Raw genomic sequence first — 57671 nt, 5'->3', positions numbered from 1 at the left:
GGTACGGAATCCAACAACATGGCGCTCATCGGCACTGCCATGGCAAACCGGAGGGCCGGAAAGCACATCATCAGCACCAGGATTGAACATGCCTCAGTGTACAATCCTTTGGCATATCTGGAGCAGCAGGGGTTTGAAGTCACATATCTGTCTGTGGACAGCCAGGGCCATATATCCCTGGAGGAGCTGGAGGAATCCATGCGTCCGGATACCATTCTGGTATCTGTTATGTATGTGAATAACGAGGTGGGAGCCATTGAACCGGTGGAGCAGATTGCATCCCTTGTCCATGGCAGGAATCCTGCCGCTCTTTTTCATGTGGATGCCATCCAGGCCTACGGCAAGCTTGTGATTCGTCCGAAGAAACAGGGAATCGACCTGTTGTCTGTCAGCGCCCACAAGATTCACGGTCCCAAGGGGGTGGGATTCCTATACATCGATGAGAGGGTGAAAATTTGTCCCCTTCTCTACGGAGGCGGCCAGCAGAAGGACATGCGTTCAGGCACGGAAAATGTTCCGGGCATTGCGGGCATGGGCCAGGCGGCCAGGGAAATGTACACGGACCATCAGCAGAAGACAGAGTACATTACGGGCCTGAAGGATTATATGACAGACCGCATGGCTGCCCTGCCGGGTGTTGTTGTCAACAGCCGGAAGGGAGCAGAGAGCGCGCCCCAGATTGTCAGCGCAAGCTTTCAGGGAGTGAGAAGCGAGGTCCTTCTCCATGCTCTGGAGGACAAGGGAATCTATGTTTCCTCCGGCTCGGCCTGCTCCTCCAACCACCCTGCAATCAGCGGCACCTTAAAGGCCATTGGCGTCAGAAAGGAACTGCTGGATTCCACACTGAGGTTCAGCTTCGGCATGTTCAACACAAAGGAAGAAATAGATTACTGTATGGAGGTCCTGGAAGAGCTTCTGCCGGTGCTGAGACGGTACCACCGGGGATAATGCACGGAAATGATATACAGGAATGATGCACGGAGATGATGCACGGAAATGATGCACGGAAATGATACGCTGCCGCAAGACAGTGAAGCGGACGATTGAACAATAGAAAGAGGTAAGAGATGCAGTACCAGTCATTTTTGATTAAATACGCAGAGATTGGCACCAAGGGCAAGAACCGGTATATGTTTGAGGATGCCCTGATAAAGCAGATTCGCTATGCGCTAAAGAGCGTGGAGGGGGAGTTTGACGTCACCAAGGAGTCGGGGCGCATCTATGTGAAGGCGGAGACGGACTATGATTACGATGATGCCGTGGAAGCCCTTAAGCGGGTATTCGGCATTGCGGATATCTGTCCCATGGTGCAGATTGAGGATAAGGATTACGGAAACCTGAAAAAACATGTGGTGGAATACATGAATCAGGTGTATCCGGATAAGAACATCACCTTCAAGGTAAACGCCCGCAGGGGGGACAAGCAGTATCCCGTGACCTCGGAGCAGATTAACCGGGACATGGGAGAGGCGATTCTGGAGGCATTTCCCCTGATGCGGGTAGATGTCCACCATCCCGATGTGGTTCTCCATGTGGAAGTACGCCAGAAAATCAACCTGTTTTCCCTGGTGATTCCCGGTCCGGGAGGCATGCCCATAGGAACAAACGGCAGGGCCATGCTGCTGCTGTCCGGCGGCATCGACAGCCCGGTGGCAGGCTATATGATTGCCAAAAGAGGCGTGAAGGTGGACGCGGTATATTTCCATGCGCCGCCCTATACCAGTGAACGCGCAAAGCAGAAGGTGGTGGACCTGGCAAACCTGGTGGCCAGATACGCAGGCCCCATCAATCTCCATGTGGTGAATTTTACGGATATCCAGCTCTACATCTATGACAAATGTCCTCATGAGGAGCTGACCATCATCATGCGCCGCTATATGATGCGGATTGCCCAGACCATAGCGGAGCGCACCGGCTCCATCGGCCTGATTACAGGTGAGAGCATTGGGCAGGTGGCCTCCCAGACACTGCAGTCCCTGGCAGCTACCAATGAGGTGTGCACCATGCCTGTGTTCCGTCCGGTCATTGGCTTTGACAAGCAGGAAATTGTGGATGTATCTGAGCGAATCGGGACCTATGAGACATCCATACAGCCTTACGAGGACTGCTGCACCATCTTTGTGGCCAAGCATCCGGTGACAAAGCCCAACATCAATGTGATTCACAGCTCTGAGCGCCGTCTGGAAGAAAAGATTGACCAGCTGGTGGAGACAGCCCTGGAGACAACGGAACAGATTCTCTGCCAGGGATAAAGGGCGCAGAGGTACGGCAGGCAATACAAACCGGAAACAAACATAAAAAGAGTCTGCCTCGGCAGACTCTGATGGTTTCTGATGATTTGACGTATGTGCCTTGTCCCGCGGCAGGCGGGAAATGAATCAGCAGATTAAGCGATGATGTATGGTGCTAAAATGGCCAGAATGTCATCAACGCCGCTCTCAGCGTGGATGTTCAGGTCGATTGGCTTGGATAAATCCAGGCTGAAGATACCCATGATAGACTTAGCATCAATAACATATCTGCCGGAAACCAAATCAAAATCAACATCAAACTTAGATAAATCATTTACAAATGACTTAACCTTGTCAATGGAATTTAACGAAATGCGAACTGTTTTCATGAGAAAAACCCTCCTTGTGGTATGTGTGTTTGAATTATGACTGCAGTGAATTCTGCTTTGCTTTAATACTACAGACAGGGGGACTAAAAGTCAATAGTGAGATTGCATGAAAAACGCAGGAACAATATGGTAATTTGGTTATAGTTCCATAGGGCGGATGCCCTGTATAATTGGTCGCAGCAGACCGTGAACAGGAGGTTTTACAATGCCAAAAGCAGCCCTGCACAACCTGGGATGCAAAGTTAATGCTTATGAGACAGAGGCCATGCAGCAGCAGCTGGAGGAGCGCGGTTATGAAATCGTGCCCTTTGACCGGAAGGCGGATGTCTATATCATCAATACATGCTCCGTGACCAATATCGCGGACCGCAAATCACGCCAGATGCTTCACCGCGCAAAGAAGCTGAACCCGGAGGCCGTGGTGGTGGCAGCGGGCTGTTATGTCCAGGTGGCTGCCGGCACCCTGAAGGAAGACAGCAGCGTGGATATCATTATCGGCAACAACAATAAGGCCCGTCTGGCGGACATTCTGGAAGAGTACATGAGGGACCGGCAGACCGGCAGGGACGGCTATGTGCTGGACATTGCCAGCGCCGGGGAGTACGAGGAGCTTCATGTAAGCCGTCTGGGGGAACATACCAGGGCGTTCATCAAGGTTCAGGACGGCTGCAATCAGTTTTGCAGCTACTGCATCATCCCTTACGCCAGGGGCAGAGTCAGAAGCAGGAAGCCTGAGGATGTGGTGGCTGAGGTGGAAGGCCTGGTGGCCCGGGGATACAGGGAAGTGGTGCTTACGGGCATCCATTTAAGCTCCTATGGAACGGAACACATGGACGGAAGCCCTGTAAAGGGCGGAGACTGGGACAGCGGCCCTCTGTGGGATTTGATAGAACGGATTCACCGGGTGGAAGGGCTGGAGCGCATCCGCCTGGGCTCCCTGGAACCCAGAATCATTACCAGGGAATTTGCGGCAAAGCTGGCCGGCCTGCCGAAGTTCTGTCCTCATTTCCATCTTTCCCTTCAAAGCGGCTGTGATGACACGCTGAAACGGATGAACCGCCACTATACAACGGAGGATTATCTCAGGCGCTGCAGCATACTCAGGGAGGCCTTTGACCATCCGGCCATCACAACGGATGTGATTGCAGGATTTCCGGGAGAGACAGAGGAAGAGTTCGGGATAACCAGGGATTTTCTGGAGACAGTGCAATTTTATGAGATGCATGTGTTTAAATATTCCAGACGCCAGGGCACCAGGGCAGCGGTTATGGCGGAACAGGTGCCGGAGCAGGTAAAGGCCTGGCGCAGCGATGTGCTGCTGGAGCTGGAAAAGACCATGTCCCGCCGGTACAGGGAGCGGTTTGCGGGAAAACGGGTATCGGTTCTGTTTGAGGAAGCGGCTGAGATGGAAGGAAAGTGGTATATGACGGGCTATACGCCCCAGTATGTCAAGGCAGCCCTTCTGCTGGAGGACGGGATGGACCGGAAGCAGCTTGCGGGGCGCATTATGGAACTTTCTGCTTCAGGACTCCTGAATGATGAGGTATTAAAGGTAGAATTTTCTTAAAAAAAGGAACATATTTCCGAAAAGACGGAAAGATTGTGCGACATTTTACAGAAACATGACAATAATTAGAAAAAATTAAGAAAATAATCTATTGCCGAATAGCAAAATATAATGTAGAATAGAGAAGAATACTTAAAGGACGTGATGACATGGGCAATATAAAAGATACACAATATTTTCAAGCTGTTCAGGACAAAAAGATAGAAGTAAGCGACGTACTGGAGCAGGTCTATATTGCCTTGACTGAAAAGGGGTATAATCCCGTGAACCAGATAGTGGGTTATATCATGTCTGGGGACCCGACTTATATTACCAGCCATAAGGGCGCCAGAAGTCTTATTATGAAGGTTGAACGTGATGAGATTCTGGAGGAACTGATGGCTGTGTATATTGATGCCCGTCTGAAATAGGAACGGTTCAGACAGGTTCCGGGGCAACCTGCAGAAGGCGCTCCAGGGGCAACCGGCCCGCTGACAGCGGGCGGGCAAGGATATGCGGCGTGAATAACAGAAGGCCTGGGGACAGGCCTTCGCAGTAATGTACGGATGGATATGAGTGGGATGCATTCAGTTGGCGATGAGCCAGCTGCTTTTATGGTGCATTCCGATTTTTTATGTTTACCGGAGGAATTGAATATGAGGATAATGGGTCTGGATTTTGGCTCAAAAACAGTTGGGGTGGCGGTCTGCGACCCTTTAGGTATTACTGCCCAGACAGTGGAAACAATCACCAGGGCCAGCGAGAATAAATTGCGTCAGACCCTTGCGCGGATTGAGCAATTAATTGGTGAATACGAGATTGAACGTATTGTTCTTGGTTATCCTAAGAATATGAACAATACAGTGGGCGAGCGGGGGGAAAAGACCCAGGAGTTTAAAGCTGCCCTGGAAAGACGCACCGGCCTTGAGGTTATTCTCTGGGACGAACGCCTCACCACAGTGGCGGCGCAGCGTGTGCTGATTGAAAGCGGTGTCCGCAGGGAAAACAGGAAGAAAAGCGTGGACCAGATTGCGGCGGCCTTGATTTTGCAGGGATATCTGGACAGCCTGCAGCATGTTTAGGCTGCGGCGGAACAGTCAGAAGCCAGGAGAGAAGAGATGGAAGAAAAGACGAGAGAAGATATGATTACCATGGTGACGGATTCCGGTGAATCCGTGGATTTTTATGTGTTAGAGGAAACAAGGATAAATGCAAGGAGTTATCTGCTTGTAACAGACGCGCCGGAAGGCGAGGACGGAGAGTGCTATATCCTTAAGGATATGTCAGGACAGCAGGACGCTGAGGCCGTGTATGAGTTTGTGGAAGACGACAGCGAACTGGACGCACTGATGAAAGTGTTTGAAGAACTGTTAAGCGATGCAGATGTGGACCTTGAGAAATAGATAGAAACAGAGATTGGAGGAATCAATTTGAATTTAGAAGAAAAAGAGAATACGGCAGAGGTGGCGCCGGAGGCAGCCGCAGAGGTAAGAATCCAGGCCGTACAGGAAAACAGTGTCCGGGAGTCCGGCGTCCAGGAGTCCGGCGTTCAGGAAACCAATGTTCAGGAGGCAGCCGCCGCACAGGAGCAGCCTGCCAGGAAACCGCAGAACAGAAGACCGGCCCAGAAAAAGACTGCGTCCAAGGAACCGGCGGGGAATGGGGAAACCCAGAAAAAGAAAAGCCAGGGTTCCCCACGGGGACAGGCCAAGAGCAGAAACGGACAAAAGGGTGAGGCCCAGACAGTCTCTGCCGCCAAGGAGTCCAAGGACAGCGGCGGTGCAAGGACCTCCAGGGGAACCGGAAACACAAAGGCATCCGGCGAGTCAAAAGCTTCCAGAAATGCAGGGGAAGCCAAATCGTCCAGGAGCACAGGGGAAGCCAAAGCGTCCAGGAATGCAGGGGAGGCCAAATCATCCAGGAATGCAGGAGAATCCAGGAATTCCAGGAATACAGGGGACTCTAAGACGGCCAGAAATTCCGGCGAATCAAAAGCACTTCCCGCACCTGCCAGACAAAAGGCACGGGACGGAAAAAAGGACGGAAAGGGCAAGCTGAAAATCATTCCGTTAGGCGGTCTTGAGCAGATTGGTATGAACATCACTGCTTTTGAATATGAGGACAGCATCATTGTAGTGGACTGCGGACTGGCCTTCCCGGGGGACGACATGCTGGGCATTGACCTGGTAATACCGGATGTGACCTACTTAAAGCAGAACATTGACAAGGTGAAGGGCTTTGTTATCACCCATGGCCATGAGGACCATATCGGCGCCCTGCCTTATATCCTGCAGCAGGTCAATGTGCCTGTATACGGCACAAAGCTGACCATTGCCCTGATTGAGCATAAGCTGGAGGAGCACCGCCTCTTAAAGAACACCAAGAGAAAGGTGATGAAGCACGGACAGTCCGTGAACCTGGGATGTTTCAGGGTGGAATTCGTAAAGACAAACCACAGCATCCAGGATGCATCCGCCCTGGCCATATTTACGCCGGTGGGAACCGTGCTGCACACAGGAGACTTTAAGATTGACTACACGCCGGTATTTGGGGACCCCATTGATTTGCAGCGCTTTGCGGAGCTGGGAAAAAAGGGCGTGCTGGCCCTTATGGCAGACAGCACCAACGCCATCCGTCCCGGATTCACCATGTCTGAGCGCACCGTGGGTAAGACATTTGACGCCATATTTGCAGAACACAAGAACCAGCGTATTTTTGTGGCTACCTTTGCCTCCAATGTGGACAGGGTGCAGCAGGTGGTGAACACGGCATACAAATACGGCCGCAAGGTTGTGGTGGAAGGCCGCAGCATGGTGACTATCATGGATATTGCCAGCAAGCTGGGGTATATCAATGTGCCGGAGGGAACTCTGATTGACATTGAACACCTGAAGAATTACCCGCCGGAATCCACTGTGCTCATCACAACGGGAAGCCAGGGCGAGTCCATGGCTGCTCTTTCCAGGATGGCTGCCAGCATTCACAAGAAGGTATCCATTTTGCCGGGAGACGTGGTGGTGCTGAGCTCCACCCCTATACCGGGCAACGAGAAGGCCGTGGCCAATGTGGTGAACGAGCTGTCCATGAAGGGCGCAGAGGTAATCTGCCAGGATACCCATGTTTCAGGACATGCCTGCCAGGAGGACTTAAAGCTGATTTATTCCCTGGTGCATCCCAAGTTTTCCATCCCCATCCATGGCGAGTACCGTCATCGTATGGCCCAGAGAGAGCTGGCCCAGTTTATGGGAGTGCAGAAGGAAAACGCGGTTATGGTCAATTCCGGCGATGTGGTTGCCCTGGACGAGGACAGCTGCGAGGTTATAGACCATGTGACCTGCGGAGGCATCTTTGTGGATGGCCTGGGCGTGGGCGATGTGGGCAATATCGTATTACGGGATAGACAAAACCTTGCACAAAATGGTATTATTGTAGTAGTGCTGACCTTAGAGAAACACAGCAACCAGCTGCTGGCAGGCCCGGACATTGTGTCCAGAGGCTTCGTGTATGTGCGGGAATCCGAGGATTTACTGGAGGAAGCCCACACCATTGTATATGACGCGGTACAGGACTGCCTGGACCGTCATGTCAGCGACTGGGGTAAGATAAAGAACATCATCAAAGACAGTTTAAGTGACTTTTTGTGGAAGCGCATGAAGCGCAATCCCGTGATTCTGCCAATTATCATGGAGGTATAAGATTCAGGACCCGCGTGCTGCCGTACAGGCAGCGCGCCCGGTCCAGGAATACCGCGGACATGAAGACGCCGGGCAGGATAAGAGGAATGGATTATGAGCAATAGGACAAGGGAAATCAACAAAATCACAACCACTATAATCAGCATATCCGTGAAACTCATGGTATATGCCCTGATTATTCTGCTGCTGTACGAGGCCGTTGCCAGGGGCTATGCCTTTGGCCATGAGATATTTTTTGCCGAGGCAGTGGACGAGGCGCCGGGACAGGATATGGTAGTCCGGATTGATTCGGAGGAATCCGTGTCTGAGGCTGCGGAGTTTCTTGCCCATAAGGGGCTTATTAAAAGTGAGTTTGCCTTTATTTTCCAGAGCAAGTTCTATGATTACGAGACAATCTATCCTGGCACCTATAACCTTAATACGTCCATGACATCCAAGGAAATCCTCCAGCTGCTCAATGAGAAGCCGGAAACCGAAGACAGCGCAAAACCGGCCCAGTCCGGCGGAGCCAAGGCGTCCGGAGCCAGGACATCTGAATCCGGCGCATCAGAGGGGGCCAAAGGGGATGGAGCTGCTTCCGGACGGGGGGCATCCGCGGAACCGGCAGCCGCATCCCAGGACGGGGCTGTTCCGGCAGCGGAAACAGACCAGGGAATACCGGCTGACGGCACCCCGGCTTCCCAGGCAGGGGCGGACGCCCTGGACCCCCAGGAGGTCCAGGCCAATGAGCAGACCTATGAAGGCGAGGACCAGGAGATGGAAGACGGATGGATTGAGGATGCTGCAGAGGATGGAACCCAATGATAGTAAATAACAGGATTACGGACTATATACATTCCCTGGAATCCAGCCAGGGCAGTCTGCTGGATTCCATAGAACTGGAAGCTGTCAGGGACCGGGTGCCTATTATACGCAGGGAGACAGCAGCCCTTCTAAAGACCCTGGTGGCAGCCCTGCGGCCGGAACATATACTGGAGATAGGGACGGCTGTGGGATACTCATCCCTTCTTATGTGCAGTGTGATGCCGGAAAACTGCCGCATCACCACCATTGAGAAGTATGAGAAGCGAATCCCTGCGGCCATGGATAATTTTAAAAAGGCCGGTGAGGAGGGGCGCATTACCCTTCTGGCAGGAGATGCAGACGACCTGCTGGCCGGACTGAAGGGACAGACCTTTGACCTGGTGTTCATGGATGCCGCAAAGGGCCAGTATCTGCACTGGCTGCCTATGATTCTGGAACTGATGCCAGACAGGGGAATGCTCATATCGGACAATGTTCTCCAGGACGGGGACATTGTGGAATCCCGCTTTGCGGTGGAGCGCAGGAACAGGACCATCCACAGCAGGATGCGGCGGTATCTGTACGAACTGAAGCACAGGAAGGGACTGGAGACAGCCATCATCCCCATAGGGGACGGGGTTGCTGTCAGCACCAAGTATACGGAGAGAGTGGAATGAGAAAGACAGAATTGCTGATACCGGCTGGAAGCCTGGACGTGCTGAAAACAGCCGTTGTTTACGGGGCGGATGCCGTATATATCGGAGGCGAGGCATTTGGCCTGCGGGCCAAGGCCCATAATTTTTCCAATGAAGAGATGAAACAAGGAATTGCCTTTGCCCATGCGCGCGGGGTTAAAGTCTACGTGACAGCCAACATACTGGCTCACAACGGGGACCTGCCGGGGGTGGAGGCTTATTTTGAAGAGATGAGGGATGTGGCTCCGGATGCGCTTATCATATCGGATCCGGGCGTGTTTGCAATTGCTAGAAGGGTCCTTCCTGACATGGAAATACACATAAGCACCCAGGCCAACAATACCAATTACGGAACCTACCTGTTCTGGCACGGACTGGGAGCAAGGCGCGTGGTGTCTGCAAGGGAGCTGTCTCTGGCGGAAATCCGGGAAATCCGGGACCGCATTCCTGAGGATATGCAGATAGAGAGCTTTATCCACGGCGCCATGTGCATATCCTATTCCGGCAGATGCCTTCTGAGCAATTATTTTGTGGGAAGGGACGCTAACCAGGGCGCCTGCACCCATCCCTGCCGCTGGAAATACTCTCTGGTGGAGGAGACCAGACCGGGGGAGTACATGCCTGTATATGAAAATGACCGGGGCACCTATATCTTCAATTCCAAGGACCTGTGCATGGTGGAGTATATTCCTGAGATGATAGATGCCGGAATTGACAGCTTTAAGATAGAGGGAAGGATGAAGACCGCCCTTTACGTGGCTACGGTCACCAGGGCCTACCGCAGGGCCATTGACGATTATCTGAAGGACCCGGCGGTTTACAGGGAAAATCTGGAGTGGTACAGGGAAGAAATAGGAAAATGCACCAACCGCAGGTTCACCACCGGTTTCTACTTTGGGAAACCCACGGCGGATGACCACATATATGACAGCAGCACCTATGTGAAAAGCTACACATATCTGGGAACCGTGGAGGACACGGACAGCCGGGGCCGGTGCAGGATTGAGCAGAAAAATAAGTTTTCCGTGGGTGAAACCATTGAGGTCATGAAGCCCGGAGGACAAAATCTGGAAGTGACAGTGGAGTCCATCACAGATAATGAGGGCAATGAGCAGGAGAGCGCGCCCCATTCAAAACAGATTCTGTGGGTCGGACTGCCGGCGGAGGTATCTGTTTATGATATCCTGCGGAGAAAAGAAGAGACTGAGGAATAGACTGTCCGGAACCGTATTCGGGAGGAAGAAGCTGCGCCTGGGCCGGGAGGGCTCTGGCAGACAGGAGGTGCCTTGGGATGTTAGATGGAGTACTTATGGGGCTGGCAGTGCTTTGCGTTGCTTATTTTATAATCATTGTGGTGTATGCGGGCATAAGCACCTCCTTTGCCTTCATATGGCTGTTTTTTGCGGCCCTGCTTGTTTTCCTGGTATATGGAAGATGGTATTATGCCAGGAACATGGAACGGATTCCCCGCTGGGTGCCGGTGTCGGTGGTGACTACCTGTATTGCCGGTGTGGCTGTGCTGGGAATTCTCTGTGTCCTGGTGTTTCTGGGAGCTGCCACGCCGGGCAAGGCTAACCTGGATTATGTTATTGTGCTGGGAGCCAGGGTCAAGGAACATACGGTCAGTAATTCCCTGAGAAAACGGCTGGACAGGGCCATTGTCTATGCGGAGGAGAATCCGGACACCATTCTGGTGCTCTCAGGGGGCAGGGGGCCGGGGGAGACGGAAAGCGAGGCCAGGGTCATGTATGATTACCTGGTGTACAACGGAGTCAGCCCCGGGCAGCTGCTGATGGAGGAGTATTCCGCCAGCACGGTTGAGAACATTGCCTACAGTAAAATTGTCATAGAGCAGGACCGGATGAAGGACAAGAGGGAAATTATCCCCATGCCCGGCAAGACCGGTTCGGTTCCCTATGCCATTGCACCGGATAAGCCGCTGGAAATAGGAGTCCTCACCAGCAATTTCCATATTTACCGTGCCAGACTTACAGCGGAAAAATGGGGATTTGACAATGTATACGGCATATCGGCCGACTCTGACCCGGTGCTGTTCATCCATCTGTGCGTGAGGGAATGCGCTTCCATTGTGAAGGACAGGCTCATGGGGAATATGTGACGGTATGGATGGGATACATGGGATACATGCCGGGAGGGGACAGCCGGAATAAATGGCTGGAATATAGGAAAGGGCCATACGGCAGGGTTCTGTAAGAGGCCGGGTGTATGGGCCGTGGAAATAGTGGCAGAATAGTAATTATCATGATATGACTGAATGAACGATAGAATGGAGAGAGTGAATCAATGGCAGATGGAAGGAATCTGGAACAGGTAAAAGAGCTGGCCGCTTACCGCGTGTCAGAAGAGATGTACGTGGAGGAAATGGACTCCCGGGCCATGGTGCTGGAACACATAAAAAGCGGCGCCAGGATTTTCCTGATGTCCAATGAGGATGAGAACAAGGTGTTCTATATCGGTTTCCGTACACCGCCCGATGACAGTACGGGACTGCCCCATATACTGGAGCACAGTGTGCTGGAAGGGTCGGATAAGTTTCCGGTCAAGGACCCCTTTGTGGAACTGGTCAAGGGTTCCCTGAACACGTTCCTGAATGCCATGACCTATCCGGATAAGACCGTATATCCTGTGGCCAGCTGCAATGACAAGGATTTCCAGAATCTGATGGACGTATATCTGGACGGCGTGCTCCACCCTGCTATCTACAGGGAGCCCAGGATATTCCTTCAGGAGGGCTGGCATTATGAACTGGAGTCTCCGGAGGATGAGCTGACCATCAACGGCGTTGTGTATAATGAGATGAAGGGAGCCTTTTCATCGCCGGAAAGTGTTTTGGACCGTTTTACCAGAAATGTGCTCTTCCCGGACACCACCTACTCCAATGAGTCAGGGGGCGACCCTGCTGTGATACCGGAACTGACCTATGAGAAGTTCATTGCATTTCACCGGAATTACTATCATCCGGCCAACAGCTATATCTATCTCTACGGAGATATGGATATGGTGCAGAAGCTGACATGGCTGGACCAGGAGTACCTGGGACATTATGACAGGAAGGACTGCCATGCAGACTCTGCCATCACCCTGCAGCAGCCCTTTGAACGTCCGGTCCAGCGGGAAATCACCTACTCGGTCACGGAGGAGGAGGGGACAAAGGACAGGTCCTATATTTCCATCAACACTGTGGTGGGGACGGATTTGGACCCTGTACTTTATGTTGCTTTCCAGATTCTGGAATATACTTTGATTAACGCACCGGGCGCGCCCTTAAAGCAGGCATTGATTGATGCAGGCATTGGGCAGGACATTCTGGGCGGTTATGACTGCGGGATTCTGCAGCCCTATTTCTCCGTCGTTGCAAAGAACGCCAATCCGGAGCAGAAGGGGGAATTCCTGGCGGTTGTAAAGGGAACCCTGCGAAAGCTGGCTGACCAGGGAATTGACAGGAAGAGCCTTCTGGCCGGACTGAATCTCTATGAATTCCGTTACCGCGAAGCGGACTATGGTTCCGCGCCAAAGGGACTTATGTACGGTCTGTGGTCACTGGACAGCTGGCTGTACGGCGGAAAGCCTACCCTCCACCTGGAATATCAGAAGACCTTTGATTACCTGAAACAAGCAGTGGAGGAAGGGTATTTTGAACAGCTGATACAACGCTGGCTTCTGGATAACCCCCATGAGGCGGTTGTCCTGGTGCGCCCCAGGGTAAACCAGACAGCTGAGGAGGACCGCAGGCTGGCTGAAAGGCTGAAGGCTTATAAGGATTCCCTTGGCAGGGAAGAGCTGGAGGCTTTGACCGTCCGGACCAGACAGCTAAAGGAATACCAGGAGGAACCATCCAGACAGGAGGACCTGGAGAAGATTCCCATGCTGCAGCGGGAGGATATTGAACGGGAAGGCGGACGTTTTTCCTACGAGGTAAAGGTGGAGGACGGAGTAAGGGTAATCCACAGCAGCCTGTTCACATCCGGAATCGGATATCTGAAGGTGCTGTTTGACACCAGCCGGGTGCCGGCTGAGGACCTGCCCTATGTGGGACTTCTGAAGGCAGTGCTGGGATATGTGGATACGGAGCATTACAGCTATGGGGACCTGACCAGCGAGATTTATCTTAATAGCGGCGGTGTGAGCTTTGCAGTGTCATCTTATCCGGATACGGCGCATCCCGGACAATTTACAGGGGCGTTTGTTGCCAGTGCAAAGGTGCTTTATGATAAACTGGACTTTGCCTTCTCCATACTGGCAGAGATTCTGACCCGTTCCAAACTGGATGATGAAAAGCGTCTGGGAGAGATTCTGGACGAAACCAGGTCCAGGGCCAGGATGAAGATGGAGGACGCATCCCACGGAGCAGCGGTTGGCAGGGCTTCATCCTATTACTCTGCTGCTGCAGCGTTCAACGATATCACCGGAGGAATTGGATATTATCAATTTTTGGAGGATGTCAGCCGCAGGTTTGGGGAGGACCATTCCTATAGGGGACAATTGATTGCAAGACTTAAGGATGTATGTTCCCGCCTGTTCACCCCGGATAACCTGCTGGTATCCTATACGGCTGATGCAGAAGGCTACAGCAGGCTGCCGGTGGAGCTTAAGACCTTCCGGTCGGCCCTTGTACAGGGAGAAGGAAAGAAATATGAATTTGTGTTCCGGCCGGACAACCGCAACGAGGGCTTTAAAACAGCATCCCAGGTGAATTATGTGGCCAGGTGCGGTTCCTTTGCGGGAAAGGAAGCCGGCGGAAGAAAACTGGAGTACACAGGCGCCCTGAGAGTCTTAAAGGTTATCATGAACTATGAATACCTGTGGATGAACCTGCGTGTCAAGGGCGGGGCTTACGGATGCATGAGCAGCTTCAGCCGCACGGGGGACGGATGCCTGGTATCCTACAGGGATCCCAACCTGGAAGCGACCAATCAGGTGTACGAAGGAATTCCGGACTATCTGAGGAATTTCTCCATTGACGAGAGGGACATGACAAAGTATGTTATTGGTACCATGAGCGATGTGGATACGCCTCTTACCCCATCCATGAAGGGAGCCAGGAACCTGTCTGCATACCTTTCCGGCGTGACGGATGAAATGGTGCAGAAGGAGAGGGAGCAGATTCTGGATGTGACCCAGGAAGATATAAAGGCCCTGGCTGACATTGTACAGGCCGTTCTGGACACCGGGGCGCTGTGCGTGATTGGAAATGATGAACAGATTCGGGCCCAGGAGGGCATGTTTGGTGAGGTAAAGAATCTTTACCACTAATTTTAAGGAAGAGAGAGTTAAATGGAAGAGAATATACAGAAGAAATCGGGCTTTGTTACGCTGATTGGACGTCCCAATGTGGGCAAGTCCACTCTGATGAACCACTTGATTGGCCAGAAGATTGCAATTACCTCGGATAAGCCCCAGACCACCAGAAACAGGATACAGACCGTGTACACAGATGACAGGGGGCAGATTATCTTCTTAGACACTCCCGGTATCCATAAGGCCAAGAATAAGCTGGGAGAATACATGGTAAATGTGGCGGAGCACACACTGAAGGAAGTGGATGTGATTCTCTGGCTGGTGGAGCCAACCACCTTTATCGGCGCAGGGGAGCGCCATATTGCGGAGCAGCTTAAAAATGTGAACACCCCGGTTATTCTGGTAATCAATAAGATTGATACGGTGAAGAACCAGGATGAAATCCTCACCTTTATTGCGGCCTACAAGGATGTGTGCGAGTTTGCGGAAATCGTGCCGCTCTCTGCATTAAAGGATAAGAACACGGACCTGCTGACAGAGCTGGTTTTCAAATACCTGCCTTACGGACCCCAGTTTTATGATGAGGATACAGTGACAGACCAGCCCATGCGCCAGATAGCTTCCGAGCTTATACGGGAAAAGGCCCTGCGCCTGCTGGATGATGAGATACCCCATGGCATTGCCGTGACCATTGAAACGATGAAGGAACGTCCAAACGGCCTGATTGACATAGAGGCCAGCATTGTATGTGAGAGGGAATCTCACAAGGGAATCATCATTGGAAAGGGCGGAAGCATGCTGAAACGCATCGGCATAGAGGCCAGGAAAGAGATTGAAAACATGATGGATACCCGGGTTAACCTGCAGCTGTGGGTCAAAGTCAGAAAGGAATGGCGGGACAGCGAGCTGTATATGAAGAATTACGGCTACAATCAAAAAGAAATCTGAGAAAAAATCTCGTCTATAAATGTGGATAACGGTTGGTTTTACAACGCTGACGGTGGAAAAACCACAGGGATTTGGCAGAGGGTCTGATGGAAATGCTGAGAGGAGGGGAAAACTGGAAATGAGAGAGACAGTAACATTGACTGGGATGGTTCTCCTTTCGGCTCCCTCCGGGGATTATGACCGGCGTCTGGTGCTGCTTACAAGGGAGAGGGGAAAGATTACCGCATTTTCCCATGGCGCCAGGAAGCCGGGCAATCCCCTGATGGCAGCCAGCAGGCCTTTTTGTTTTGGAAATTTTAACCTTTATGAGGGGAAGAATGCCTACAATCTGCAGTCAGCCCAGATTACCAATTATTTTGACGAGCTGTCCGCGGACATGGAGGCAGCCTGCTACGGCTCCTATTTTCTGGAAACAGCGGCTTATTTTGCCCAGGAAAACCTGGACGGGACAGAGCTGTTAAAGCTTCTCTACCAGTCCCTCAGGGCCCTGCTGCGTCCGGCCCTTCCAAACCAGCTGGTGCGCAGGATTTTTGAGCTTAAGAGCATGGTAATCAATGGGGAATACACACAGGACCCTCCGGTTCCTGTTTCAGAATCCTGCCAATACGCCTGGGAGTATGTCATCTGTTCGCCGGCCGAGTCCCTTTATAAGTTTGTGCTGAAGGAAGAGGTGCTGAAGGAATTTGAGTCTGTTGTGGAAAAAAGCAGACGGTATTTTGTGCGTCATGAGTTCCGTTCCCTGGAAATTCTGGAAACCCTGACAGCATAAAATCCATTATAAGTCTTGAAATTATGGCATTCAGAGGATATAATATGTCCATATGCCCGGTACCGCGGCAAAGAAGCATGAGGAAGGAACAGATATGAAGAAGATTGTGATGGGTATCCTGCTGCTGGCAGCAGCGGCTGTGGCGCTTGCGGGATGCTCCAGGATAGGCATGGGGGGAGCCGCAGAACCCACGGAGAACAGCGTCTATGTGGCAGGCGACGGCAGCGTCAGGTGGGCGTCGGTAGAGACTTACCAGCAGGGGGACTATACAGAGAATGAGCTGAAAACCTCAGCCGGACAGAAAATCAGTAATTTTAACAGCGGGCTGGGCAAGGCTGCTTCCTATGAAAATACAGAAGGTTCTGAGAAACTTCCGGTGGCCATGGTTTCGGCCAGGATTGAGAAGGGAACAGCCACACTGGTTACGGAATACGACACTCCGGGGCGCCTCATTGAATTTGCCCAGGAGATTGGGGATTATAATGTGCCCTTTACCCAGCTGGATACAGGAAGGGTGGCTGCCATGTCCGGTGAACTTACGGATGTATCCTTTAAGGATGAGAAGGGGAAGGCAGCGGACCAGGGGACAGCCCTCAAGGAAGGGCAGAGCATGGTGGTCAAGGCGGCAGGACAGGGCGTCATTGTGACAGAGAAAAAGATTCAATATGTAAGTGACGGCTGTGTGCTGAAGGATTCCAACCGGGTGCAGACGTCCGGGGAGGGAACCAGCTACATCATATTAAAGTAATTTTTATGATTTAATCTATATTAAATCTATAATAATTAAAAGAGAGGATGCAGATATGGAAAAGACAATGGAGAAAATCGTGGCATTGGCCAAGAACAGGGGTTTTGTGTATCCGGGTTCTGAGATTTACGGCGGCCTGGCCAATACCTGGGATTATGGAAACCTGGGTGTGGAACTGAAAAATAATGTAAAGAGAGCCTGGTGGCAGAAGTTTATCATGGAGAGTCCTTACAACGTAGGCGTTGACTGTGCCATTCTGATGAACTCCCAGACATGGGTTGCCAGCGGACATCTGGGCGGCTTCTCCGACCCTCTGATGGACTGTAAGCAGTGCAAGGAGAGATTCCGTGCAGACAAACTGATTGAGGATTACAATGACGCCCATGGAATCCAGATGGAAGGCTCTGTTGACGGCTGGTCACAGGAGCAGATGAAGCAGTACATCGATGACAACAATATCTGCTGTCCAAGCTGCGGCGCCCATGACTTTACGGATATCCGCCAGTTCAATCTGATGTTCAAGACCTTCCAGGGCGTAACAGAGGATGCCAAGAGCACGGTTTATCTGCGTCCGGAGACTGCCCAGGGTATTTTTGTAAACTTTAAGAATGTTCAGAGAACATCCAGAAAGAAAGTGCCTTTCGGCATTGGACAGATTGGCAAGTCCTTCCGCAACGAGATTACGCCTGGTAACTTTACTTTCCGTACCAGGGAATTTGAGCAGATGGAGCTGGAATTCTTCTGCAAGCCTGACACTGACCTGGAGTGGTTTGCTTATTGGAAGGAATTCTGCATTAACTGGTTAAGGTCCTTAGGCATTAAGGACGACGAGCTGAGGGCCAGGGACCATTCTCCTGAGGAGCTGAGCTTCTACAGCAAGGCAACCACAGACCTGGAGTATCTGTTCCCATTTGGCTGGGGCGAGCTTTGGGGCATTGCCGACAGGACTGACTATGACTTAAGCCAGCACCAGAAGGTATCCGGACAGGATATGTCCTACTTTGACGATGAGACAAAGGAGAGATACATTCCTTATGTAATTGAGCCTTCACTGGGAGCTGACCGTGTAACCCTGGCATTCCTGTGCGCTGCCTATGACGAGGAGGAGATTGGGGAAGGCGATGTAAGAACCGTTCTTCATTTCCACCCGGCCATTGCTCCTGTAAAGGTGGGCGTGCTTCCGCTGTCCAAGAAACTGAACGAAGGCGCTGAAAAGATTTACACAGAGCTTTCCAAATATTATAACTGCGAGTTTGACGACAGAGGCAATATTGGTAAGAGATACAGGAGACAGGATGAAATCGGCACTCCGTTCTGCATTACCTATGACTTTGACTCAGAAGAAGACCATGCGGTAACGGTCCGCGACAGGGACACCATGGAGCAGGTAAGGGTTCCCATTGCAGAGCTGAAGGATTACTTTGCTGAGAAGTTTATGTTTTAAAGGCGTTGACAGACTGATATTATAATATGAATAAGAATCCCCCACTTTTTCCGGAATAGTGGGGGATTTGTATTTCTGAATTTTAAATTGGATTCAATAGGGGTCCATTAGTTTTTTTCCATTACCTGTCCAATGGCTTCGCCCATCCGCACCCTGGTTTCCACATCCAGGGCCGTGTTGCGCATGATGTCCTTATCAATGGAGACAGCGCCGGGCTGGAACAGCAGCAGGATGGAGGAACCGCCAAAGGAAAAATAGCCTTTTTCCTGGCCGCGGAACACGTCAATGCTGGTATAGGCTTTGTGATGATTTACAATTTTCCCCACCATAAGGGCTCCTATTTCCATCATCAGCACCGTGCCAAAGGCGTGGGAACGCAGCAGGGAATATTCCCTGGAATTCTCCTTGTAGACAGGCAGCCGGCAGGCTGCCGCCGGATTGACTGTGTGGAGAACGCCGGGAATCCTGCGGTATGAGGAGCGCCGGCCGCGGTCCACATAGGCGTAGCGGTGGTAATCAGATACAGTGAGCCTTAAAAGCAGGGCTGTGCCGCCGGCGTAGCGGGCAGCCAGTCCGGAGTCCTTTAAAAGCTGGTCCAGTGTATATTCCGTGTGCTTAATGGTCAGGCGCATGTTTTTACGTATGGGATAGACACTTGCAAATCCATCGCAGGGACTGCACAGGATATGGTCTCTGGTGTCAAAGGGTCTTGCCTCCGGCAGCAAACGGCGGGTAAAGAAGGCGTTAAAAGAACGGTATTTTCCGCCGGCCGGTGTTTCGCAGCCTTCCATGGAGATTCCGGCGGATTTCCTGAATCCGGGTATGAAGGGCGCTGACAGCGGAGAGTCCAGAAACGCGCCGCAGATTCCGGAAACAGCCGGGTGGGTCAGGGGTTTTATGAGCATACGGCCCAGAAAACAGGCATATAAATTCTCCAGGAAACGGTCCTGGAGGGTGCTGCCGCCCAGAGAGCGGCCGGTTCTGTCTGCATATTGCATGGAATCACACCTTTCTTTATTATCAGAAGAAATATATCTTAATCAGTGCACAGGATACAAGGGCGACCAGAAGGGTCAGCATTTTCCAGCCGGGCTTGCGCAGGGGAAAGTTAATGATGAACAGCAGCCCCACTGTGAGGATGCAGATGTGAAGCTCTGACAGGAACCTGTGGCCCAGCAAAGGGCGCAGGGTGCAGAACAGGGGCAGAATAATGGCTATAGAGGTAATGGGAAGTCCCTGGTAGTACTTGCGGGCTTCGTCTGTCTCGTCCTGCCGTCTTTCTTCCATCACATTAAAAAATGCCAGGCGGATAACGCCTGCAATAAGGTAGAATACAAGGATGGAAATACCTGCCGGTCCCCGCATGCCGATGGAATAGCACAGTGTCATTGGAAATGCACCGAAACAAACCACATCGCAGAGAGAGTCAATCTGGATGCCGAAGCGCTTTTCGTCTTCGGTGCGGTTCTTTTTCATGCGGGCCACCTTGCCGTCGAACATGTCGCACAGGCCTGAGAACGCAAGACAGAACAATGCATATTTTGCAAAACCCTGGATGGTGAGAATCATGCCCATGGCAGCGGAAGCCAGTCCAAGGTATGTCAATACAACCGTGTAGCTGTAAAATCCTATCATAAAATATAACCCCAATCATTCGTCCTTTTGGTCCTTGCTTTGTAAGGACAATAGTATTATTATATCAGAAATCCAGGAGGAAACAAGGAAAAACAGGACTTTTATTCATAAAATTTAGAAACCTTTTATAAACGAATATTAGTAATTGTGATATACTAGCAATAACGGATGACAGACTGTCTTTGTTTTCAGACAGAAGCAGGTACTGCATTGTATATGCATGAAACTTATACGATGCAGTACTAGTAATGTCAGACCGTAACACGACAAAGGAGGATGGGACTTATGAAACTGAGGACCCGTCTTGCGGTGGCATTTTTAACCATAACCATCGTTCCCATGCTGCTGTTTTATCTGCTGGTCCTTGCACTCAGCAATTATCAGACCAGGTCTTTTACCAAGGAATACGGACTTACGGAGCAGGTGGACCTGTTCTCCGGCAATTCCATGCAGATATTTAACCGTATTACCAAGCGTTCCCAGGAGGACATCAGGAAGACACTTAACAATGACCCGGGTCTCTATGATGATTTATCATATCTGGATAAGGTCAATGCGGAACTGAAAAGCCACTATGCATATCTGATTGTGCGAAAAGGAGATACTATCCTATACTGCGGAGACAGCAACGAAGTGGCCGGGGAGGCCATATGCGCCCAACTGCCCCAGTTTGATATGATGAAGGGGGATTTGGAGGGCGGTATTTATCTGGACGGCGAGAGCCAGCACCTGATTAAGCAGATGGATTTCACGTTCCCGGACGGCGAGGAAGGAAGCGCCTTCATTATTTCAAATGTAGATGACCTGATTCCGGAAGTAAAATCCATGATTAAGGAAATGCTTGTACTGGGCATTACGATTCTGGTGTTTGCAGGCATCGTGCTGACATTCTGGGTATACCGGTCCATTCTCAGCCCCCTGAATAAACTTCAGGAGGCCACGAAGAAGATTCGAGACGGAAACCTGGATTTCACATTGGATGTGGATGCGGATGATGAGATAGGACAGCTTTGCCAGGATTTTGAGGAGATGCGTATCCGGCTGAAGGAGAATGCAGAAGATAAGATACAGTATGATAAGGATAATAAGGAACTAATCAGCAACATATCCCATGATTTGAAAACACCGATTACGGCTATTAAGGGATACGTGGAGGGTATACTGGACGGCGTGGCGTCTTCGCCGGAAAAGCTGGACAAATACATCCGTACCATATACAATAAGTCTAATGATATGGACAGGCTTATTGACGAACTGACCTTTTACTCCAAAATCGATACCAATAAGATTCCCTACACCTTCAGCAAAATCAACGTGGCCCAGTATTTCAGGGACTGTGTGGAGGAGGTTGGCCTGGATATGGAGGCCAGAGGAATTGAACTGGGATATTTCAATTACGTGGATGAGGACGTGGTCATCATTGCCGATGCAGAGCAGATGAAACGCGTTATCAATAATATCATCAGCAATTCCGTGAAATATCTGGATAAGAAAAAGGGCATTATCAATATCAGGATAAAGGACGTAGGTGATTTTATTCAGGTAGAGATAGAGGATAACGGCAAAGGCATAGCAGCAAAGGACCTGCCCAATATTTTTGACCGGTTCTACCGCACGGATTCCTCGCGCAATTCAGCTCAGGGAGGAAGCGGTATAGGTTTATCCATCGTGCGCAAAATTGTGGAGGACCACGGGGGACGTATATGGGCCACCAGCAAGGAAGGAATCGGAACGGAGATTCATTTTGTTCTAAGAAAATATCAGGAGGTTTTACAGGATGAGCAAAATTCTAATCGTGGAAGATGAGGAGAGCATAGCAGAGTTAGAGAAGGATTATCTGGAGTTGTCCGGTTTTGAAGTGGAGATTGAAAATGACGGAAGTTCCGGTCTGGATAAGGCGCTGAAGGAAGACTATGACCTTCTGATTCTGGACCTGATGCTGCCCGGCACCGATGGATTTGAGATATGCAAAAGAGTGCGGGAAGTAAAGAACACGCCCATCATCATGGTTTCAGCTAAAAAAGAGGATATTGACAAAATAAGGGGACTGGGGCTGGGAGCCGATGACTATATCACCAAGCCCTTCAGCCCAAGCGAAATGGTGGCAAGGGTGAAGGCGCACATGGCGCGTTATGAGCGCCTTATTGGCAGCGGACAGCCAGCCAATGAACTGATTGAAATACGCGGCCTGAAGATTGATAAGACAGCCCGCCGTGTATGGGTGAATGGAGAGGAAAAAACCTTTACCACAAAGGAATTTGACCTTCTGACCTTCCTGGCCCAGAACCCTAACCATGTATTTACAAAGGAAGAGCTGTTCAGCAAGATATGGGATATGGAGTCCATTGGGGACATTGCCACGGTAACGGTGCACATCAAGAAGATTCGGGAGAAGATTGAGTTTAACACGGCCAAACCGCAGTATATCGAGACGATATGGGGGGTTGGGTACCGCTTTAAGGTGTAAACTTGACTTTGCGTGGGATTTGATGTAAAACGAATATAGCTAAGAAAGCAGTTAAGACCATGTGGTCACAAAGCGAAATCCCGTGTATGCCAGTACACGGGATTTCTTTTTGGGTGGTTACCTGCCTTTGTACGTTCTGTCTGACTTTTAAAAGTTGTAAGAGCTTACATGTATGAAAAGGAAGGGGATTCGGTTCGACTTTTGGTCGGATGCAGGGATATCCGCAAAGTTCAGTGCATATACCATTGAAAATTCGTATATGCGACCGCGCAACGGATATGTGAAAATGACAGAAAATGAAAGTGCTTACAGCGTTTTTACCTTAAAATTTAACAAATTTTCACGGAAAAACTCTTTACTCGCGAAATCTTTGTGATATAATGAACGAGGTGGACGGACAAGACATTTATATTTGTTCCGTTCAGAAAGAAAGGCATAAAATAGAGCGTAGAATGCCAGTCTACAAGAACATGAGGAGGAAATAACTTATGGCAAAATGGGTTTATAAGTTCCACGAAGGCAGTGCGGCAATGAGAAACCTTCTTGGCGGCAAGGGCTGCAACTTAGCAGAGATGACAAACCTGGGAATGCCCATTCCACAGGGATTTACTGTTACAACAGAGGCTTGTACCGAATATTATAACTGTGGCAAGCAGATTTCACAGGAAATTCAGGACCAGATTTTTGAGGCAATTACCTGGCTGGAAGGTATCAATGGCAAGAAGTTCGGCGATACAGAGGACCCGTTACTGGTTTCTGTCCGTTCCGGCGCACGCGCATCCATGCCTGGTATGATGGATACAATCCTGAACCTGGGGTTAAATGACGTTGCAGTTGAGGGATTTGCAAAGAAGACCGGCAACCCAAGATTTGCTTACGATTCCTACCGCAGATTCATCCAGATGTATTCTGACGTTGTTATGGAAGTTCCGAAGTCCTACTTCGAGAAAATCATCGATGAGATGAAAGAAGCAAAGGGCGTACATTTTGATACAGAGTTGACAGCAGATGATTTAAAAGAGCTGGCAGCAAAATTCAAGGCTGTTTATAAGGAAGCCATGAATGGCGAGGACTTCCCGCAGAATCCTACCGAACAGCTGATGGGCGCTGTTAAGGCTGTTTTCCGTTCCTGGGACAACCCACGTGCCATCGTATACCGCCGTATGAACGATATCCCCGGCGACTGGGGTACTGCTGTTAACGTTCAGACCATGGTATTCGGAAATAAGGGCGAGACCTCCGGTACAGGTGTTGCATTTACACGTAACCCATCCACCGGTGCAAAGGGAATCTACGGCGAGTACCTGATTAATGCACAGGGTGAGGACGTGGTTGCAGGTGTCCGTACACCACAGCCAATCTCCAAACTGGCAGAAGACCTTCCTGAGTGCTACAAGGAATTTATGGACCTGGCCATGAAGCTGGAGAACCATTTCCGCGATATGCAGGATATGGAGTTCACCATTGAGGAAGGCAAGCTGTATTTCTTACAGACACGTAACGGCAAGAGGACTGCTCCTGCAGCCATCCAGATTGCCTGCGATTTAGTAGACGAAGGCATGATTACTCCGGAAGAGGCTGTATGCAGAATCGAGGCTAAGTCCTTAGACCAGTTACTGCATCCTACCTTTGTTCCGGAAGCACTGAAGGCCGGCGAAGTAATCGGAAGCGCACTTCCTGCATCTCCTGGTGCTGCAGCTGGTAAGGTATACTTTACAGCTGATGAGGCTAAGGATGCCGGCAAGGGCGGCAGAGGCGAGAGAGTTATCCTGGTTCGTCTGGAGACATCCCCAGAGGATATTGAGGGTATGCACGCAGCACAGGGTATCCTGACTGTACGCGGCGGTATGACCAGCCATGCAGCAGTTGTTGCACGCGGTATGGGAACCTGCTGTGTATCCGGATGCGGCGAGATTAAGATTGACGAAGAGGCTAAGGTATTTGAACTTGGCGGACATACATTCCATGAGGGAGATTATATTTCCCTGGATGGTTCTACCGGAAAGATTTACAAGGGCGATATCGCTACACAGGAAGCAACTGTAAGCGGAAACTTTGAGCGTATCATGGAGTGGGCTGACCAGTTCAGGACCCTGCGCGTACGCACCAACGCAGATACCCCTGCAGATACCCTGAACGCAGTTAAGCTGGGCGCTGAGGGCATTGGTCTCTGCCGTACAGAGCATATGTTCTTTGACGCAGAGAGAATTCCAAAGATTCGTAAGATGATTCTGTCTGAGACAGTTGAGCAGAGAGAAGAGGCTTTAAATGAGCTGATTCCGTTCCAGAAGGGCGACTTCAAGGCCATGTTCAAGGCTCTGGAGGGAAGACCCATGACCGTTCGTTATCTGGATCCGCCTCTGCATGAGTTTGTTCCTACCGACCCAGAGGACATCAAGGCTCTGGCTGATGATATGGGAATGACGGTTGAGGATGTTAAGGCTAAGTGTGCTGAACTCCATGAGTTCAACCCAATGATGGGCCACCGTGGATGCCGTCTGGCTGTTACCTATCCGGAAATCGCCAAGATGCAGACAAGAGCTGTCATGGAAGCTGCAATCGAAGTTAAGGAAGAGTGCGGATACGACATTATTCCTGAGATTATGATTCCGTTAGTAGGCGAGAAGAAAGAGCTTAAGTATGTTAAGGACGTAGTGGTTGAGATTGCCGAGCTGGTTAAGAAGGAGAAGAATTCCGACATCCAGTATCACATCGGTACCATGATTGAGATTCCAAGAGCAGCCCTTACAGCTGACAAGATTGCAGAAGAGGCAGAATTCTTCTCATTCGGAACCAATGACCTTACACAGATGACCTTCGGTTTCTCCCGTGATGATGCCGGCAAGTTCTTGGATTCCTACTACAAGGCTAAGATTTACGAGTCTGACCCATTTGCAAGACTGGACCAGGAAGGCGTTGGGCAGCTGGTTAAGATGGCTGTTGAAAAGGGACGCGCTACGAGAACAGACCTTAAGTGCGGTATCTGCGGCGAGCATGGCGGTGACCCGTCATCTGTTGAGTTCTGCCACAAGATTGGTCTGAACTATGTATCCTGCTCACCATTCCGTGTTCCGATTGCACGTCTGGCAGCAGCCCAGGCAGCTCTGAATAATAAATAGCGGCCGTTTGTTCGGTGAAAAACTATGCTTAATTTTGTAAGCAGTGTCTGATATAATAAAATCAGGCAAAAGAAAGAAATCAGATGTCCATGTGGGCACAAAGCGAAAACCCCAGAGCAGCCACTCTGGGGTTTTCATTTCGGCTGATTGTCGCGGTTATCTCTGTCTGGCCATTTGCAAATGTGGTAGGCTGCTACACCTGCTGTAACAGAGAGTAAGAAAGAAATCATTAAATCCGGGTAAGCCCCCTCTTCCTGCTGCCGGAAGAAGAGGCTATTTGTCCCTTCTGTATTCCCTGGGAGTACATTTGAAAAACCGGCCAAACATCTGGGAAAAGTTACTGGGACTGTTAAATCCGCACATGCCTGCTATGGTGGAGATGCTGCTGCCGGGACTGCGAAGGAGCATGGAGGCTCCCTGGGTTACCCTGTACTTCAGAAGATACTGCATGGGAGAGGTCTGAATGGCGCGTTTGAAACACCGCAGACACTCACGCTCACCAATATCCGCTGCTCTGGCAATCTGGGCCAGGTCCAGGTTTTCATTAAAATGCTCATGGATAAAGCTTATCATTTTCTGGATACGTATATTATCCGTATCCGGAACCGGCTCTCCGGAGTCCATTGCATGGGCATAGTGACAGTACAGGGAACAGCAGATACGGGATAGCTCATCCCGGACCACAAATTCGTATCCCATTGGCTCCCTGTAAAATGCATCAAAGGCAGCGGTGAAACTACCGGCAGGACCCTCCTCACCGGGGGAATCCTCCAGAAGGTCCAGGGGACAACAGTCAAAAATCCTGCACTGGAGAAGGGGAGTTACATATTTTTTGGAAAATACGGAATCTTTTCCCCCGGCAACCAGAAGGGGATGAAAGACCAGGGAATGAAGCTGGCAAAAAGGCTCTGCTGCAGCAAAGTGCAGTATATTGGAATTGACCACAGCGCCTTCTCCCTGCTTCAGATGAAAGGCTTTGCCCGGAACCTGCAGACGCAGACAGCCGGATGCAACGTATAGGATTTCCAAATCCTCATGCCAGTGCCAGGGAACCACATCTCCGGCACTGTCTGTGTATTCAGAAGAGTATCCGGCACAGGGAAAGTCCGGCGTTCCATGGGGCTGAAGCTCCCTGCCGGCACGGTTTAAATTCAGGGCACAATCCTGTAATGCCATGGCAATCCTCCAATTGGTCGTTTTTCTTATATTATAAGTCGATAATCGGGTTGAATCAAGATGAAAAAGACGATATTCTTTTGGTGTATATTTATATAATGTTTAGCACCCAGGAGGCCGGAGCAGGGGCTTCTGGTGCTGATAAGCAGGAGGATAAGATGTTTCAGTTATTACTTGTAATTATTTATCTGGCATTCATCAGTCTGGGACTGCCGGACGCACTTTTGGGCTCTGCATGGCCATCCATGTACCGGGAGCTGGGGGCGTCTGTGTCCTATGCGGGAATCATCAGTATGATTATAGCAGGCGGCACCATTATTTCCAGCCTTTTCAGCGACAGGCTTATCAGGGCTTTTGGAACCGGAAAAGTGACTGTCGTAAGTGTTGCCATGACAGCAGCGGCACTGTTTGGGTTTTCCTTTTCCCACTCATTTATGCAGCTGTGTGTCTGGGCTGTTCCCTATGGACTGGGAGCGGGAAGCGTGGATGCGGGGCTGAATAACTTTGTGGCCCTTCACTATAAATCCCGCCATATGAGCTGGCTTCACTGCTTCTGGGGAATCGGCGCAACAGCCGGACCTTATATCATGGGATTATGCCTGACCCGAGGCCTTAAGTGGAATTCCGGCTACATGGTGGTGGGAGGGATTCAGATAGGGCTGGCTGTCTTCCTGGTGCTGTCGCTTCCGCTGTGGAAGATAAAGAGAGATGGGAACAGCGGCCGGGAGGATACCCATAAGCAGATTAGCCTGAGAGAGGGGCTGCGGCTTCCGGGAGCAAAAGCAGTGCTCACAGCATTTTTCTGTTATTGCGCCCTTGAAGCCACAGCCGGCCTGTGGGCCAGCAGTTATATGGTACTGCACAAAGGGATTGCACCTCAGACAGCGGCTAAATGGGCTTCCTTTTTTTACCTGGGTATTACCCTGGGAAGACTGGCCAGCGGTTTTGTCACGGACCGTCTGGGTGACAGGAACATGGTGCGGTGCGGACAGATGACTGCCTTTGCAGGGACTGTGCTGCTGCTTCTTCCTGCTGGCCGCGGAGCTGTGCTGGCTGGACTTGTCATGGTGGGGCTGGGCTGTGCGCCAATCTATCCCAGCCTGCTCCACGAAACACCGGATAACTTTGGGGTGCAGTATTCCCAGTCCATGATGGGGATGCAGATGGCCTGCGCATATGTGGGGTCCACATTTATGCCTCCGCTGTTTGGGCTGGCGGCGGAACGTATCAGCGTGACCCTGTATCCGGCGTGCCTGATTGTATTTGTTGTATTGATGATAGGGATGACAGAAAGGATGGGGAAGGTTCAGGATGGAAAAGTTAATGGACTTACACATGCACAGCTATTACAGTGATGACGGTGAATTCAGCCCACAGGAGCTGGTGAGGCGATGCGGCATGAACGGCATCTGTGTGATGGCTATTGCGGACCACAACAGTGTGCGGGCAAATGAGGCGGGCAGCCAGGCTGCCCGGAGGGCGGGAATCAGGTATGTTCCGGGGATTGAGATTGACTGTACATTTGAGGGAGTGAACCTCCATGTATTGGGGTATGGAATTGACTATAAAAGCGATGATTTTGCATATATAGAGGAGAACATAGGAAACCAGGCAGCGGCTGCATCCCGGCATATGCTTCAGGCAACCAGGAAAATGGGGTTTGATGTCACGGAGGAAGACATGGCAGAACTGGCCCGTGATTATTACTGGAAGGACCGGTGGACCGGGGAAATGTTCGCGGAGGTGCTCCTGGGGAAGGAAGAATACAGGAACCATGCCCTGCTTCTTCCCTATAGGGAAGGGGGAGAGAGGGGAGATAACCCTTTTGTTAATTTTTACTGGGATTTTTACTCCCAGGGAAAATGCTGCTATGTAAAAATAGATTATCCGGAACTGGAGCAGGTGGTGGATATCATACACAGAAACGGAGGTTATGCGGTGCTGGCGCATCCGGGGGTTAATTTGAGGAATCATGCAGAATTGCTGGACCCCATACTTGAGACAGGGTTGGATGGAATTGAGGCATTCAGCAGCTACCATTCAGAGGAGCAGGCTGCATTTTATCATAAGGCGGCATGTGACAGGCGGAAGATGTTTACCTGCGGAAGTGATTATCATGGAAAGACAAAGCCGTCCATTTTGGTTGGGGGCCATGGATGCAGGGTTCCTTATGAGAAAATGGTGCAGCAGCTGGGGCCTGTCATTGGGGAGAGTGAATAGAATACAGCTGGAAATAGTTAAAGAGGCTGGAGATAACTAAATACGGTTTATATACGGCAGTCACTGGCAATCCGTTCCCGGAAAGGGGCGGTTGCCGGTGGCTGCTGTCTTATGTTTGGGGAAATAGCTGCCTGCCGGATTAGAATATGCGGATAATACGGTGCAGAATCAGATATCAGTGACAAATGTCACTGCTGTAATGACGGACAACATCTATGACTGGCCGGATTTGTTCTCTATAATGAAAGCATGAAGAGGAAATCCACATAGGCGCTATCGGAAAAAGGAACTTGCAGAAAGGGGAATGGGTATGGAGTGGTTTGTAATTTTGTTGATTTGGCTGGTGGCTCCATTTGCCGAGATGGCTGTTATAATTGTTCTGGCTGTGGTGAACAGCCGGTATAAAAGGAAGATAGAGGAACTTAACCGTGTTTTGGGTAAAATGGATGAAACAGCGCAGCTTAAAGGAAATGCGGTCCTAAAGGACACCCTGGCAAGCAGGTCTGACTGGAAGGCGCCGGAGAAAAACGGGTGCATAACGGAAGAGGCCGGACCTGCCGCAGCAAAAACAGGCATCACCGCGTATCCGCATTTACCCAGAAAGCATACTGCCGCAGTACGGATACCGAAAAATGGCGCAGGATTCTACCAGGGTACGGCAGCCTTAATCATCGGAGTTATATTTGTGGTGCTGGCCGGTCTGATTTTTGCGACCACGGCATGGCATGTGCTTCCCAGCTTTTCCAAGGTAGTTATGGTTCTGGGGTTTTCCGGTTTGTTTTTCGGGGCAAGCCGGGCAGCTGAACGATTTTTTAAGATAGAGCGGACCGGACAGGCGTTTTATATACTGGGCAGTGTGTTTTTGTTTCTGACTGTTCTGGCGGCGGGATATTTTGAACTGCTGGGGCCGGAATTTATTTTAAAGGGAGAGAACCGTTTCCGCGTACTGCTGGCAGGCAGTGTGGCCACGGAAATTGCTCTTTTTTCTAAAATCAGAAGATTTCATAATAAGGTTTACACCCAGGCATGTCTGTGGGGAATAACGGTCAGCATGTTGTTTTTGATGGGAGCGCTGAAGTGCAAAGGGACTGACTGCGTTAACGGCATGATGTATTATTCCTTCCTTCTGTTGGGAGGAAGTGAGATTTACAGGAGAAAACAAAGGCTCCAGGACTCTGCGGGTACCCCGGCAGGCGGATTTGCAAGTGAATTGATGGGGGAATTGGGCTTCTTCGCAATGCTTCATTTCTGGATGGTAAGCGGAATCATGGCCTATGAAGCCATTGCAGGATGGATAGAATTCATGACGGGAATTATGGTGCCGGGAATACAGGAAATCACAATCTGGAATACCCTGGCATTTGGGATGATGGCAGCCGGGACAGCTATTGCGGCTCTGCGCCGCATGAGCCCGGAAATGAAGACACTTCACAGTCTCGCCGTAATGATATTCTTCCAATATGCAGGTTTCTGTATTCCCGTTGACTATACATATCAATTATTTTTGGCAGCAGTTATGACAGGCGTATGGTTCCTGGGTGAGAGAAAACTTGGAAGTCCTCTTGGCAATCTGCCGGGCGGATGTATTTTTACCGCGGTTCTGGCCATTGACACGGCAATCCTTATGCTGGACGCCATGTTTATCTGGGATAATATAGGAAAGCAGCTGACTGCATTCGCAGGGGTGATTCTCCTGGCGGCAGTCATGGCAGAGTGGGGCAGGCAATACCCGGTTCTGCGCGCCGGTATCCCGGCAGTGCTCTTTGCCCTGACTGCCACTGGCTGGCCGGTTTTAAACCGGATACCGGGCATGGACATTGGGTATGATGCAATTGTATGGGGATATGTGCTGGCTGTGGCTGTGTGGGACTGGGTAAAAAAAGACCGGTTCTGTATTCCGGTTCTGGCTATTGGTACGGCTGCCCAGGTAATCCTGCGGCTGGGAAACCGGGAGCCCCTTCCGTTTTTCCTTCTGCTGGCCGTATACCTGCTGGTGAAATCCCTTGGCAGGGAACATGCGGAGCAGGAGCGGTTTATCAAAGGCAGCTGTCTGTACTCCATGGCAGGCGTATATATCATAGCGGAAAGCATGACGGCAAATGGTGTGCTCCGGATGGTGCTGGTGGCGGCTGTTTACGGCCTGGAACATGCGGTGCTTATGCGCTGCGGCCGGAGCAAACTCAGGGAAGTGTTCTGGAATGTGACGGGCTTGGCGGTGTTTCTGCTGATGATGGCTGCATTTTACAGTGATGCATCCCTGGCGCTCTGGAATATGGCACTCTGTGGGGCTGCATTTGCCGGTTTTTATGTACTTCTCTACAAAGGCGGATGTAGTTGGCTTCATCTGGCAGCGTCAGCGGCTGTCCTTCCCCTTCCGCTGACAGCAGCTGCAAGGTATGGCCTGACGGAAAACCAGGTGTACGGCGCCACGGCAGCACTGCTCATTCTTTCGGGATTCCTGTTCCGGCGGTACCGTCCTGTCATAGTATGCCGGGAAGGAGAAAATAGGGGATGGGATGTGGACTGGTTCCACATTCTGGTCATACTTGTCCTGCTCCCCATGACCTGGGAGGCGGGCCGGGAATGGCAGTGTGCATATATCCTTTTGACGGCCTTGTACGTACTTCAGTTTGCTGCTCTCAAAGAGTGGAGAAGGATGGCATTAACCCTGGCAGCGGCCCTGGCAGTGACGGCATTCTGGCTGCAGCCGTTTATCCGGTGGCCTGAGATACTCAGTCTGGAGATACAGCTGGTCCCTGCAGCAGGGTTCGCCTGGGGGCTGGGCCGCATATGGGGAAACGGGAAGGAGATAACAAATATCCGGACCGGCCTTTACTGCCTGTGCCTGGGAATTATGGCTCTGGATGCAGTATCCACAGGAGCGGTGTGGGATGCTCTGATACTGGAGGCTGTCAGTCTGGCGGTATTCCTGGGAGCGCATATGAGAAAATGCATGAGATGGATTCGGATTTCCGGCATTATCATCATTTCCGTGGCCCTTTACATGACAAAGGATTTCTGGCTCAGCCTGTCATGGTGGGTGTATCTTCTGGCGGCAGGACTGGGACTCATTGTATTCGCAGCGGTGAATGAAATGAAAAAGCGCTGAGAGGCCGCAGCCACAATTCTTTTGACACACAGCGGCTCAGAGGCTATAATCAAGGGTACAGGCCATGCCTGTGCCCTGTTTTGCCTTATAGGTGAAATGTACGGGCAATCTGCCCGGAGGAGGTTTGGTATATGCTTGATATCATGCTTAAAATTGCCTATCTTTCCGCCATCGGCCTGTCTCTGTATACATCGGGCTGGCTGCTGATGAAGGCAGATAAAAACAGGACCACAGGAGCATTGGCAGTCTGCCAGCTCCTTATCATTATATGGTGTATACCGCAGCTGTTTTCGGCTCTCCCTATGACGAAGGGAATGAAGTACCTGGCATACGGCATTTCTTACATAGGAATCAGTTTCATCGGACCGGCATGGCTGGAGTTTGCATTCCTTTACAGCCGGAGAAAACCGGGCCATGCAGCGGAACTGCTGTTGTTTGGAATATCGGCTGTTAACTATTCAGTCCTTCTGACCAATGAATACCATCATTTGTTTTATGTCCGTTTTGAGGTGGCGCAGGTGGTGTACGGACCGGTGTTCTATATTCACATGGCCTATACATATATCTGTGTGCTGGCCGGCATGGCGGTGGTGCTGATGGCTTTCAAAAAGAACCGTGTCGCCCTGGCGCATATTGTTGTCATTTTGTTGGCGGCGGCAGTGCCGCTGGCCTTTAACCTGCTTTACATGACAGGGCTGGTGAGAACCGGATTTGACCTGACGCCCCCTGCCTTTGCCCTGTCCAGTATTCTCATGCTGCTGGCTGTGTTCCGGTATGATTTCCTGGATGTCAATACCATGGCCTTTGATAAGATATTTGATTCCATTGCAGAGGGAGTGGTGGTATATAACAGGCGCGGCAGGATTACCTACTGCAACGGAGCCGCCGGACAGTGGCTGGGGCTGCGGACCGGGGATGAGATGGAATTGCTCAGGAATATGCTGGAGGAAAGGGGCGCTGCCATGGATTCTGCGGATTCCCATGCGCCTGTATTTTCGCTGGAAGATGGTGATGAAACACGGAAACTGGAAGTAAGGCAGTATATCCATAAGGATAAAAAGGGGGATATGATTGCAGGAACCGTCATGCTTACGGATGTGGGCCGATATTATCAGCTTTTGGAGCAGGGACGGGAACTGGCTGTTTCCAACCAGAGCCTTGCCATTGAAAAGGAACGAAACCGCATTGCCCAGGAGGTGCATGACACCGCGGGCCATACGCTGACCATGATTAATTCCCTGCTCAGGCTGATACGTATTGCATATAAGGGGGAAAACGGTCTGGGCCAGGACCGCGGACAGGACGGAAGCATAGAAGAATACCTGACCCAGGCCCAGGAACTGGCAGGCAGCGGGATTCGGGAGCTGCGCTGTTCCATCAATAATCTCAGGCAGTCTGCCTCCTGCGGCCTCATCACCCAGGGGATATACCAGCTGGCAGGCAGTGTAAAGGAATTTGAGGTGGAGGTGGAAATACAGGGGGAAGACAGGCAGGCGTATTCCCATTTGTCCCCTGTTGTGTATGATTGTCTCAGGGAGGCCATTACCAACTGTCTTAAATATGCCCATGCAACGCATATGGATGTGATACTTAAATTCGGCGCAGCCAGCCTGAATCTGTATATCTTTGATAACGGGGACGGGTGCAGCCACATAGAAGACGGAAATGGAATCCGCGGTATACGCCATAGGACGGAACAGGCCGGGGGAACCGTCAGGTTCATATCCGGAGACGGGGAAGGATTTCAGATATATATAAGTCTGCCCTATGGAGCTGCAGGGCGCAATAACGGTGCGGTGTAAAGACTGGTGCGGCAGAAAGACCGGTGCGGCAAAAACAAGCCGCATACCAGGATTCTTCAATCAGTGTACAATCGGGAAAAAGGAGCGGGACCATATGATAAAAGCAGTGATTGCCGATGATATCCAGATATTGAGGCAGGGGCTCAGGGCGATTCTGGAGCAGGACAAGGACATCCGGGTGGTGGGGCTGGCCGCCGACGGTCAGGAGGCGTGGCAGCTATGCAGAAAGCACAGGCCGGATGTGGTACTTATGGATATGCGTATGCCGGAATACGACGGCAGTTACGGAATAACCAGAATCAAGGCGGATTATCCGGATATAAAGGTGCTGGTCCTCACAACCTTTGATGACAGGGAGACGGTGGACGCCGCTGTGGGAAGCGGGGCTGACGGGTATATCTTAAAGGAGATGGAGGATGATAAGGTCATTCAGTCCGTCAAGGCGGTCTGCGCCGGAATCCGGGTTTTCGGCGGAAGCGTCTTTGAGGGGATGCGCCGCCAGATGATGCCCGGAGGGGCAAAGGCAGACCTGACAACGGATTTGACGCCCAGAGAACGGGACATCATGCGGCTGGTTGCCCGGGGAATGGACAACAGGGAGATTGCAGGGGCGCTTTTCCTGGCAGAGGGGACCGTGCGCAACAACATCTCCCGTCTGCTGGAAAAGCTTAAACTAAAGGACCGGACCCAGCTGGCTGTATTTACAGTGAAACATAATCTGGATGAATGAAAACAGGCCGTTATCCACGTCCGGCAGCTGCATTGACCTGGGTTTTAAAGGATTCCACAGGTATATAATGTTTGCCGGACACCAGCACCCGGTGGTTTTCCCCGTACAGTGTTTCCTGGACCAGGATGAAGGAGGCGTGCTGGGACAGCATGTACTTGACGGCTGTAAAATTGCCTGTGGTGGTATATGAGAGCTGGCAGGTACTGCTGCAGGCATCCTCATATACACCATGCTCCAGATATTGGAATAAATCTTCCTTCTCCCGTAAATCTATCTGTTTTTCGGAAATGACCTCGATGGGGATGAAACTGAGACTGTAGGCACATGCCTTACCTGCGCGTTTATACCAGCGGTCTGCAATTACCACCACAGCTGTCTTTCGCTTCAGGTTCTGATTGATGGACTCTGTGGGAGGTTCTATGCGGAATTCCATCTCCGTCTCGTCAATGGCGCCGGACAGCGTACAGCGGACCGGGTGCTGGGTGACCTCCAGGCCCGGCAGTTCTGCATCGGGATTGTGTTCGCTGATGAAATTTCCTTTTCCGCGTATATTAATGACCAGGTTGTCCTCCTGCAGCAGTGCCAGAGCCCTGCGCAGGGTCATGCGGCTTACATCCATCTGAAGGGCCAGCTCAGGTTCAGAGGGAAGCTGGCTGCCGGGAGGATACACACCATCCTGTATCATGGAATACAGGCGGTTATATACTTTTACATGCTTTAATTTCTTTACTTTCTCAGATAATACATCTACTTCCATAAGTTCACCTTTCCTGTCTGGCTGTATCACAAAAAATATACAAGTTCTTATTCAACATCATAATTCCCCGGGGCTGTTTTGTCAATAAAATAGACATGTCTAGTTGTATAATACGGTAAAATCAGTAAAAAGCCATAAAAAACCCATGATATATTGTTATTATATACAAAAATCCTCTATAATAATTGTAGATTATTCCATCTAGTAATTATACAAGTTAAATGATATTATACAAGTGCGCGATAAACAGACAAGAAAACAAACAAAAGAAAACGTATAAGAGGCGGCGGGTATGTACGTAAAAGGGCTGCCAGACAGACATGCAAACAAAAAAGCAAGAGCAATTAAGAAAGAGAGGGCAATTATCATGCAGAATTATTCAGGAGAAGAAGGGTTACAGTATCATTTACAGATAAGAAAGGGAGATGTGGGGCGGTATGTCATCATGCCGGGAGACCCAAAGCGCTGCGAAAAGATTGCAAGGCATTTTGACAATGCGGAGTTAGTGGCGGACAGCAGGGAATATGTTACATACACCGGTTATCTGGACGGGGAAAAGGTAAGCGTGACATCCACGGGCATCGGCGGTCCCTCTGCATCCATTGCAATGGAGGAGCTGGTGCTGTGCGGGGCTGACACCTTCATCCGCGTGGGGACCTGCGGCGGGATGGACATGGACGTGAAGGGCGGGGATATCGTGGTCGCCACAGGCGCCATCCGCATGGAGGGCACCAGCAGGGAATACGCTCCCATCGAGTTCCCGGCCGTGGCCGACCTGGATGTGACCAATGCCCTGGTTTCTTCTGCAAAGGCCCTGGGATATACCTACCACGCGGGGGTGGTGCAGTGTAAGGACGCTTTTTACGGCCAGCATGAGCCGAAACGCATGCCGGTGAGCTATGAGCTTCTGAACAAGTGGGAGGCCTGGAAACGTCTGGGCTGCAAGGCATCTGAGATGGAATCCGCGGCCCTGTTCATTGCTGCCAGCCACTTAAGAGTTCGCTGCGGTTCTGATTTTCTGGTGGTGGGCAACCAGGAACGCCAGGAGGCCGGACTGGATAACCCCATTGTCCACGATACGGAGGCAGCCATAAAGGTGGCTGTGGAAGCAGTCCGCAGACTGATTCGGGCAGATAAGCAGGCGTAAGGAGAAAGGTAAGGGGTGGGAACAAATGAAGATAGTATTAAACCTTACAGGTATCCTTCTGGTGCTGCTTATCATGTATCTGATTTCCTGGAAGAAGAAAAACATATCCGTCAGGATGCTGGTCAAGGCAGTCATTGCCCAGTTCCTGATTGCAGTCATACTGGTAAAGATTCCGGCTGGACGGTACGTGGTGTCCAGGGTGTCGGACGCAGTGACCAGTGTCATTAACTGCGGGCAGGACGGCTTAAGCTTTGTGTTCGGCTCGCTGGCGGACAGCACGGCTGTTACGGGGTCTGTATTTGCCATACAGGTCCTGGGCAATATTGTATTCCTGTCCGCCCTGGTAAGTCTTCTTTACTATATCGGAATTCTGGGATTTGTGGTAAAATGGATTGGTAAAGCAGTGGGTAAGCTTATGGGCACCTCCGAGGTGGAAAGCTTTGTGGCGGTTGCCAATATGTTCCTGGGGCAGACAGACAGCCCGATTCTGGTGAGCAAGTACCTGGGCCAGATGACGGACAGCGAGGTCATGGTGGTCCTGGTTTCCGGCATGGGCAGCATGTCCGTGTCCATATTGGGCGGATACACGGCCCTGGGCATTCCCATGGAGTACCTTTTGATTGCCAGCACCCTGGTGCCGGTGGGCAGTATTATGGTGGCAAAGATGCTTCTGCCCCAGACTGAGGAAGTCAGGGAAGTGGGAAGCGTTAAGATGGATAATAAGGGGAATAATACCAACGTTATAGAGGCGGTTGCAGAGGGAGCTGTCACCGGTATGCAGATGGCTCTGTCCATCGGTGCGTCGTTGGTGGCCATGGTGGCTCTGGTGGCGGCAGTGAATAAGCTGTTGGGCGTCTGCGGCATCAGTCTGCAGCAGGTATTTTCCTATGTATTTGCTCCCTTTGGCTTTTTCATGGGCCTGGACCCGTCGGAAATCCTGATGGAAGGAAATCTCCTGGGAAGCAAGCTGGTTCTCAATGAATTCGTTGCGTTCCAGCAGCTGGGCAGCATGATATCTTCCATGGATTACAGGACAGGGATGATATGCGCCATTTCCCTGTGCGGGTTTGCCAATTTCTCCAGTCTGGGAATCTGCGTGTCGGGAATTGCGGTCCTGTGCCCTGAAAAGAAAAGCACCCTTGCCCGCCTTGTGTTTAAGGCAATGTTAGGCGGTGTGGCAGTCAGCCTGATTAGCGCCATGGTAGTGGGCCTGGTCACATTATTTTAAGGAGGTCGTAAGATGGGAAAATATAAACGTATTTTTGTAGTGGTCCTGGATTCCCTGGGAATCGGGGCAGTGGAGGACTCGCCGGAATATGGCGATGTGGGCGTGGACACCCTGGGACATATTGTCCGGGAGGTTCCGGGGCTTAAGATTCCCAACCTGAGAAAGCTGGGCATGGCCAATCTGCATCCGCTGGAAGGAATGGAGCCCGAGGAACATCCTCTGGGGCGTTACATGCGCCTGAAAGAGAGAAGCCGGGGCAAGGACACCATGACAGGACATTGGGAGATGATGGGGCTTCTGGTCACCACGCCTTTCCAGACATTTACCAGCAACGGCTTTCCGAAGGAGCTGATTGACGAGCTGGAGAAGCGGACCGGACGGAAAATCATCGGCAACAAGAGTGCCAGCGGAACGGAAATCCTGGATGAACTGGCAGAGGAGGAGATTCGGGAAGGCCATCTGATAGTGTATACTTCCGCTGACTCCGTGCTTCAGATATGCGGCAACGAGGAAACCATGGGACTTGACAACCTGTACCGCTACTGCGAGATTGCCAGGGAGCTGACCCTGCGGGATGAGTGGAAGGTGGGGCGTGTCATTGCCAGACCCTATACCGGCATGAAGAAGGGGGAATTCAGACGTACCTCCAACCGTCATGATTATGCCCTTAAGCCATATGGAAGGACTGCCTTAAATGCCCTTAAGGATGCTGGCTATGATGTGGTGTCCATTGGCAAGATATATGATATTTTTGACGGGGAGGGACTGACGCAGTCCAACCATTCCAATTCATCTGTCCACGGCATGGAGCAGACCATCCAGTATGCGCAAAGGGATTTTAAGGGGCTTTGTTTTGTGAATCTGGTGGATTTTGACGCCCTGTGGGGGCACCGCCGCAATCCGGAAGGATACGGCAGGGAGCTGGAGCGCTTTGATGAGAAGCTGGGCTGTCTGCTTCCGCTTCTGCGCCAGGACGACCTTTTGATTCTCACCGCGGACCACGGCAATGACCCCACCTATTCGGGCACGGACCACACCAGGGAGCAGGTGCCCTTCATCGCCTATTCCCCGTCCATGGAGGGCGGAAAGGACCTGGGCGAGGCGGATACATTTGCAGTCATCGGGGCAACGGTTGCTGATAACTTCGGAGTGAAGATGCCGGAAGGCACCATAGGCACATCGGTTCTGGAGGAACTATAGAAAGGATTAAAAATCATGGATAAGAAGGATATTTTACGCAAGGTGGACCACACGCTGTTAAAGCAGACAGCTACCTGGGAACAGATAGAGAAGCTGTGCAGGGAGGGCATGGAATACGGAACTGCCTCTGTGTGCATTCCGCCCTGTTATGTGAAGCAGGCAAAGGAATTTGTGGGGGATAATCTGGCTGTCTGTACGGTTATCGGATTCCCCAACGGCAACATGACCACCGCTGTGAAGGTGTTTGAGACAGAGGATGCTGTGAAAAACGGTGCGGATGAAATTGATATGGTTATCAATATCGGGCTGGTAAAGGCGGGACATTACGGCCAGGTCCTGGATGAAATCAGACAGATTAAGGCTGCCTGCAGCGGCAGATGCCTGAAGGTCATTATTGAAACCTGCCTTCTGACGGAGGAAGAGAAGAAGGAAATGTGCCGGGTGGTAACAGAGTCGGGCGCTGACTTCATAAAGACCTCCACCGGATTCTCAACAGCCGGCGCAACGCCGGAGGACGTGGCTCTTATGAGGAAATATTCAGGCCCTCAGGTAAAGGTAAAAGCAGCGGGCGGAATTGCCTCCATCGAAGATGCAGAGCGTTTCATAGATCTGGGCGCAGACCGCCTGGGAACCAGCAGGCTGATTCCATAGGCCGGGAGACGGCCAATCACATAAGCGAGGATACTTAAGATGAAGTTGATGGAAAAACATCCATTGGTCATGATAGTCATAGGAATAGCCGGTATTTCATTATCGGCTATTTTTGTTAAATATTCCCAGGCCCCTGCTGTGGTCACGGCCCTTTACCGCCTGCTTTGGACCGTGGCTCTGATGACGCCGGTGGTTCTGGGTCGGAAGGACTGCAGGCGGGAGCTGATGGACACGGACAGGAGGACGGTTTTTCTGTGCGGGGCCAGCGGAGTGTTCCTGGCGCTGCATTTTACTGCATGGTTTGAATCGCTGAACCAGACCTCAGTGGCCAGTTCCACTGCCATTGTCTGTACGGAGGTCATATGGGTGGCGCTGGGGTACTGCCTGTTTATGAAGGGAAAGATAACCGGGGCTGCTGTCCTGAGCATTCTTGTAACCGTGGGAGGAAGCCTGCTGATTGCATTTTCCGACTACTCAGCCGGCGGAAACCATCTGTACGGGGACGTGCTGGCCCTTGCTGCCGCCGTATTCTGTGCTGTATACACATTGATTGGGCGGCAGGCCAGGGGATATATGTCCACGACGATTTACACTTACATAGTCTATGTGTTCTGCGCCCTGGCCCTGGGGCTGGCAACGGCTTTAAGCGGGCTTGCCTTTACCGGCTACGGGATGCGTTCCGTGGTGGTGGGACTGCTCCTCAGTGTGTGTTCCACTCTTTTAGGGCACAGTATCTTCAGCTGGTGCCTGAAATTCTTTTCCCCCTCCTTTGTATCTGCCTCCAAGCTGTGCGAGCCTGTGGCTGCAGCCGTGTTTGCCCTGTTCCTGTTCGGGGAGGTGCCCGCCCCTCTCCAGATAGCAGGGGGTGTGGTGACAATCGGGGGCGTTCTCCTTTATTCTAAGGTGGAAAAGAAAGAAAATGACGTTTTAAAAGGAAAATAGTAAGATAAAACTGACAAAAATGGTGGAAATTATCTGGAAAAAATTATATAATAGTGATAATAAGATACAGTTGTAACCTCCCGGGGGGGATTTTCTGGGTTGGACTGGAAGGAGGTATCACTATGAATGAAGAAATAGCTCAGTTGAGAAAGATTCTGGATGAAAGTACCTATACTGTGGCTCTCTGCGGTTCCGGTATGATGGAAGAGGGCGGTTTTATCGGTATCAAGAAACAGGATAAGGCTTATGACATCGAGAGCCGGTATGGCTACGGCGTTGAGGAGATGTACACCAGTGCATTTTACAATACCCGCCCGGAGCAGTTTTTTGAGTTCTACAAAAAAGAGATGCTTCACAATGCGCCAAGGGACACTGCTTCCGGCCCGGCCCTGGCTGCCATGGAACGGGCCGGAAAGCTTCAGTGCATCATTGACAGCAACATTTACGACAAGGCCCGCAGGGGCGGCTGCCGTCATGTTATAAACCTTCACGGAAGCATTTACCAGAACCAGTGTCCCAGATGCAAGAAAAAATATCCCATTGAATACATGGCAGGCGCAAAGCGGGTTCCAATCTGCAGGGACTGTAATGTTCCCATACGGCCCATGATATCCCTGATTGGCGAGATGGTGGACAGCCAGAACATGACCAGGACCACGGAGGAAATAACAAAGGCAGATACCCTGCTGCTGTTGGGCACGACCCTGGCTTCCGAGGTGTTCTGCCAGTACATACAATATTTTGCCGGGCGGAACATGGTAATCATCCATAGGCAGGAGCACTATCTGGATAAGGATGCAGACCTGGTGATACTGGACCATCCCATGAATGTACTGCCCCGGCTGGGGTATGGGGAAGAGAAAACAGAAGAATAAACAGGGATAATGACAGGCCGGAAAGCATGCAGCTTTCCGGCCTGTTTTATGCCCTGATTTGTGCATATAGCATAAGAAATGATTCATGTATGCAGTTTGGTTATGGAAAACAAAAAAATATGGTATTTGAGTTTATGCATTCCGGAGGATATAATATAACTAAAGGTTGACTGCGCAGGATACCAAATGATATGGAGGGTTAATTGAAATGAATATGTTAGGAATTGCAGGCTTTTTGATGATGTTTGTTATGGTATTCCTGCTCTTGAAGAGTAAGACAATACCCGCTGTTGTATTTGTTGTTCTGCCCATTGTCACGGGTCTGCTTGTGGGATTTACGCCAGCCGAGCTGTGCGACTATATTGCACAGGGAATCAGCAGTGTTTCCACAACAGCGATTTTGTTTATTTTTGCAGTCATTTTTTTCGGTATCATGTCTGATGCAGGGGTATTTGAACGGATTGTGAACAAGGTGGTAGGATTTGCAGGCAACAATGTTCTGATTCTCTTCTGGGTGACCATACTTATTGCATTTATCGGTCATCTGGACGGCTCCGGCGCAACCACACTGCTGATTACCATACCGCCCCTTCTGCCGATTTACAGGCGGCTGGGCATACGTCCCATTGTACTGCTGGGAATTACCTGTCTGACCATGGGCGTGATGAATATGGTGCCCTGGGGCGGTCCGTGCGGCCGTCTGGCAACAGCCCTGGAAGTGGGGACAGCTGACATCTGGAAGTATTGCATACCTGCGCAGGCAGCAGGACTGGTTTTTATTGCCCTTACATGTGTATTTCTGGCAAAAAGGGAAAAAAAGCTGGGCGCAGGGGCGGCTGTCCGGGCGGATAAGGCCGGGGAAGACGCAGGTGCAGACGGAGACAAGGAGGATATAAGAAGACCAGGCCTGTTCTGGGTCAATACAGCTTTGATTCTGGTGGTGGTGGCTGTGCTGGTTCTGACTAAGATACCCACCCATATCACATTCCTTGTTGCTATGTGTATTGCTCTGGTAATTAATTACCCGTCCCAGAAGATGCAGGACCAGAGAATCAAGGCACATGCAACCAGCGCCCTTACCATGGCGTTTACAGCGCTGGCATCAGGCGCGCTGATTGGCATTATGGGAAAGAGCCCTATGCTGGATGCCATGACACAGCTGGTCCTGGGATTTATGCCGGAATCGCTGGCGCCTCACCTTCATGTGGCGTTTGGTTTTGTGAATAATCCGTTGAGTATGATTATACACGGGGATGCCCTTACATATGGAATCATCCCAATCATCAACCAGATTACCAGCCCTTACGGAATTCCCCCTGCAGCTGTGGGCGCGGCATTTTTAATCACCTTCGGGCCGGCTATTTATATCATGCCCATGACAGCTGCCACATATCTGGGTTTGGGACTGGCAGATGTGGAATTAAAGGACCATATAAAATTCGCATATCCCCTGTGTTTGGGGTGTGCGGTGGTGATGCTGGCTTTTGTGGTTATAACCGGAATCATCCCCTTTTAAGCGTCGGATTGGATAGGAGTGAATGAAAATGATGGATTTAACTGATTTTATAGAACATACAGAGGGCCTGAATGTCCAGGGGATTCTTGTGACTGTGAACGGACAGGAAGTAGCCAGATACCTGCCGGAGAAGGATGAGGCCAGAAATATTTATTCGGGAACAAAAAGCTTTACTTCGGCTGCGGTGGGATTGGCGGTTGCGGAAGGAATGTTTGCACTGGACGATTATGTTGGGGACTGTTTTGGCGATGATATGCCGCCAGAGCCGTCGGACTATCTCATGGAAATGAAGCTGGTCCACCTGCTGACCATGAGCATGGGGTTTGAAGAACCCGTGCTTATGGGGGCCATGCGGCCGTCTATGGAGGAAAAGGACTGGGTGAAATTCGTGCTGAAGCAGAAGGTGGTCAGGAAACCGGGAACCAGTTTTATGTATAATAATGCAGGGCCATATCTGCTGGGCGTGCTGGTTCAGCGCAGGTCCGGCATGAACCTGATGGAATATCTTACCCCCAGACTGTTGGAGCCGCTGGGCATCAAGGCGGGAAAAAGCGAGCAATGCCCAATGGGATATACCTTTGGGGCAGGCGGGATGTTTCTGAATCTGGATGATTTCGGAAAATTAGGCCAGCTCTATCTCCAGGAGGGAAGATGGGAAGGAAAACAGATTCTGCCCGCACAATGGATTAGGGATTCATCCAGGGAATTCATACGGGCTTTTGGAGATGAGGAGATTGGGGAGGGATATGGATACCTGTTCTGGACCATGAAGGACGGGATGTACCGGGCCGACGGAAAATACGAACAGTACTGTATCATATATCCGGATAAACATGCAGTTATCACGGTGAAGGCCATGGATGTGGAACAGGAAAAGGATAAGGCGGTTTTGCGGGCAGTTCTCAGATATATTGTTCCGCGCTTGTAGCGGACAGGCTGTACCATGACCTCGGCAGAAAGGAGCAGCAGGATGGATTTTAAGGAATTAGAGTATGTACTGGTTATAGCCAGGGAAAAATATATTTCCAGAGCAGCTGAAAAGCTTTATATATCCCAGCCGGCTCTCAGCCGGTTTCTCATGAATCTGGAGGAACGGATGGATACAAAACTGTTTGAGCGTACCAGCAAGCAGTATATGCTTACCCCGGCCGGGGAACTGTATGTCCAGATGGCTGAGTCCGTCCTGTCAATCAAGCATGAATTTGACATGAACCTGGCTGAGCTGAGGAAGGGGGATGTCAGGAAGCTGCGTATCGGCATCACGCCTGGCAGGGGCAGGACCGTGCTGCCCATCCTGCTGCCGGAATTCCGCAGACGGTATCCGAACTATCAGCTGGAGCTGTATGAGGATAATGTGCAGAAGCTGGAGAGCATGATGGAAAACGGGGAAATTGAGATTGCCTTTTTCACCCTGGACCGGTACTCCCATCTGTCCGGTTCAAGGATACGGTGTGAACTTCTGTCAAGGGAAGAAATCGTGCTCTGCTGTGAAAAGGGAAGTTCTCTTGCCGCAGATGCAGTGGACAGGGAAGGATTTTCATTTCCATGGGTTGATTTGGGAAAATTCAGGTACCAGAGTTTTCTGTTGCTTAAAAATAACATGAGGCTGGGAAGCATGGCCGTCAGGATTCTGGAGGAAGAAAAAATAGTCCAATCTGTCAGGATTACCCAGATTGGCTCCATTGACACTGCGCTTGCCCTGGTTGGCCAGGGATATGGGGTCTGCTTTGCCAGCAGTTTCAGAATCAAAGGGCATGAGGCTTACCCTCATATCCAAGTGCTGTCTTTTGGGAAAGAACGGGTGTGCTGGGACTTTATCGCGGCCTTCCGCAAGGATTACCAGCTGCAGGAGGCAGCCAGGTTTTTAGTGGACAGTATGAAAGAATTATGACAGGACCAAAAATCAATGCCCGCGCACTTCACACGGAGAGCTGCGGGCATTTTTATGGCCGGAACAGGATTCTTAATGATTTTTAAGATAAAGCCTTTCTGTATTTAAGATTCCCCGGCTATGATGAAATCAGAAACAGGAAAGTCAGGAATAAAAAAATAAATCAATGATATACAAGGAGGTCTTGGGGAGTATGGAGATTCGCAAACCAGCCGTGGCAGGGACACTGGAGTCCAGTGACTGCCAGGTCACCGTGGAGCCGGGAGAGGGAAATATTGAGTTCGCGCTTGAGAGCGCTGTCATCAACCAGTACGGAAACCAGATTAAGAGAGTGGTCATGGAGACATTGGGAAATCTGGGCGTGGAGGATGTGAGGATTGCTATTGTGGACAAGGGCGCTCTGGACTGCACCATCAGGGCCAGGGTGGAAGGCGCGGTGTTCCGTGCAGCCGGACAGTATGACAATCTGCCGTGGGGAGGTGCCATCCGATGATAAATTCAGGTAAAAAGAGGCTGAGAAGGACCATGATGTTCCTAAATGCCCAGAAGCCGGGACTGATTAAGGACCCGTATATCTACAGACCGGACTCCATCATGCTGGATTTGGAGGATGCCGTGGCTGAGAACCAGAAGGATGCGGCCAGGTTTTCACTGTACCATGCCCTTAGAACCATTGATTACCGGGGATGCGAGAGGGTGGTGCGCATCAACGGACTGGACACTCCCTACTGGAAGGAGGATATCCGGTGCGCGGTGGCCGGCGGCTGTGACGCTATCCGCATTCCCAAGACAGAACGGCCCGAGGATGTGAGGACAGTGGAAGGCCGTATTGAGGCAGCGGAAAAGGAATTCGGCATACCGGAGGGCCGTACCTTAATCATGGCGGCTATTGAGTCGGCCAGGGGGGTTATGAAGGCCCTCGATATATGCGAGGCGTCGGAGCGGCTTTTTGGCATTGCCCTTTCGGGCGGGGATTATACAAAGGACCTTCAGACCCATATTACAGGGACGGGAATCGAGCTTATGGGCGCCCGGCAGAATATGATTATAGCTGCCAGGGCAGCGGGTGTGCAGTGTTTTGACACGGTTTACACCAATCTGGACGATATGGAAGGGTTCCGCAGGGATGTGGAAACCATACACCTCATGGGCTTTGACGGAAAATCCATTATTAATCCCAGGCAGATAACCATTGTCCATGAAATCTTTACGCCCACCCCCAAGGATATCACCTTTGCGGAAAAAGTGGTGAAGGAGATTGACGACAAGAAAGCCAGGGGAATCGGCGTATTTACGGTTGACGGTAAGATGATTGACATAGCATTTTATGACGGCGCCAGGAGAATCATTGCACTGGCTAAGGCATCCGGCGTTTATAAGGGGGATTTGTAAGATGATGAATGCGGTTGGACGGGACATACCCGAAGAAATATTAAGGCAGACAGGCAAGGAGGTGTTTCAGGGAGTCCACCATTTTGACGGGTACACCTATAAGAAACACGGCCCCATGACACAGTGCGTCATTAACTCCGGGGGCAGCAAGCTGGTGGAAAGCATCCATGATGTACTGGTAAAGTGCGGCATTCGGGACGGCATGACGCTTGGATTCCATCACCATTTCCGGGAAGGTGACTTTGTGGTCAACATGGTCATGGAGGAGGTCCATAAAATGGGAATCAGGGATATCACCATCTGCGCCAGCTCCCTGGGCAAGGCCCATGACCCCATTGTGCCCTATATTGAGGACGGCACCATTACCAATATCCAGTCATCGGGTGTCCGGGGAAAGGTGGGGGAAGCCATATCCGAGGGAAAGCTTAAGGGACTTGCCGTCATGCGGTCCCACGGCGGCAGGGTAAGGGCCATTGAGACAGGGGAAACCGTCATAGATATTGCCTTTATCGGAGCGCCTACCTGTGATGATTACGGCAACTGCCGGGGGATTGGTGGCAAAAGCGACTGCGGTGTGCTGTCCTATGCCATGGTGGATGCATTCCATGCGGATAAGGTGGTGGCCATCACGGACTGCCTTGTGCCCTTCCCCAATTTTCCGGCCCATATCAGCATGACAAAGGTGGACTATGTGGTTGTGGTGGATGCCATAGGCGACCCTGAGAAGATAGCCACCGGGGCAGCCAAACCGACCACGGACATGAGGAAGCTGATGATGGCGGATTACTGCACCAGGTTTGTGGTCAATACCCCATATTTTAAGGATGGGTTTTCTTACCAGACAGGAGTGGGGGGAGCTTCCATCGCCTCTACCATCTCCCTTGCCAAGGTCATGAAGGAGAGGAATATCCGAATGAGGTTCGGGGTGGGCGGACTGACAAAGCCCATGTGCGACCTGCTGATTAACGGCCAGGCGGATTGTCTGCTGGATACCCAGGACTTTGACCTGGATGCAGTGGAAAATCTAAAGGATTTAAAGCATTTCCGCATATCGGCAGGAGCCTATGCCGACCCCTTCAACAAAGGGGCCGTGGTCAATAAGCTGGATTTTGTGATTCTGGCAGCCCTGGAGGTGGACGTGAATTTTAACTGCAACGTGGTGGTTGGCTCTGACGGAGTCATTACAGGAGCCCAGGGCGGCCATCCTGACACGGCGGCCGGTGCAAAGTGCACTATTGTCATCACACCCCTGCTCCAGGGCAGGATACCGGCAGTGTGCACCCAGGTGACCACAGTCACCACGCCGGGAGAGAGCATTGACGTGGTTATTACGGATTACGGCATTGCCATCAATCCCCTCAGACAGGATTTGATTGAGTGCATGAAGGATGTGGACCTGCCTTTTAAGACCATCGGAGAGCTGAGGGACATTGCCTACTCCATAGTGGGCGAACCGGAAAAGGTCCGGTTTACAGATAAGGTGGTGGGTATCATCGAAAGCCGGGACGGAACCATCATGGATGTGGTGCGGCAGGTGAAGAAGTTTGAGTTTACAGAAGAATGAGTCTGCGGAAACGTAAAAATCAGAAAAAGTAGATGAAAATGGCCTGAACCGGGGACCGCTGGGCGGAACCTGGTTCGGGCCGTCTGTCTGTTTAGCTGCCGGACTATTGATAAGGTTACGGAACAAACCGGTACCCCAGGCCCCGTACCGTCATGATATGGGCCGGTTTCTGGCGGTCCTCCTCAATCTTTGAGCGGAGACGGTTGATATAGACCATGATGGCGTTGTCATCCACGGCAATGGTATTGCCCCACACATGCTCGTATATCATTTCTTTGGTGAATACCTGGCCCGGGTGTTTCATGAACAGAAGCATAAGGCTGCTCTCCTTGGATGAGAGGAAGATTTCCCCGCCGTCCTTATAAAAACGCATGGTGGACGTATTGTAAGAAAAGGGTCCGCACTCCAGCTGTTCCGAGCTGTCAGAGGACAGGTTCCTGCTGCGGCGGATTAGCGCCTTGACCTTGGCGCCCAGCACCAGGGGACGGAAGGGTTTGGTGATGTAGTCGTCCGCTCCGATGGAAAGGCCGTAGAGGGAGTCGTAGTCTTCGTTGCGTCCGCTGACAATCATCACAGGGGTCTTGATACCCTGGCTCCGCAGGGCCCTGATGACTTCAAATCCTTCCATGTCCCCCAGCATCACATCCATGAGAATCATGTCATAGGCATGGTTTTTAAGGAGATGCAGGGCGGCCTGCCCGCTGTCCGCCACAGTGGTTTCCAGGTCATTGCTGTGCATTACCTTTTCCAGCAGTTTGCAGATGGACGGGTCATCGTCCACAATCAATACTTTGTCAGCCATAGTTCCCCCCAGAATCTTTTGTTTCCCTGTTTGTTTTTTGATGTAAAATCATTATAATATTAAGGTGGAGACAAGTCAATAAGGGAGTCATTTTACATCATAAGGGGTAGTTTATGAAAGAGAAGAAAAAAGACGGGAAGAGGAACGGATACCTGGCTGCTGCTGCCGGTCTGCTGTGCGCAGTGCTGCTGGCCCTGGCCTTTGCCGGGTTCAGCGTGTGGAATGAATATAAACAGTCCATCATAGATAACCAAAAGCAGCAGATGCTTCTGACCGCCCAGAGCCTGGCGGACAATCTGCAGGTGCTGATTGAGGAATATAAGGCGGACCTGGAGGCTCTGGACGGCATGGCTCTCAGGCGGACTGAGGGGGATGGGGAGCCGGACTGGGCCGTATTCCGGGAGTATGCCCGGGCCCATCATGCATTTGTCTATGACATCATGCTGGAAAATGGGGATGGAGAGGTGGTGCGGAGCATGAAGGGGCATAAGATTACCACCATTTATTCCGTCAGTGCGGTTGATAGCACCATGAAACTGTATCAGGCCAGGCTGGACAACGGGGATATTTATCTGATATTAAAGAAAAAGACCGGACACAACCATTCGATTTCCCTTGTTATTGACGGACAGGCCTATTACCAGAGCATGATTTCCGGTATCCGTCTGGGAACCAACGGCTATGTGGTGGTGAAGGATTCCAGGGGAACCATCCTGATGCACCCGGACCGGGAACAATGGGGAATTGATGTCATATATGGGCGGCGCCACCTGTATCCGGATAAGGACCTGGCCAGCCTGGAGGATATGACAGACAAGCAGAACCAGGGACAGGAAGGCGTATCGGAGTACTATTCCTACTGGTGGACCGAACCTGGTGCGCCAAGGGTTAAGAAGATAAGCGCCTACTCCCCGGCCCCCATAGGCCAGGATTTCCTGGTGGTCAGCGCTGTTATTGATTATGACGATATCTATATCCCCATAGCAGAGGGATTTTTAAAGCTGGTTATGGTGTTTTCAGGCATTATGGGGGCCATTCTTCTTATGGGGGCTTACATGCTCCGTCTGGTGCTCCAGCGGAAAAAGGATACGGAGCAGATTGCCTATCTGACGGAGCTTAACCGCCTGCTGGAGGAAATGCACCAGAGTGAGGAGGCCATTGCCCATCAGCAGAGGCTCCAGATTATGGGGACCATGACAGGAGGCATTGCCCATGAATTCAACAACCTGCTTACGCCTATTATGGGGTATGCGGAGCTGCTGATGATGGACCTGGATGAGGACTGCGGGGAATATGACAGTGCGTCGGAAATCTACGAAGCTTCGGTAAAGGCAAAAGAAATCATACAGCAGATATCCTCCCTCAGCAGAAAGAACATGGAGACAGCCTATAAGAATATGGGGGCGGAGAAAATGATGAAGCGCGCCCTGAAAATGGTCCGGTCCGTATGCCCGTCCAATGTGCACCTGGAAACAGACCTGGATTTCAGGGGAAAATGCATTCTTGGAAATGAAACCCAGATGAACCAGGTTATCCTGAATATATGCGTCAATGCCATTCACGCCATAGGCCATGAGGAAGGCCGGATTCTTGTAAGGGGCAGGACAGCAAAAAAAGGGGAGCTGGAGTCCGGCTGTCATGTACCGGTTTCAGGTACCTGGGATGAATATGTGAGAATCGATATTGAGGATAATGGCTGCGGCATGAGCCAGGATGTGCTGAAGCAGATATTTGACCCGTTTTTTACCACAAAAAAGGGAGGAAAGGGGACCGGACTGGGACTGGCCCTGGTGGAACAAATCATCACCTCCCACAGAGGTTACATATATGCGCAGAGCCAGCCGGGAAACGGCAGCGTATTCCATATTTACCTGCCTGTCAATGAACAGACAGAGCCGGATGGTGAGGAAGCTGGGACGGAGGCCAGAGAGCCGGGGCTGCGTCTTCTCATTGCAGATGACAACCCCAAAGTGCTGGGGCTTCTGGAAAAGAACTTTCACCGCCTTAAGATACCGGTGGTGACAGCCATGGGTTTTGAGGAGGCCGGGAAGCTTCTGAAGACCCGGACCTTTGATGCTGTGGTGGCGGACCAGTACATGGAAGGCGGGAGCGCAGTGGACTTCTGCATGTCCATTCAGGGGCAGTATCCCGGCTTGATAAAAATTGTCATGGCGGACCAGGTGGACAAGGAGCTGGCGGAGGCCAGACAGAGGGGAATGATAGACGGGTACATTGATAAGCCTGTCTCAGACACTTCGATACTGAAAGCCCTCAGGGACTGCGGGCGGGAAATGGAATCTTAACAATCATTCATGTTCCTCTTAATCTGATTTAAGGGACTGACCGTAAGGGTGTAAGGTTGGGCGTTTATACTTGAATCATAAAATAAATGAGAAGAGGAGGAACAGATATGAGTGAGACTATGCTTGCATTGCTGGGCTTTGCGACCATTATCATGATTATTGTTTTGTTGCTGAAAAACGTTACGGTTCCGGCCATTGCTTTCATCGGCGTGTCCACGGTGACAGCCCTGATTCTGGTGCTGACCGGTACATTTACGGTAAAAGAAATGGGGGGATTTATCAAGGCAGGCGTACAGGGGGTGCATTCCACGGCGGCCCTGTTCATTTTCTCGGTGCTGTTTTTCGGAATCATGACAGATGTGGGAATGTTTGACCGCATCATCAATGCCCTGATGAAGAGAGTGGGACACAATGTGGTGGGGGTAGCCCTTATGACCTGTATCATTGCCATGATTGGACATCTGGACGGAGGCGGGGCATCCACCTTTCTGATTACCATTCCGGCCATGCTGCCTGTGTACAAGCGCCTGAAGATGCGCCCGACCACCCTGCTGCTGATTTGCGTGACCGCCATGGGCGTCATGAACCTTCTGCCATGGGGCGGCCCTACCATGCGTACTGCCTCTGTGCTGGAGATTGAGTCCAATGTACTCTGGATGAAGCTCATGCCCATGCAGATTGTAGGTATCGGCATTGCGCTGTTCACTGCTGTGTTCTGGGGTTTTGTGGAGAAGAAAAGGGGCGCGGGCATTGACAGCGGCCTGGCGGCTGATGACTGCGGGATTTCCGGGATTGCAGAGGAGGCAGGGGACCACAGCGACTTGGTCAGGCCGGGAATGTTCTGGTTCAATGTATGTCTGACCCTGTTCATCATTGTGTGCCTTATATGGCTTCCCGTGCCATCCTATTACACCTTTATGCTGGGATGCGTGATTGCCCTCCTGGTCAATTATCCCGGAGCCAGGCTGCAGAACAAAATCATCAAGTCCCATGCAGGTCCTGCCCTGATGATGGCCTCCACCATTCTGGCGGCAGGCGTGTTCCTGGGCGTACTGGAGGACAGTGAAATCATGAATCATATGGCAAATGTGCTGGCGTCCTTCATACCCCAGTCCATGGGCAGGTTCCTGCCGCTTATCATCGGAGTGCTGTCCGTGCCGCTTACACTGATGTTCTGTACGGACTCTTATTTCTACGGGCTGCTGCCTGTGCTGATTGGAGTGGGGAACAAGTTCGGCGTGGACCCTGTACATATCGGCATTGCAATGGTGGTGTGCCGCAACTGCGCCACCTTCATAAGCCCGGTGGTGCCTGCTACCTTCCTGGGTGTGGGACTGGCCGGCGTGGAAATCAAGGACCACATCAGGACCTCCTTCTTCTGGATATGGGGCGTCAGCCTTGTGTGCATGGTGGCGGGACTGCTGCTAGGGGTGCTTTCCGTCAGCTGATGACTGTCAGACAGGAAACAGGCTCCGGAATGTATATCCGACAGGGATATGCATGTCCGGGGCCTGAATTATTTTCTTTATATTTTCCTTTCGATTTTATTACATCGGTTTAGAATTTGGGATTATATGGTATACTAAACCAAATATGTAAATAAGAGTAAGGAGATGGAACAGGATGAGATTCAGAAAATGTGCTGCTGCCGGAGTCCTGGCACTGTCCCTGGTGGCAATCTGTCCCCTGGGCGCCATGGCCGGGCAGACAGCGGGACCGGGGGCAGCGTATCAGCCCTCTGTCAACGGGGTGAACATCTATGTGAGCAAGATGGGGAACACACTGACTTTGAAACAGTATTCCCAGACCATAGGGACCTGGCCCGTTAAGCTGGGACGGCGGTCTGAGACAGGGGACAAGGTGCAGGAGGGGGATGAAATTACGCCCTCCGGCTCATTCTATGTGTGTACGAGAAATGACCAGAGTATATGCTATCTGGCACTGGGACTTTCCTATCCCAATGCCGAGGACGCAGAGCGGGGCCTCAGGGACGGCCTGATTAATGAGGAGCAGTATAATGCCATTGTGGAGGCGAATAAGGCGGGCAGGCAGCCGCCCTGGAACACCCCTTTAGGCGGGGCCATCGAGATACACGGGGACCAGGGAGGCGGAACCTCCGGCTGCATTGCGGTTACAAATGACGTGATGGATATCCTGTGGGAATACTGCCCTCTGGGTGTTCCGGTGACAGTGGGGCCATAGAGCCGGTATCTCCTTCAGCCCTCCTGTGTGCACATCCATGACAAAGCCCCGTATCTCCACGTCCGCCGGCATGAGAGGATGATTCCTTAGAATATCCAGGGAGCGTACCACGGAGTCCTCCGGAGACAGGAAACCATCAAACCAGTTTTCCAGGGAACCGCCTGCTGCCTCAAATGCTTCCATGGACTCCCGGCTGATACCTCTCTGTATCAGGTGTTCACGGATGGTACTGGTTTCCATTCCCCTGACGCCACAGTCCGTATGGGCGATTACCATGATTTTTTCTGCCTTGAGCTCCAGCAGGGCAATGAGAAGGCTGCGGACGGCAGAGTCGTAAGGGTCCAGTACCATTCCGCCTGCATTTTTTATTATTTTTGCGTCCCCGTTTTTCAGCCCCAGGGCAGCGGGCAGAAGTTCAATGAGTCTGGCATCCATGCAGGCCAGGATAGCAAGCTTCTTTTTCGGGTATTTTTCCGCCTGGTATGGGAGATATCCTTTCCCGGCTGTGAATGTCTGGTTATATTGTATGATTTCGTCTATCATGGCTGTATGCCTCCGTGGATGTTTTTTCTCTATTATAGGGTTGGTTCCTTACAGCAGGTACAGGAAAATCCTTAATGATTGTTTAGAAATAGAAAATGAGAAAATGGAAAACAGAGGGCTGGTTCTGGCCAATGCGCCTGCTTTCTGGTATAATACAGGAAAATGAATGGTTTGGAGGGAGAGGAACATGTGCAGGAATAAGAAGAAAAACAACAATGTCTGGCTCCATGCAAGGCCGGTAAGCTCAGCGGCGCCTGCATGGAGTAATAGCGGCCGCTGAGATGAGTGCTGGCTTTGCTTCCTTGGGATTGATGAGTATAAGGAGTGAGCCAACATGAAATATGTTAATGCGAAAGCAGTCCTGCCCCGCCATCTGGTGGAGGAACTGCAGGAATACATACAGGCCGGATATATTTACATTCCGGCCAGGGAAGACCAGCGCAAGGCGTGGGGAGAGCAAAGCGGCTGCCGCAGGGAACTGGCAGAGCGCAACGCCGGAATCGTGGATGCTTACCGGCGCGGGGCATCCCTGGAGGAACTGGGTGATGCGTATTGTCTTTCCGTCCATGCCATTCGCAAGATTGTATATCAAAAGTAAAGGTCAGGGGACTGCGGCTGCGCGGTCCCCTGTTTTTGCGCAGTTCAGGGGAGGATACGGAATAGCTGCGGAAACCATTGTACCAAACCATGCAGAAGAGAACAGTAGATTGCATATCTGCGTCCGCTGGGATAGGATGGAATTATCAGAAGCAGAAAAGAGGTGTCTTAAGATGCAGACTTATGACAGGATACGGGCCGGTTATGGAGAGGCGGATATAACGCCGGTCAGTCCGGTTGAAATGGTGGGATTTTACCGTCCGGACAACCGGTCTCAGGGTGTGAGGGATGCGCTGAGGCTTCAGGCCCTGATATGGGAGAACGCCGGCGTGAGGGGCGGCCTTATTACCATTGACAGCCTGGGCTTTACAGTGGAGCTGTCCAATGTTCTAAGAGACAGGGCTGCGGAGGCGCTTCGCACGGAACGGGAGCAAATCATGGTGTGTTTTTCCCATACCCACAGCGCGCCTAACGGGGCGGCGGAGCCGGATTATTTTAAAATGGTATGCAAGAAAGCGGCGGAGGCTGTCCGGGAGGCAGAAGGAAATATGAGGCCCATGGAGGCGGCCTGGGGAATCGGGGAGAACACTGTTGGGGTGAACCGGAGGAACGAGCCGGACCAGACGGACGGACGGCTGGGAATCCTGAGGCTGGCAGCAGGGGAAGGGCCGGGCCGGGAGGTCCTTCTTGTCCGCGTGACAGCCCATGCAAATGTGCTGACCGGGGATAATTATTTTATTTCCGCAGATTATATTGGGGCTGCAAGGAAACGGCTGGAGGAAACATACGGCTGCCGTGTCATGATGGTGCAGGGGGCCTCCGGAGATATCCGCCCCAGATATCATCAGGATAACCTGGAATACACGGAGATTCACTGTTACGAGATGGCCCGGAACGGATTTTCACAGGAATACAGGAAGAAATATGAATCCCAGAGCCGGCAGGCCCTCAAACAGATGGCAGAGGATATCTGCCGCAGCGTGGTGTCTGTGTATGGTTCACTGGAAATGCAGCCCTTAGAACGGCTGGAACTCCGCTCTTCCTTTTGCCGGTTTGCAGCGGATGTGCCTGATATGGAACGGGCAGCGTATATTGCAGAGGAAGCAAAGCGGGAGGCGGGCATTGACGCAGGGATGTGGCTGGAGGAGGTAAAGAGGCTCAATGAAAAGGGAATCCTGCGCCAGTACGCAGACATTGAGATACAGTACCTTTTTGTCAACCAGGGCTGTCTCTGCGGCGTTCCCAATGAGGTCATGTGCCGGATTGCCATTGATATCCGGAAGGGGGCAGAGGAGCAGCTTCTGTTTTTTAACGGCTATACCAACGGATGCAGCAGCTATCTGCCCACAGAGGAAGAGTATGATAAAGGGGGATATGAGGTGCTCTGGTCCAACCTGATATATTTCCCCTACCACGGCCGGGTTATGCCTCTGAACCGTGATACAGCCGGGAAAATGGCGGACAGGGTAGTGCGGGATTGGAAAAAACGGAAGTAATATAATATGGGAATCAATCATAAAACACAGGGACTGCTGCATCCGTCCATACGCCGGAAGCAGCAGTCCCTGTCATGGGTTTATATGCCCTTTGGTTTGTATTACATCGTGAATCTGTTTCTAGTCGTCTTCCTCAGGTACCAGCTCCGTGGTTTCTTCCTTAGGCGGCATGGCCAGCGAGAAAATGATGAAGCAGACAAAGGCAGCCACCAGACCCGGAATAATGGGCTGGCTGAACTTTATGCCGAACAGCATCCCCTTGGAAATATGCTCCAGGTATACCACCACGATGGTACCGGAAATCAGGGATGCAATGGTGCCTGCTGTGGACGCCTTTTTCCAGTAATGGCCCATGACATACGGGAAGAAGGACCCGGCTGCCCTTAAGGTGAAGCAGAACATCAGGATGGATACAATGCTCTGGGTGTTGAAGAGGGCGATAAACATGGAGGCCACGCCAACCAGACACATAACGATTTTGGTCACCTTCATAACGGACTGGCTGGATGCATCCGGCTTCAGAACTGCCTTGTAAATGTCATTGGCAAAGATAGAGCCTGCGCCAAGGAGGTCGGAGTCAGAGCTGGACATGGTGGCTGAGATGATGCCTGCAAACAGAAGTCCGCATATAAGGGCCGGCATGGTGTTGATGGCCAGAACCGGCAGGGCGTAACGGGCGCCCACGGACTCAAACTGTGCGGAGCTGAACTTGCCCATATTGATTAAGGCCAGCGTGATGATGCCCAGGATGGTAGGAATGAAGGCATAGATGAAATTGACCAGGGCTGCCAGCCATGCGCCGCCCTTGGCTGCCTTTTCATCCCTGGCAGCGTAGAAACGCGACACTGCCTCCTGTCCCACGGAGAAGGTGGCTGTGTACATGATTACAAGGGAGATGATTCCAAACAGGTCATAGCCCTGGAACAGGCTCAAGGTGCCCTCCGGTATATTGGACGCCACATTTCCCCAGCCCCCGGCGTAATTCATGGCAAAGGGAACTGCGATAATCATGCCGATTACAATCAGGAATACCTGGACAAAGTCTGTCAGCGTAACACTCCAGAGGCCGCCCATGATGGAGTAAACCGTAACCACCACGGCAACGATGATGACAGCCACCTGGTAGTCAATGTTCAGCATGGTGGACAGGATGACCGCAGATGCAATAAACTGTCCGGCAGTAAGGCCCACCAGGGGAAGGAGCATGATGACGGCTGTTATGATGCCGCAGGATTTGCCGTAGCGCCTGCGGAAGTATTCAGGAACTGTCTTGACCGTGGCTGCCCTGAATTTGGGTGCAATAAAGCTGAGGATGATGAATGCGATGCCCATGGTGGTTATGTACCAGGACGCACTGAGTCCAAAGCCTGACATACCGTTCTGGACCACGCCCAGGGAACTGCCGCCGCCGATTTCCGTGGCTGCCAGGGTGCCGGCCATGAGAAGCGGTCCCAGGCGGCGTCCGGCCACCATGAAGTCGGTGTTGGTGGAAATTTTAGTGGATGAGTACCAGCCAATCCACAGCATCAAAAGCAGGTAGATGATTACAATGATTGTTACAATTACATTTGAACCCATAAAACCCCTCCTGTTGAAATGATTTTCTTACCATTATTTTACCATAGCAGGAACAGGGGAATAAGGGCCATTTCTGCAGAAATTATACCGAATATGATACTTTGCAGGGGAACTTGACTTATGGCATCAATGCCAATAAAATATAGGATAGGCTGTGGGACGTGCAGCAGTTTTATGGGAGAGGGGGCACTGGGTATGTATGAGGTGGCTATCTGTGACGAT

The 57671-nt window shown here is 51.3% G+C and carries 49 protein-coding genes and 1 pseudogene (2 of these 50 cut by a window edge); 42 read left to right on the top strand and 8 right to left on the bottom strand.

The window, feature by feature from the left end:
* A protein-coding gene (locus FGS84_RS15405) for a cysteine desulfurase family protein (RefSeq protein ID WP_138309426.1) crosses the window boundary here: on the top strand, positions 1–948 show its 3' portion. The gene continues 207 nt to the left of window position 1, outside the view; only the last 948 of its 1155 coding nucleotides appear in the window; its start codon lies beyond the left edge, outside the window; its stop codon occupies positions 946–948.
* 119 nt (positions 949–1067) lie between these two features.
* Positions 1068–2252, top strand: coding sequence for a tRNA uracil 4-sulfurtransferase ThiI (thiI, locus tag FGS84_RS15400; RefSeq protein ID WP_138309425.1), 1185 nt, complete (start codon positions 1068–1070; stop codon positions 2250–2252).
* Positions 2253–2386: 134 nt separating this feature from the next.
* Here the strand turns inward: thiI and FGS84_RS15395 are convergent, their stop codons facing one another.
* Positions 2387–2620 (bottom strand): PTS sugar transporter, encoded by a 234-nt coding sequence (locus FGS84_RS15395; protein ID WP_002577933.1) that lies wholly within the window; start codon positions 2618–2620, stop codon positions 2387–2389.
* A 205-nt stretch (positions 2621–2825) separates the two neighbouring features.
* On the opposite strand from FGS84_RS15395, the gene mtaB reads away from it, so the two are divergent.
* The 14 genes from mtaB (at position 2826) to FGS84_RS15325 (ending at position 18507) form a co-directional block, all read left to right on the top strand.
* Positions 2826–4187 carry a tRNA (N(6)-L-threonylcarbamoyladenosine(37)-C(2))-methylthiotransferase MtaB gene (gene mtaB, locus FGS84_RS15390; protein WP_138309424.1) on the top strand — a complete coding sequence of 454 codons (1362 nt, stop codon included), beginning with the start codon at positions 2826–2828 and terminating at the stop codon, positions 4185–4187.
* 149 nt (positions 4188–4336) lie between these two features.
* A complete protein-coding gene (locus tag FGS84_RS15385) occupies positions 4337–4597 on the top strand; it encodes an IreB family regulatory phosphoprotein (protein ID WP_002567796.1) in 261 nt (86 codons plus the stop codon).
* Between the two features lie 225 nt (positions 4598–4822).
* The gene (ruvX, locus tag FGS84_RS15380; protein WP_138309423.1) at positions 4823–5248 is read left to right on the top strand and encodes a Holliday junction resolvase RuvX; all 426 of its coding nucleotides are present in this window, start codon (positions 4823–4825) and stop codon (positions 5246–5248) included.
* 36 nt (positions 5249–5284) lie between these two features.
* Positions 5285–5569 (top strand): DUF1292 domain-containing protein, encoded by a 285-nt coding sequence (locus FGS84_RS15375; protein ID WP_002567794.1) that lies wholly within the window; start codon positions 5285–5287, stop codon positions 5567–5569.
* A gap of 651 nt (positions 5570–6220) precedes the next feature.
* Entirely contained in the window at positions 6221–7861 is a 1641-nt protein-coding gene (locus FGS84_RS15370; RefSeq protein ID WP_138309506.1) for a ribonuclease J, read from the top strand.
* A gap of 93 nt (positions 7862–7954) precedes the next feature.
* Positions 7955–8665: an endolytic transglycosylase MltG gene (locus FGS84_RS15365; RefSeq protein ID WP_138309422.1), complete on the top strand. Its 711-nt coding sequence runs from the start codon at positions 7955–7957 to the stop codon at positions 8663–8665.
* Positions 8662–9321 carry an O-methyltransferase gene (locus FGS84_RS15360; RefSeq protein ID WP_138309421.1) on the top strand — a complete coding sequence of 220 codons (660 nt, stop codon included), beginning with the start codon at positions 8662–8664 and terminating at the stop codon, positions 9319–9321. The genes FGS84_RS15365 and FGS84_RS15360 overlap by 4 nt, the downstream gene beginning before the upstream one ends.
* Positions 9318–10553 (top strand): U32 family peptidase, encoded by a 1236-nt coding sequence (locus FGS84_RS15355; RefSeq protein ID WP_138309420.1) that lies wholly within the window; start codon positions 9318–9320, stop codon positions 10551–10553. Before FGS84_RS15360 ends, FGS84_RS15355 begins: the two co-directional genes overlap by 4 nt.
* A gap of 77 nt (positions 10554–10630) precedes the next feature.
* Positions 10631–11458, top strand: coding sequence for a YdcF family protein (locus tag FGS84_RS15350; RefSeq protein ID WP_138309419.1), 828 nt, complete (start codon positions 10631–10633; stop codon positions 11456–11458).
* A 185-nt stretch (positions 11459–11643) separates the two neighbouring features.
* Positions 11644–14613 carry an insulinase family protein gene (locus tag FGS84_RS15345; protein ID WP_138309418.1) on the top strand — a complete coding sequence of 990 codons (2970 nt, stop codon included), beginning with the start codon at positions 11644–11646 and terminating at the stop codon, positions 14611–14613.
* Positions 14614–14634: 21 nt separating this feature from the next.
* On the top strand, positions 14635–15546 hold the full coding sequence (gene era, locus FGS84_RS15340; RefSeq protein WP_138309417.1) for a GTPase Era: 912 nt from the start codon (positions 14635–14637) through the stop codon (positions 15544–15546).
* Between the two features lie 118 nt (positions 15547–15664).
* Positions 15665–16315 (top strand): DNA repair protein RecO, encoded by a 651-nt coding sequence (gene recO / locus FGS84_RS15335; RefSeq protein WP_138309416.1) that lies wholly within the window; start codon positions 15665–15667, stop codon positions 16313–16315.
* A 94-nt stretch (positions 16316–16409) separates the two neighbouring features.
* Complete coding sequence (locus FGS84_RS15330; protein ID WP_171042643.1) at positions 16410–17063, top strand: hypothetical protein; 654 nt, start codon at positions 16410–16412, stop codon at positions 17061–17063.
* 55 nt (positions 17064–17118) lie between these two features.
* A complete protein-coding gene (locus FGS84_RS15325) occupies positions 17119–18507 on the top strand; it encodes a glycine--tRNA ligase (RefSeq protein WP_138309414.1) in 1389 nt (462 codons plus the stop codon).
* A 107-nt stretch (positions 18508–18614) separates the two neighbouring features.
* Here the strand turns inward: FGS84_RS15325 and FGS84_RS15320 are convergent, their stop codons facing one another.
* Together FGS84_RS15320 and FGS84_RS15315 are read right to left on the bottom strand one after the other, a co-directional pair.
* Positions 18615–19505 carry a phosphatidylserine decarboxylase gene (locus tag FGS84_RS15320; protein WP_138309413.1) on the bottom strand — a complete coding sequence of 297 codons (891 nt, stop codon included), beginning with the start codon at positions 19503–19505 and terminating at the stop codon, positions 18615–18617.
* Between the two features lie 22 nt (positions 19506–19527).
* Positions 19528–20142 (bottom strand): CDP-alcohol phosphatidyltransferase family protein, encoded by a 615-nt coding sequence (locus FGS84_RS15315; RefSeq protein ID WP_138309412.1) that lies wholly within the window; start codon positions 20140–20142, stop codon positions 19528–19530.
* A gap of 285 nt (positions 20143–20427) precedes the next feature.
* On the opposite strand from FGS84_RS15315, the gene FGS84_RS15310 reads away from it, so the two are divergent.
* The 3 genes from FGS84_RS15310 to ppdK all read left to right on the top strand — a co-directional run bounded on the left by FGS84_RS15310 (position 20428) and on the right by ppdK (position 25728).
* A complete protein-coding gene (locus FGS84_RS15310) occupies positions 20428–21948 on the top strand; it encodes a HAMP domain-containing sensor histidine kinase (protein ID WP_138309411.1) in 1521 nt (506 codons plus the stop codon).
* Entirely contained in the window at positions 21920–22609 is a 690-nt protein-coding gene (locus FGS84_RS15305; RefSeq protein ID WP_002567780.1) for a response regulator transcription factor, read from the top strand. Before FGS84_RS15310 ends, FGS84_RS15305 begins: the two co-directional genes overlap by 29 nt.
* Before the next feature lie 488 nt (positions 22610–23097).
* Complete coding sequence (gene ppdK, locus FGS84_RS15300) at positions 23098–25728, top strand: pyruvate, phosphate dikinase (RefSeq protein ID WP_138309410.1); 2631 nt, start codon at positions 23098–23100, stop codon at positions 25726–25728.
* Positions 25729–26001: 273 nt separating this feature from the next.
* Here the strand turns inward: ppdK and FGS84_RS15295 are convergent, their stop codons facing one another.
* On the bottom strand, positions 26002–26904 hold the full coding sequence (locus tag FGS84_RS15295) for an AraC family transcriptional regulator (protein WP_138309409.1): 903 nt from the start codon (positions 26902–26904) through the stop codon (positions 26002–26004).
* Between the two features lie 158 nt (positions 26905–27062).
* Between FGS84_RS15295 and FGS84_RS15290 the strand changes: the two genes are divergently transcribed.
* From FGS84_RS15290 to FGS84_RS15270, 5 genes are all read left to right on the top strand, one after another.
* On the top strand, positions 27063–28259 hold the full coding sequence (locus FGS84_RS15290) for an MFS transporter (RefSeq protein WP_138309408.1): 1197 nt from the start codon (positions 27063–27065) through the stop codon (positions 28257–28259).
* Positions 28216–29124 (top strand): PHP domain-containing protein, encoded by a 909-nt coding sequence (locus FGS84_RS15285; protein ID WP_138309407.1) that lies wholly within the window; start codon positions 28216–28218, stop codon positions 29122–29124. The genes FGS84_RS15290 and FGS84_RS15285 overlap by 44 nt, the downstream gene beginning before the upstream one ends.
* 310 nt (positions 29125–29434) lie before the next feature.
* Positions 29435–32233 (top strand): hypothetical protein, encoded by a 2799-nt coding sequence (locus FGS84_RS15280; protein WP_243129987.1) that lies wholly within the window; start codon positions 29435–29437, stop codon positions 32231–32233.
* A gap of 131 nt (positions 32234–32364) precedes the next feature.
* Positions 32365–34035 (top strand): histidine kinase N-terminal 7TM domain-containing protein, encoded by a 1671-nt coding sequence (locus tag FGS84_RS15275; protein ID WP_138309405.1) that lies wholly within the window; start codon positions 32365–32367, stop codon positions 34033–34035.
* 94 nt (positions 34036–34129) lie between these two features.
* Positions 34130–34765 (top strand): response regulator transcription factor, encoded by a 636-nt coding sequence (locus FGS84_RS15270; RefSeq protein ID WP_138309404.1) that lies wholly within the window; start codon positions 34130–34132, stop codon positions 34763–34765.
* A gap of 10 nt (positions 34766–34775) precedes the next feature.
* On the opposite strand, the gene FGS84_RS15265 is transcribed toward FGS84_RS15270, so the two are convergent.
* A complete protein-coding gene (locus tag FGS84_RS15265; protein WP_138309403.1) occupies positions 34776–35522 on the bottom strand; it encodes a GntR family transcriptional regulator in 747 nt (248 codons plus the stop codon).
* Positions 35523–35889: 367 nt separating this feature from the next.
* Between FGS84_RS15265 and udp the strand changes: the two genes are divergently transcribed.
* The 12 genes from udp to citF all read left to right on the top strand — a co-directional run bounded on the left by udp (position 35890) and on the right by citF (position 47928).
* Positions 35890–36669: a uridine phosphorylase gene (gene udp, locus FGS84_RS15260; RefSeq protein WP_138309402.1), complete on the top strand. Its 780-nt coding sequence runs from the start codon at positions 35890–35892 to the stop codon at positions 36667–36669.
* A gap of 25 nt (positions 36670–36694) precedes the next feature.
* Entirely contained in the window at positions 36695–37897 is a 1203-nt protein-coding gene (locus FGS84_RS15255) for a nucleoside transporter C-terminal domain-containing protein (protein WP_138309401.1), read from the top strand.
* 12 nt (positions 37898–37909) lie between these two features.
* The gene (locus FGS84_RS15250) at positions 37910–39097 is read left to right on the top strand and encodes a phosphopentomutase (protein WP_138309400.1); all 1188 of its coding nucleotides are present in this window, start codon (positions 37910–37912) and stop codon (positions 39095–39097) included.
* A 15-nt stretch (positions 39098–39112) separates the two neighbouring features.
* The gene (gene deoC / locus FGS84_RS15245) at positions 39113–39748 is read left to right on the top strand and encodes a deoxyribose-phosphate aldolase (RefSeq protein WP_138309399.1); all 636 of its coding nucleotides are present in this window, start codon (positions 39113–39115) and stop codon (positions 39746–39748) included.
* A 39-nt stretch (positions 39749–39787) separates the two neighbouring features.
* Positions 39788–40690 (top strand): DMT family transporter, encoded by a 903-nt coding sequence (locus FGS84_RS15240; protein WP_138309398.1) that lies wholly within the window; start codon positions 39788–39790, stop codon positions 40688–40690.
* Between the two features lie 122 nt (positions 40691–40812).
* Entirely contained in the window at positions 40813–41565 is a 753-nt protein-coding gene (locus FGS84_RS15235) for a Sir2 family NAD-dependent protein deacetylase (protein WP_138309397.1), read from the top strand.
* A gap of 208 nt (positions 41566–41773) precedes the next feature.
* Positions 41774–43081 carry a citrate:proton symporter gene (locus FGS84_RS15230; protein WP_138309396.1) on the top strand — a complete coding sequence of 436 codons (1308 nt, stop codon included), beginning with the start codon at positions 41774–41776 and terminating at the stop codon, positions 43079–43081.
* 28 nt (positions 43082–43109) lie between these two features.
* Positions 43110–44009: a serine hydrolase gene (locus FGS84_RS15225; protein ID WP_171042641.1), complete on the top strand. Its 900-nt coding sequence runs from the start codon at positions 43110–43112 to the stop codon at positions 44007–44009.
* 42 nt (positions 44010–44051) lie between these two features.
* Entirely contained in the window at positions 44052–44972 is a 921-nt protein-coding gene (locus tag FGS84_RS15220; RefSeq protein ID WP_171042640.1) for a LysR family transcriptional regulator, read from the top strand.
* Positions 44973–45165: 193 nt separating this feature from the next.
* Positions 45166–45465 (top strand): citrate lyase acyl carrier protein, encoded by a 300-nt coding sequence (gene citD, locus FGS84_RS15215; RefSeq protein ID WP_027641015.1) that lies wholly within the window; start codon positions 45166–45168, stop codon positions 45463–45465.
* A complete protein-coding gene (locus FGS84_RS15210; RefSeq protein ID WP_138309393.1) occupies positions 45462–46364 on the top strand; it encodes an aldolase/citrate lyase family protein in 903 nt (300 codons plus the stop codon). Before citD ends, FGS84_RS15210 begins: the two co-directional genes overlap by 4 nt.
* 1 nt (position 46365) lies before the next feature.
* Entirely contained in the window at positions 46366–47928 is a 1563-nt protein-coding gene (gene citF, locus FGS84_RS15205; protein WP_138309392.1) for a citrate lyase subunit alpha, read from the top strand.
* A 115-nt stretch (positions 47929–48043) separates the two neighbouring features.
* On the opposite strand, the gene FGS84_RS15200 is transcribed toward citF, so the two are convergent.
* The gene (locus tag FGS84_RS15200) at positions 48044–48730 is read right to left on the bottom strand and encodes a response regulator transcription factor (protein WP_138309391.1); all 687 of its coding nucleotides are present in this window, start codon (positions 48728–48730) and stop codon (positions 48044–48046) included.
* A 113-nt stretch (positions 48731–48843) separates the two neighbouring features.
* On the opposite strand from FGS84_RS15200, the gene FGS84_RS15195 reads away from it, so the two are divergent.
* From FGS84_RS15195 to FGS84_RS15185, 3 genes are all read left to right on the top strand, one after another.
* On the top strand, positions 48844–51033 hold the full coding sequence (locus FGS84_RS15195) for an ATP-binding protein (protein ID WP_138309390.1): 2190 nt from the start codon (positions 48844–48846) through the stop codon (positions 51031–51033).
* A 107-nt stretch (positions 51034–51140) separates the two neighbouring features.
* Positions 51141–52481: a citrate:proton symporter gene (locus FGS84_RS15190; RefSeq protein ID WP_138309389.1), complete on the top strand. Its 1341-nt coding sequence runs from the start codon at positions 51141–51143 to the stop codon at positions 52479–52481.
* A 175-nt stretch (positions 52482–52656) separates the two neighbouring features.
* Positions 52657–53235, top strand: a complete 579-nt coding sequence (locus FGS84_RS15185) for a L,D-transpeptidase (protein WP_138309388.1) — start codon at positions 52657–52659, stop codon at positions 53233–53235.
* A gap of 33 nt (positions 53236–53268) precedes the next feature.
* Here the strand turns inward: FGS84_RS15185 and FGS84_RS15180 are convergent.
* Positions 53269–53778, bottom strand: a pseudogene (locus FGS84_RS15180) (carbonic anhydrase); the annotation flags it as partial.
* Positions 53779–54112: 334 nt separating this feature from the next.
* Here FGS84_RS15180 and FGS84_RS15175 point away from each other — a divergent pair.
* Positions 54113–54376 carry a CD3324 family protein gene (locus tag FGS84_RS15175; RefSeq protein WP_138309387.1) on the top strand — a complete coding sequence of 88 codons (264 nt, stop codon included), beginning with the start codon at positions 54113–54115 and terminating at the stop codon, positions 54374–54376.
* 136 nt (positions 54377–54512) lie between these two features.
* Entirely contained in the window at positions 54513–55871 is a 1359-nt protein-coding gene (locus FGS84_RS15170) for a hypothetical protein (protein ID WP_347563840.1), read from the top strand.
* Positions 55872–55991: 120 nt separating this feature from the next.
* On the opposite strand, the gene FGS84_RS15165 is transcribed toward FGS84_RS15170, so the two are convergent.
* On the bottom strand, positions 55992–57449 hold the full coding sequence (locus FGS84_RS15165; RefSeq protein WP_138309385.1) for a sodium:solute symporter family protein: 1458 nt from the start codon (positions 57447–57449) through the stop codon (positions 55992–55994).
* A gap of 174 nt (positions 57450–57623) precedes the next feature.
* On the opposite strand from FGS84_RS15165, the gene FGS84_RS15160 reads away from it, so the two are divergent.
* A protein-coding gene (locus FGS84_RS15160; RefSeq protein ID WP_347563839.1) for a LytTR family DNA-binding domain-containing protein crosses the window boundary here: on the top strand, positions 57624–57671 show its 5' portion. Its footprint extends 687 nt past the window's final position; 48 of the gene's 735 nt are visible here — the first part of the coding sequence; the start codon lies at positions 57624–57626; its stop codon lies off the right edge, out of view.

It is taken from the genome of Clostridium sp. 1001271st1 H5, assembly GCF_005845215.1.
Classification (GTDB): domain Bacteria; phylum Bacillota; class Clostridia; order Lachnospirales; family Lachnospiraceae; genus Enterocloster.
The sequence above is the reverse complement of the archived record's forward strand: the minus strand, read 5'-3'. Positions and strand labels throughout refer to the sequence as shown.

Coding starts and splice junctions, on each gene's coding strand:
- FGS84_RS15330 (WP_171042643.1), top strand. CDS start 16,410: ATGAAGAAGATTGTGATGGGTATCCTGCTGCTGGCAGCAGCGGCTGTG.
- FGS84_RS15175 (WP_138309387.1), top strand. CDS start 54,113: ATGAAATATGTTAATGCGAAAGCAGTCCTGCCCCGCCATCTGGTGGAG.
- udp (WP_138309402.1), top strand. CDS start 35,890: ATGCAGAATTATTCAGGAGAAGAAGGGTTACAGTATCATTTACAGATA.
- FGS84_RS15190 (WP_138309389.1), top strand. CDS start 51,141: ATGAGTGAGACTATGCTTGCATTGCTGGGCTTTGCGACCATTATCATG.
- FGS84_RS15310 (WP_138309411.1), top strand. CDS start 20,428: ATGAAACTGAGGACCCGTCTTGCGGTGGCATTTTTAACCATAACCATC.
- FGS84_RS15385 (WP_002567796.1), top strand. CDS start 4,337: ATGGGCAATATAAAAGATACACAATATTTTCAAGCTGTTCAGGACAAA.
- deoC (WP_138309399.1), top strand. CDS start 39,113: ATGGATAAGAAGGATATTTTACGCAAGGTGGACCACACGCTGTTAAAG.
- FGS84_RS15345 (WP_138309418.1), top strand. CDS start 11,644: ATGGCAGATGGAAGGAATCTGGAACAGGTAAAAGAGCTGGCCGCTTAC.
- FGS84_RS15355 (WP_138309420.1), top strand. CDS start 9,318: ATGAGAAAGACAGAATTGCTGATACCGGCTGGAAGCCTGGACGTGCTG.
- FGS84_RS15255 (WP_138309401.1), top strand. CDS start 36,695: ATGAAGATAGTATTAAACCTTACAGGTATCCTTCTGGTGCTGCTTATC.
- ppdK (WP_138309410.1), top strand. CDS start 23,098: ATGGCAAAATGGGTTTATAAGTTCCACGAAGGCAGTGCGGCAATGAGA.
- era (WP_138309417.1), top strand. CDS start 14,635: ATGGAAGAGAATATACAGAAGAAATCGGGCTTTGTTACGCTGATTGGA.
- mtaB (WP_138309424.1), top strand. CDS start 2,826: ATGCCAAAAGCAGCCCTGCACAACCTGGGATGCAAAGTTAATGCTTAT.
- FGS84_RS15210 (WP_138309393.1), top strand. CDS start 45,462: ATGATAAATTCAGGTAAAAAGAGGCTGAGAAGGACCATGATGTTCCTA.
- FGS84_RS15305 (WP_002567780.1), top strand. CDS start 21,920: ATGAGCAAAATTCTAATCGTGGAAGATGAGGAGAGCATAGCAGAGTTA.
- FGS84_RS15375 (WP_002567794.1), top strand. CDS start 5,285: ATGGAAGAAAAGACGAGAGAAGATATGATTACCATGGTGACGGATTCC.
- FGS84_RS15325 (WP_138309414.1), top strand. CDS start 17,119: ATGGAAAAGACAATGGAGAAAATCGTGGCATTGGCCAAGAACAGGGGT.
- recO (WP_138309416.1), top strand. CDS start 15,665: ATGAGAGAGACAGTAACATTGACTGGGATGGTTCTCCTTTCGGCTCCC.
- FGS84_RS15320 (WP_138309413.1), bottom strand. CDS start 19,505: ATGCAATATGCAGACAGAACCGGCCGCTCTCTGGGCGGCAGCACCCTC.
- FGS84_RS15265 (WP_138309403.1), bottom strand. CDS start 35,522: ATGGAAGTAGATGTATTATCTGAGAAAGTAAAGAAATTAAAGCATGTA.
- ruvX (WP_138309423.1), top strand. CDS start 4,823: ATGAGGATAATGGGTCTGGATTTTGGCTCAAAAACAGTTGGGGTGGCG.
- FGS84_RS15235 (WP_138309397.1), top strand. CDS start 40,813: ATGAATGAAGAAATAGCTCAGTTGAGAAAGATTCTGGATGAAAGTACC.
- FGS84_RS15230 (WP_138309396.1), top strand. CDS start 41,774: ATGAATATGTTAGGAATTGCAGGCTTTTTGATGATGTTTGTTATGGTA.
- FGS84_RS15395 (WP_002577933.1), bottom strand. CDS start 2,620: ATGAAAACAGTTCGCATTTCGTTAAATTCCATTGACAAGGTTAAGTCA.
- FGS84_RS15195 (WP_138309390.1), top strand. CDS start 48,844: ATGAAAGAGAAGAAAAAAGACGGGAAGAGGAACGGATACCTGGCTGCT.
- FGS84_RS15200 (WP_138309391.1), bottom strand. CDS start 48,730: ATGGCTGACAAAGTATTGATTGTGGACGATGACCCGTCCATCTGCAAA.
- FGS84_RS15275 (WP_138309405.1), top strand. CDS start 32,365: ATGCTTGATATCATGCTTAAAATTGCCTATCTTTCCGCCATCGGCCTG.
- FGS84_RS15270 (WP_138309404.1), top strand. CDS start 34,130: ATGATAAAAGCAGTGATTGCCGATGATATCCAGATATTGAGGCAGGGG.
- FGS84_RS15220 (WP_171042640.1), top strand. CDS start 44,052: ATGGATTTTAAGGAATTAGAGTATGTACTGGTTATAGCCAGGGAAAAA.
- FGS84_RS15295 (WP_138309409.1), bottom strand. CDS start 26,904: ATGGCATTACAGGATTGTGCCCTGAATTTAAACCGTGCCGGCAGGGAG.
- FGS84_RS15350 (WP_138309419.1), top strand. CDS start 10,631: ATGTTAGATGGAGTACTTATGGGGCTGGCAGTGCTTTGCGTTGCTTAT.
- FGS84_RS15250 (WP_138309400.1), top strand. CDS start 37,910: ATGGGAAAATATAAACGTATTTTTGTAGTGGTCCTGGATTCCCTGGGA.
- FGS84_RS15290 (WP_138309408.1), top strand. CDS start 27,063: ATGTTTCAGTTATTACTTGTAATTATTTATCTGGCATTCATCAGTCTG.
- FGS84_RS15365 (WP_138309422.1), top strand. CDS start 7,955: ATGAGCAATAGGACAAGGGAAATCAACAAAATCACAACCACTATAATC.
- FGS84_RS15285 (WP_138309407.1), top strand. CDS start 28,216: ATGGAAAAGTTAATGGACTTACACATGCACAGCTATTACAGTGATGAC.
- citD (WP_027641015.1), top strand. CDS start 45,166: ATGGAGATTCGCAAACCAGCCGTGGCAGGGACACTGGAGTCCAGTGAC.
- FGS84_RS15315 (WP_138309412.1), bottom strand. CDS start 20,142: ATGATAGGATTTTACAGCTACACGGTTGTATTGACATACCTTGGACTG.
- FGS84_RS15170 (WP_347563840.1), top strand. CDS start 54,513: ATGGAATTATCAGAAGCAGAAAAGAGGTGTCTTAAGATGCAGACTTAT.
- FGS84_RS15165 (WP_138309385.1), bottom strand. CDS start 57,449: ATGGGTTCAAATGTAATTGTAACAATCATTGTAATCATCTACCTGCTT.
- FGS84_RS15225 (WP_171042641.1), top strand. CDS start 43,110: ATGATGGATTTAACTGATTTTATAGAACATACAGAGGGCCTGAATGTC.
- FGS84_RS15280 (WP_243129987.1), top strand. CDS start 29,435: ATGGAGTGGTTTGTAATTTTGTTGATTTGGCTGGTGGCTCCATTTGCC.
- citF (WP_138309392.1), top strand. CDS start 46,366: ATGATGAATGCGGTTGGACGGGACATACCCGAAGAAATATTAAGGCAG.
- FGS84_RS15360 (WP_138309421.1), top strand. CDS start 8,662: ATGATAGTAAATAACAGGATTACGGACTATATACATTCCCTGGAATCC.
- thiI (WP_138309425.1), top strand. CDS start 1,068: ATGCAGTACCAGTCATTTTTGATTAAATACGCAGAGATTGGCACCAAG.
- FGS84_RS15185 (WP_138309388.1), top strand. CDS start 52,657: ATGAGATTCAGAAAATGTGCTGCTGCCGGAGTCCTGGCACTGTCCCTG.
- FGS84_RS15240 (WP_138309398.1), top strand. CDS start 39,788: ATGAAGTTGATGGAAAAACATCCATTGGTCATGATAGTCATAGGAATA.